The organism is Paenibacillus albidus (assembly GCF_014644435.1).
Taxonomy (GTDB): domain Bacteria; phylum Bacillota; class Bacilli; order Paenibacillales; family Paenibacillaceae; genus Paenibacillus_AQ; species Paenibacillus_AQ albidus.
The window spans coordinates 1-42,714 of record NZ_BMKR01000050.1; the positions used below are offsets into that span (position 1 = coordinate 1).

The following is a 42,714-nucleotide window of genomic DNA, read 5'->3' on the forward strand; positions in this document are numbered from 1 at the left end:
CCCCATTTGACTCTATACGGAGAGCTTAAAGGTAAAATTATTCGCGGTCAAGGTACTAGTTACTTGTGTCAGCTTCGGCCCATCGAAGCCGCTTCGGCATACGCCCGTACCTCAAGCACCTCCGCATAACGGCTGCCGTTGGTGGCTTCGATCCATATTCTCACCGCCAGCGCCTGCACGGGAGTGTCCAGACGATGAACGTTTTTGCGCCTGCGGTTACCGGCCACATGGGCAATCTCGCTCCATACGCCTTCGGTGCCGAGGACTTCGACCCGGTAATCCCGCACAAGCTCAGGCAGAATGCGGAAAGGAGTACGGTGATGATGCAGGTTGACCAGATCCTCATTCACATCATCGTTGAAGGTGAAGTGGATCTCGGCCAGGGTCTGCGGCTGCTCCCACTCCAGCTGCAGCCATTCCGGGCGGCCATCTTCGATCAGCTCCGAGCTCCACTGCTGCGGTCCGCCGAAGGGGCGGTGGTAGCCGTTGACGGTTTTATCCGCCTCATAAGCGGCGGTAGGCGCCAGGGTCCGGCAGCAGAAGGGCCGGCGGGTAAAGCCCTGCATCTGCCATAGCACTACCGGCTGATCCGGCGAGTGGTCTTCGAGTTCCTTCGAGACATGGGACTCTTCGGTTTTGAAAAAGATCAGCACGCCACTATGTGCTTCCACAGCATGATAGAGCGTAAGCGCGGCGTTTGCTTTAATGATGATAAAAGCATTCTGCGGCTCAGCCGGCCGCCACATAAGCGGAAGGGTTACCCATTGCGCCTCTCCCTTGGCCAGTTGGACCGTTGCCGCTGACTGAAGCGTCTTTGGGACATAATTCTCCTTGCGGCCCGTGTCCCACAGCTCTACCGTAATTTCGGTATCGCCGGCAACATCCAGCAGCAGCTCAAGTCCGTCCAGTGCCGGATCAACGGGCAGCAGCAGGGCAACATCAGCTTCAAGTGGATGTGAATCACCCGGCTGAGTGATAGAGATGCCAGTGAGTGTGCTGGAGGCCGTTACCCTGGCGCTCCGGGCCAGATCGCCGGCATCGCTGCTGCGCAGGCCGATGATGGAGGCATCCTGCCGCAGCAGGGTCTGCTGCAGCTCTTCCAGATGGCCGGCGTGCAGCTCGCGCGGCGGGATACCTTTGGCCGCGCACAGGGCTGCGCCGGTTCCGGCCGCTTCGCCAATTACCGCACAGGTGGCCATCACGCGGGTTGTGCCAAAAGCGACATGCGAGGCACTGATATCCCGCCCGGCCATCAGCATATTCCGCACATTGACGGAATACAGCGAGCGGAACGGGATGTGGTACACGCCGTCGGCATGCAGATGCTTGGAGCCGCTCGCTTCTGCGTACATGCCCTGCGGCGGATGCAGGTCGATCGACCAACCGCCAAAAGCCACAGCATCCGGGAATTCACGCTGGCTGATAATATCGTTCTGGTTCAGTACATAGTCTCCGGTGAAACGGCGGTACTCCCGTTTGCCAGGCAGGGAGCCGATCCATTCCAGTGTCATATTGTCCGCATCGAACTTGCCGGAGTTTTTAATGTAATCCCAAATGCCATAGATCACCGACCACAGCTCATCGCGAATCAGCTCGTTGTCATGCACCGTGTCATGTTCTCCGCCCCATTCAATCCACCAGTAATGGCAGCCGGAATCTCCGCTTTTGATGACCCGGCGGAGCGGTATGGAGGTCTGGGAGATATCCTTGGCAAAGGAAGGCGGTACATAACTTACCGGCATACCGGCATCTTTGGTGTAAAAAAGGAGGGTGCTGCCGAGCGTAATATTGTCGGCTATCTCCGGTGCCCATTCCTCCCCGTATTCGCTGCGGGCTTCACGGCCCAGCGCGAACCTGGCTCCGGCAAGAAAGCCGATCAGCCCGTCCCCGGTACAGTCCAGATAGACGGGGCTCTCAAAGCGGATACGTCGTTCGGAGCCCATCATCCAGCCGGTGACAGCGGTGATGATCCGGTCGGATTCGTCCCCTACGGCTTCAACCTCATGGACATCCGTGTTCAGATAAAGGGTGATATTGGTTTCGGCCTTGACCGCCTCCAGCATGACCAAATCCCAAATATAAGGATTGCCTTCGGGATTGCGGTATTGATTCTCCAGGAATAATTCGCCCATAATACCGGTCTCCCGGGCATAACGGTTAATTCCGTGTGCGGTTGCCCCGCAGACCCAGACCCGCACCTCGCTGCTGGAGTTTCCGCCGAGTACCGGCCGGTTCTGCACGAGTGCGACCTGCTGCCCCAGTCTGGCTGCAGCTATGGCTGCACAGATTCCGGCCAGGCCCCCGCCGATTACGGTGATGTCTTTGGATACAGTTTCCTGTCTCATGTCTAAGCACCTCTCAGGTTGGAATTGAAGTTAACATATCTATAATTTCATCATAAGGAAGTGTGTTTACTTTTCAAATGCACTATATTATCATCATGCATATACTTTATTTCATTTCGAGAGGGAATTACTCCATGGAACTGCTGAACCACATTTACTGGAAGCGCAAGGGAAAGTTCGATCTGCCGGAGGATCTGTATAACTCTTGGGTAGCTTTTGCTGTCGAGGAAGGGGTGTTCCGGTATGAGATCGGCGCATACTCAGGCAGCGCGGGGTTTGCCGACCTGGTGTTGTGTCCCCCTGGCGTTCCTTTCCGCAGAGAGACGGTTACCCCGCTGACATTTCATTATCTACAGTTTGCTGCGAGCCCCGCGGAGGCCTCGAACCTGCTGCCTCCGGCAGGCAAATCGCTTATCAATGATACTAAGCGGCTGGCCTCAACCTATGCTTACTTGCGCCAGACGAGCGAGGAGCATGACGCTGCCACCCAGGGCTGGAAGACACATTTGGTTCTGGATTTATGGCATCTGTATCAGCTGGAATGCAGGCAGAACCGGCTGCAGGAACGGAAATTCACGGAAGACGCCCTGATGGCCGAAGCCGCAGTCCTGCTGGAGGAGCAGGCTGGTGAAGCCATCAGTCTTCAGCTGTTGGCCGACCGGCTGGCCCTAAGTCCGGTCCAGCTGACACGGCGGTTCCAGGCGGCATTCCGGGAGACACCTTCCGGTTATCTGAAAGCTGTCCGTCTGAAAAAAGCGCGGGAGCTGCTGGCCGACAGCCCTTTGACTCTCTCCCAAATCGCCGAGAGATGCGGATATGAGAATGGTTTTTATCTAAGCCGTGTCTTCTCCAGGGCAATGGGCATGAGTCCATCCGAATACCGGAGGCGGCACCGGGTGTGAGCACACATTAGAGCCTGCTGGGAGAAGGACTGCGAAACTGCAGTAACAAGTAAGTGGAGAAATTAGGTCTACAAGCAACTTAGGTTGTGTTGTTGTACGATATGACTAAATATGTTACTATTTACCATATGTAGCTTTTGACTATCCGGATGTCCTCCCCCTGCATCCCTATAGTTGATGGCTCTATTTTTTTATGGACAACAGCAGAACAAAGGCGCCTTTCTGCTTGGAAAAAGAGAGGCTACAGACATAACACTTGTTTTGAATGGGATTATATAATATGATGTACTCAATAACGCGAAGTACTTAAGAGGGGGGACAGCATTGGAATTTGGGAAAGAGCTGCTCAAGGGCTATATTGATATCATTTTGCTCAGCTTGCTTCAGGACCGGCCCATGTATGGCTACGAGATCGCCAAGGCTGTGCGCGAAGCAAGCGGCGGTGCTTTTGATATGAAGGAGGCGACCCTGTACATGGCGCTCAAACGGCTGGAGAAGCAGGGCGCACTCGAAGCCTTTTGGGGCGGGGATACTGAGCTTAGCGGAGGTGGACGGAGAAAGTACTACCGCCTGCTTGCGCAAGGCGAGCAACAGCTGCAAGGCAGCCGGGAAGGCTGGAGCCTGTTTCGAAATCTGATGGATTCTTTGCTGGGAGGGGATAAAGCATGACGGAAATTAAACTCAGCTCTGCGTCCCGCGCACGAATGGCGGAATACGTGGATAAGCTGTGCAGACAGATGAACGAACCGCAGGATCAGGTGGAGGATTTCCGTGAGGAGATGACGGCTAATCTGACTTCGGCGGTGGTTGAGGAGATGCGGCAGGGGATGCCCGAAGATGAGGCTGTAACCGTGGCTCTGCTACAGTTTGGTGAACTGAAGGAGGTGAAGCGGGAATTGGTGCGCATTTATAAGATCAGAAGAACCTTTGCCTCCGGCATCCTGAAAAGTGCTCTCCTGCTGCTGCTGCTCAGTGCGGTTTCGCTTGGCCTTATTATCGGAATGTGGAATGAACGGGCTACTGACAAATATGTAAAAGATGTTTATCAAATGGTCCAGGCGGAAGCCGGCGTCCCAGGAACCACAGCGCTATCGGAACCCATGCGAAAAAAACTTAAAGATTGGGTGGACCATACCTGGGGTGTAAAAGGGGTCCTTATCGAATCATCGTTCAGGAATTCGGAGCAAAAAGTGGACATGTTCACCTATACCAAAACTCAGTCTGCCGAAGGTTGGCTGAATTATGCAAGCGGGGTAGGAGAGGTGTTACCTGAACGCGAGGGTTTTTTGGTAAGAACCACAATTTCCACCAAAGGATACCCTTCAGGTGGGGATAATCCCTCAGAGTATCCGTTTGTGGTCCACGTAGCCATGTCTTATTTTAACTACACCTTCTTTTACAGTTTGGGACTGTTCATGCTAGGCGGATATTTCCTGCTCTTTGCGGTATGGGCGGGGATGAGGGCTTACGATGAAGGCCGGGGAAATGTAGCCTGGGTCCTGCTGTTCCTGGTCACCAATGTACTGGGCTATGGATTGTATGTGCTGTTCCGCCGCTGGGAGAGACCGGTGTTGCTAATATCCTGATCTGCAAGCTTGCTCTCCGATTATGGAGGGCAAGCTTTAAATTTATTTAGCTGCAAAAAGGCCTGGATCACAGGCCGATCTGGAGGACTCAGTTCCCCGGGAATCTCCCCATAACTCCAAAAACGCAAATCCTGCACCTCATCACCGTCCACAGTAAGCGTTCCTTCATATTCTGTACATAAGTAGGCACACACTATATTATAGACCTCATCGCCATTCGGATATTTGTAGTACAGCTCTTCACCGGAAAAGACTTCAAACAGTTTAAGTCTCTTCGCCGCTAACCCGGTCTCTTCAAGCAATTCCCGTGCTGCGGTATCCGTTGCACTCTCTCCGGGTTCCATGGAACCGCCGGGCAATCCCCAGCAGCCATTATCTGTTCTGCGCTGGAGGAGCAGACGCCCATCATTGCTCAAAAGAACGCAGGCTCCCGCCATGAGCAGCGGCCTTGAACCTACCAGCTTTCTAAGCTCCATAATATAACCCATAAGGAACACCTCCCCTTAAAAAAGAATATCTTATTTGCCCAATTATACCCTTTGATGTTGTATTTGCCCATCCTGCCGTCCAATAGAATAAAACTGAGCATGCCCTGACCTACCCGGACGACAAGAAGCCTCCTGCCAACCGGGATGTCCGGTAGCAGAAGGCTTGTTGTTGTCCCGCCGGAGCTGGATGAAAGGCAAAAATGCCTTAGAATCCGGCAGAATGCCCCGCCGGAGCTGGATGAAAGGCAAAAATGCCTTAGAATCAGGCGTAATGCCCCGCCGGAGCCGAATGAAAGGCAAAAATGCCTCAGAATCCGGCGCAACACCCCGCCGGAGCCGAATGAAAGGCAAAAATGCCTTTCATTCCTGGCCCCACGCCCCGCCTCAACCCCGGCGGCTGCCAGGCCGTCAGGCTAGGCGTTGTACTGTGCCTGGTACAGCCGGCTGTAAGTGCCGCCGGCGTTTACAAGTTCCTCGTGGCGGCCTTCTTCCGAGATGCCGTCTTGATTCACGACGATGATCCGGTCGGCGTTTTTGATTGTCGTCAGGCGATGGGCAATCACCAGGGTGGTCCGGCCGACGGACAAGTCGGCCAGCGACTGCTGGATGGCGGCTTCCGTCTCGGTATCCAGTGCGGAGGTTGCTTCGTCGAGTATAAGAATCGGCGGATTCTTCAGGAACATGCGGGCAATGGCAAGCCGCTGCTTTTGACCGCCGGACAGCTTCACGCCGCGTTCCCCGATCACCGTCTCCATGCCTTCCGGCAGACTCTGGATCAGCTCCTCCAGGTGGGCGCGGCGGGCTGCCTCCCAGATCTCGGGCAATTCTGCGTTCAGTTTGCCGTAAGCGATGTTCTCGCGGATGGTGCCGGAGAACAGAAAAACATCCTGCTGCACAATACCGATCTGTCCCCGCAGCGATTGAAGCTTCAAGTCGCGGATGTCCACGCCGTCAATGGTGATGGCCCCGCCGGTCACATCATAAAAGCGGGGCAGCAGGCTACAAATGGTGGTTTTGCCCGCACCGGATGGACCCACAAAAGCAATGGTCTCCCCGGCCTGGACCTGCAGGCTGATTTCTTTCAGCACCGGACGGCTTTGTTCATAGCCAAAGGAGACGTTCCGGAAAACGATGTCGCCGCGCAGTGATTGCATGTCCACCGCATCAGGCTTGTCGCTGATATCCGGTTCCGTGTCGATAATTTCCAGGTACCGCCGGAAGCCGGCAATGCCTTTGGGATAACTTTCGATCACGGCGTTGATTTTCTCGATCGGACGGAAAAAAATGTTCGAAAGCAGAATGAAAGCGACAAATTCGCCGATCTGCAGCTCCCCCTGGATGAAGAACCAGGCTCCGCTGATCATGACCAGGATCGTAATCAGACGGGTCATCATATAGCTGACCGACAAGCTTTTGGCCATTATTTTATAAGCGTGCAGTTTCGTCCGGCGGAACATCTGGTTGTCGACAGCGAACAGCTCTTGTTCATGTTTCTCGTTGGCAAAAGATTGCACCACACGGATACCGCCGACATTGTCTTCGATCCGGGCGTTGAAATTCCCTACGTTGCCGAACAGCTTACGGTAGGTTGTGGTCATGTTGCGTCCAAAATAAATGATGACCCAGGCCATAATCGGCACTATGACAAAGGTGATGATCGCCAGCTTCAGATTGATATCGGCCATGAGGATAAAGGCGCCGACCAGCGTCATAATGGCGATGAAGACATCCTCGGGCCCGTGGTGCGCCACCTCGCCGATATCGTTCAGGTCATTGGTGATCCGGCCGATCAGATGGCCGGTTTTGTTGTTGTCGAAGAAGCGGAAGGACAGCTTCTGGATGTGATCGAACATTTTTTTGCGCATATCTGTCTCGATATTGATTCCGAGCATATGGCCCCAGTAAGTGACGATATATTGCATTACTGTATTTAGGGCATAAATGGCCAGCAGCGCCACACAGGCAATCAGGATGAGCGGCCAGTCCTGGCCCGGCAGCAGTTCATCTATAAATTTGTTGACGGCTACGGGGAAAGCGAGCTCAAGCAGTCCCGCACCGACCGCACAGGTAAAGTCCAGAATGAACAGTTTCTTATATGGACGATAGTAGGCAAAAAACCGACGTAACATTTGTATTCACTCTCTTCCGTAAGATTATGTAAAAGTCCCGATTGAGATTAATTCTCAAACAAGTCTTCATTATATGGATACTAAAGATAGACAATGGATTTGTCAATGAATGTTATTGCCGTAACACCCAGACACGGGGAGCGTTTTGGTCATAAGCTAAGTTGTACTCAATTGCAAAGGAGGAATACGTTATGGGCGAAGCTGTTGGAGGATACGGCGCATTTACATCTACAGGTGCCATTCTGGTTCTGTTCATCCTGCTGGTTATCATCACTAAATCTCTCTGGGTCTGATTTCCCCACCCTTTCGCGTGGAATATCCGCCAGTCTGCAAAGACCGGCGGATATTTTTTACATTAGTAAAAGAACATATGTTCGGATATAATACAATCACAGTACGCACGGGAGGTCAGACATCATGAGAAAGAAACTGGAAGGCAACGGGCTTTGGGAGAGCAGCCGGATGATGCTGGTGGAGCATAAGCAACGGATATTGGAGGATGTACGTTGTGCCCTGTTACAGACAAAGCCCGACTTGGACCCGCAGGAACAGGAGGAGTTTGAACGGATGCTTGCCAGATCTATGGAAGAGCATAGTGCCATTACGGTGACGTTGTTTGATCCGCAGAAGAATAGACAATACCGGGGAATTGTGATGAAGGTGGACCGTCAGTTGCGGAGAATTAAATTCAGATGGTCTGAAGACGATTGGGACTGGATAAACCTGGATGAGATTGTGAGTGTTACATAACAGGAAGGCCGCGTCCGGACCCGCCTGTCTTAATTGAGGCAGGGAGGTGATAGCCCTGAGAAAACTTGCTTATGCTGCAGAATCCTCGTTCTTTTGGTTTACATCCTTTGTTGTATGGGCAGTCAGTTTCCTGTACATTTACCAAGGGGATATCCATTTGGTTGTGATATAGCAAATGCCGCAAGGCAGCCTATTTCAATCTCTCAATCCATTTCCCCTGGGATCTGCCCATACATTATACTCACCCCGGAGGAAGTACTGATGAGAACAAGTCAACTTGAACCAAATATCGTTGAATCAAGGGGAGCCGGCTCTCCCTCTAACCGATGGCTTCTGGTGCTCGGTATTATATTTGTAGCGGCCGCGCTTCGGGCGCCTTTTACTTCAGTGGGACCGCTGCTGGAGACAATCCGCGATGACCTTGGGCTTAGCAATACAATGGCGGGAGCCATCACCACCTTGCCGTTGCTGGCTTTTGCACTCGTGTCTCCATTCGCGCCCAAGCTGGCGCGCCGTATGGGGCTCGGAAATGTGCTGTTGCTCGCGATGCTGATGCTGGCTATGGGCATTCTTGTCCGTTCGGCGTCGGGTACGGGGCTGCTGTTCACGGGTACGGCGATTCTGGGCCTTTCCATTGCGCTTTGCAATGTGCTTTTGCCAGGGCTGATTAAAGGTAAGTTTCCTCAGCAGATCGGTCTAATGACCGGAGTGTATACCGTTTCAATGAATTTATGCGCCGCCATAGCTTCAGGCATCAGCGTTCCGCTCGCAAGTAGGTCCGGCTTAGGCTGGCGGGGGACACTGGCTTTATGGTTCATTATTGCCGCACTGGCGACATTATTCTGGATTCCGCAACTGCGCCAACTGGGTCCGGGCAGCGGAGCCAAAACTGCATATTCCCCGGGGAATATGTGGCGCTCAGGACTGGCTTGGCAGGTCACACTGTTTATGGGGCTGCAGTCGCTGATTTATTATGTGCTGATTGCCTGGTTCTCCGTAATCCTGAGTGGGCGGGGGATGTCCTCGGGCCACTCAGGATGGATTCTGTCACTGATGCAGCTGGCTCAGCTGCCGGTTATGTTCTTTGTGCCCATGTGGGCGGGGCGGATGAAGAATCAACGGATGCTGGTAATGATCATGTTTGTGCTGTTTATGCTTGGGATCGGGGGGATCTGGCTGGGCAGTACAGCCTGGATGGCCGTATGGGCGGTTTGCATCGGGGTTGCCGGCGGCTTTGCTTTTGGCCTGGCGATGATGTTCTTCAGTCTGCGCACCCGGACCAGCCAGGAAGCGGCCGAACTGTCCGGAATGGCACAGTCTGTAGGTTATTTGCTCGCGGCGACTGGCCCTGCACTGTTCGGATGGCTTCATGATGCGGCCGGCAGCTGGACGATGCCGCTGATTCTGCTGCTGGCTGCAAGCACCCTGCTGCTCGTCGTTGGACTTGGTGCGGCTGGAGACAGGCTTGTGGGAAGTGGTCAGAGCGGAGGCGGGACAAGATAAACGCTTGAACTAAAAAGACAGGGCAGGGTGGCAGGACACCGCTGCACTGTCTTTTTTGAATGTTCTACATTCCGGGCCGGATGATCCTCATCAAGACCGTCATTACCGCTTAAACGCCATCACCCGGATCCTCCGGTAGTCCATCACCCAGTGGTCTTTATGGTATAGTGCAGGCTGCAGTTCCTGCTCCATATGCTGGAGAACTGCTTCACGCTCCGCAGGATGAAGTACAGACAACACACCATTGGCAAAAGTGTCCAGCCAGCGCCGGAGGCCTTGTTCCCCGCCTGCAAGCGGTGTCGGACGGTCGAAGCAGTGGACCAGGTCTACGGTCAGACCCTTCCGCTCCAGCAGAGTCGCATATTGTCCGGCGCTGGGGAAATACCAGGGCAAGTGCAGCTTGCCGCTGGCGCCAACAGCGGCGAGGGCCCCCGGCAACCCGGCGACGACCGAGGCGATATTGCCGAGCGCACCGAATTCGGCGACGAAACGTCCGCCCTTCCGCAGGCTGGCCGTGATTGAAGCGGCTGCTCCATCAGCATCCAACAGCCAGTGCAGCGCAGCGTTGCTGAATACTGCGTCGGCAGGTTTTTCCCCCGTATAAGATTGACCATCCGCCAGGATAAAGCTAAGCCCGGGATGCTTGAGCTGTGCGCTTTGGATCATCTCGGCGGAAGCATCAATCCCGGTTACCACTGCACCGTATTGGGCAATAGCAGCTGCCAGGTCTCCGGTTCCACAACCCCAGTCAATGATCCGCTCTCCCGGCCGGGGCTTGAGCAGCCCAATCAAAGACTCTCCAAACTGGGATACAAACGCCATATCTGTATCGTAGGTACTCGTATTCCATTGCTGGTTCATACTTATCGCGCCCTTTCATAAGTCTCGCAGTTCGTTACCTTCTCACTTGTTGTACCATGACAGACGCTTATAAGTGAAATATATGAAACGAATAGAGCTGATTGATTATTCCTATAAGTTAAGCTTACGCAAGAAACACTTGCATATTCCCCTGGAATAGAGTATATTCTTAATTACGGTGATTGAATCACTAATACATAATATGCGGTCGTGGCGGAATTGGCAGACGCGCACGGTTCAGGTCCGTGTGGTAGCAATATCGTGGAGGTTCGAGTCCTCTCGACCGCATCATAGCCAACATTAACAGGTTCGTTAATTGCTCTTGCAGCAGTTAGCGGACCTGTTTTTGTTTGCTGCAGAAGCTAATCCTGTTATGCAGAAAATGATTTCTAACTCCTCCGGATTCCTGTACAATCCTAGGTAATGAATCACGATTTTCTCGAAGATGGGAACAATCACAAATGGAATCATATCTTAACGTCTATATCACACTTGTCGCAACCTCAGGTGTACTTAACGGCGCATCCGGATAATGAGATGATAGAGAGGGGAGCATTCAGATGAGAGCAGATGTACTCGCTCCAGACCAAAAGGAAGACTTTCTGGCCTTCTGCAGGAAACACCGGGCCAAGCTGGATGACTCCTTTTTGGACGATGAGGCACTTCGGGCATTTGAACTGTCAGCGGAGAATCCAACCTGGATCATTCCTGACCTGCAAGGGGGAATTGCGGCAGCAGCCTCGCTGATGCTGAATGATTACAGCCGCAGGGGACGGAAAGCGCGCTTCAGAATTTTTCATGCGGAGCCGGAGGATACAGCGTTGTACCAAAGTCTGCTGGAGGCTATGGTCAGACAGACAAGAGACCTGGACCAATTGAATCTATTTGTTCCGCAGCGCAATCAGACGGCAATGAAGGTGATGACGGACATTGGATTTACGGTTGAACGGTACTCTTATGTACTTGTAAGAGAGGGGTTGCCGGTACCTGATTTCAGTTTGCCGGAGGGGGTTGAGATCAGGGCTTTCCGCCGGGGAGCAGACGAAGAGGCATGGTGTACGGTCAGAAATACGGGGTTTGCCCAGCTTAAGGGAAACGAGACGCCGGCCACACCGGACATGCTGGTGAAGCTGATCTCGGGCCCGGATTACATCGAAGGCGGGTTAATGATGCTTTACTTCCAGGGTGAACCGGTAGGTATTGTAAGGGGATCGGCGGATGAATATGATCAAGCGCCCATTATGAATATCGGTCCCCTGGCTATTTTGCCGGAATATCAAGGACTAGGGTTCGGGAAAATTCTGCTCAGGGCTGTACTGCGTTTTGCCCGGGAGAACTCCTATAAGAAGACTATACTATGTGTAAATGCGGAGAATGAACGTGCCCAAGGACTATATCTCGGTGAGGGCTTTAAGCAAGTGGAGGCTGCCGTCTGCTATGTATACAACCTGTCTTCATGACAAGAAGAACGTCCGGTCACGGACGTTCTTTATATTTTATACGCCCAGCATGGGCGTCATCTCTAGGGTGAAAGTCCCGGGCGGGGGCTTTCAAGCGCCTACCGTTATAGCCAAGAGGCCAAGAGCAAGGGTGTCCACCGTGAGGCGGAATCTGTCAAGAACAATGCCTTCCTGTCAGAACATATTACTTTTCTGTTCGTCATCGATCTGATCTTTGGCACGCTGCTGAATTCCGACAGCCGCTATATGAAGAAGAAGCTGAACAGCGATGCTGTGATTGAGAGCAGTCAATTCTGGAAGAACGAATATATCTGAGCATCCTGAATCAAATGGTTTGCTGGAGGCTTTGATTCGTGTGGTGAAGAATTGGCGGATATATTGGTAGTGGACCTCAAAGACAAAAGTCAGCCCTTATCGAACAGGAAATTTCTGTTTGAGGGCTGACTTTTTTTAGGCTGATTTTACAAGAATATTTAAGAATCATGACTGAATTTTCCGCTTTGATGGCAAACTTAAGGGGATGACACCAGAAGAAGGGGAAAATTCTCATGTGGGGTAGTGATGAAACAGAATGTGGTCTACCATAATATCTTACATCCCGAACTGGACCATTTTTATGCAGGCAGGAATCACTTTTGTGATCCCCATCGGAGTTTATCATATGTACAAATCCCTGTATTTCTATGTGGGAAGCGGCAAGCCGTCCGAGAACAACTCTGCTTCATCCCAAACTGCCGCGCCACCGGATAAGGAGAATGCTGCGGAACCCGAGCCCCAACAATTGAGGCCGGATGCGGTAATTACAGGGAATCTCGCTTATGACTTGAAGTTGATCAAGGCCGCAATCGGACAGAACAGCGACGTCAATTTCCGTGAGTTTGTGGTCAGGGGATTTCAGGCCCGGGCCGTGCTGATGTATGTAAATGGCATGCAGGATGAAGAGCAGATCAACAAGCAGGTGATGCAGCCCCTGATGATGATGGACAAGCAGGAAGGGCGGGGGGAACTGCTGCCTGACCGGTTATCTTGTGAATATGTAAAAGAGAACCTGCTTCCCCTTGCACAAATCAGTGAAGCGAAGGATATGAAGGATCTGCAGGAATCTGTATTGTTCGGGTATACAGCATTATTGATTGACGGAATGCCCCATGCCCTCTATGTCGGCTTGCCAAACGGTGCGAACCGGGCCATCACCGAGCCGACTTCGGAAGCATTGCTGCGGGGGCCGCGCCTAGGCTTCACAGAAGTGTTAAGCGAGAATACGTCTATGCTGCGGCGGCAAGGTCTGAACAAAAATCTGGAAATGAAGACCTATGAGGTCGGCAATCTCATGAAAAAAAAACTGGTGATTGCCTATATCAATAATATCGTGAATCAGGATTTGCTTCAGGATGTGACGGAAAGAATCTGCAAAATCGATATGGACTATATCGCCGAATCCGGGTATGTGGAGCAACTGATAGAAGACAACTATTTAAGCCCGTTTCAACAAACTCAGAACACAGAGCGGCCCGACCGGGTCATCAGTGCTTTGCTTGAAGGCAGAATAGCCATTTTGCTGGATGGAACACCGTTTGCCTTGATTGTGCCGGTGACCTTCAGCATGCTGCTTCAGTCGCCGGAGGATTACTATGAACGGTGGCTGCCCGGTTCACTGCTGCGTCTTATGCGGTTTGGTGCGTCCTTTATGGCGCTCATGGCACCGGCGCTCTACATCTCTTTTATTTCGTTCCATCCGGGACTGATTCCGACTGAACTGGCAATCAGCATTATTTTGACCCGTGCAGGCGTACCCTTTCCGTCAGTCATTGAAGTCATGATTCTGGAAATCTCGATTGAAATCCTGCGCGAGGCAGGGATCCGGTTACCGAAGCCGATTGGACCGGCGATGGGCATCGTAGGCGGTTTGATTATTGGCGATGCTGCGGTGCAGGCCGGGATCGTCAGTCCCTTTCTGGTTATTGTGGTTGCCGTTACAGCCATTTCCTCGTTCTCCATTCCCATGTACAGTGCGGGAATTACCTTGCGTATTTTGCGTTTCGCCGGAATGATTTTTGCTGCGGTTCTGGGAATGTTCGGAACGATCCTTTTTTTTCTGCTGATCTGTATCCATTTAACGAAATTAAAAAGCTTCGGGGTGCCTTATGTGACGCCTTTTTCGCCCATCCGGCTTGGTGACTGGAAGGATCTTTATCTTCGCGCCCCTCTTTCGCTGATGAGACGAAGACCGGAAATGCTGAAAACCCAAATCAAAAAGAGACGCGGTAAATAACTGCCTTAATTCAAGGCCGGAAAAAGGGGAGACCTTATGTTTAAGCGTACGGATGACAAGATAACTTCTGCTCAGGCTGCGATTTTTTTGACCAACACGGTGCTTGGCGCAGGAATATTGACGTTGCCCCGCGGGGTCACCGATGTCGTACGCACCCCCGATGCCTGGCTGTCCCTTCTGCTGGGCGGAGTCATTGTCATGCTCGTGCTTCTGATCATGGTGAAATTAAGCCAGCAATTCCCGGGCCACACCGTATACCAATACTCCCGAAGAATCGTCGGAACGGTCCCGGGGGCTTTTTTATCCCTGTTATTGATCGTTTACTTTATTATCATTGCCGGCTTCGAAATTCGCGTTTTGGCGGAAGTCGCTATGTTCTTTTTATTGGAGGGAACGCCGATTTGGGCCATTGTCATACCGTTTGTATGGACAGGAGCGTATTTGCTTTTTGGAGGGATCAACACCATTGCCAGAGTCTATCAAATTATCTTTCCAATCAGTTTATTCGTGCTTATCCTGTGTTACGCATTCAGCATAAAGCTGTTTGAACTGGATCATTTACGTCCCGTACTCAGTGAAGGACTTGTTCCGGTACTCAAAGGCCTCAAGTCTACGGTTCTAGTCTTTACCGGCTGTGAGGTGGCCATGACCCTGACGGCTTATCTGCAGCATCCCAAACAAGCAGTGAAAGCAATGTTTATGGGTATAGGCATTCCGCTGGTACTATATCTGTTGACCATAGTGATGGTAATCGGAGGGTTGTCACTCGATTCCGTGACGACAAGCACCTGGCCGACGATTGATCTCGTCCGCAGCTTTGAAATTCCGGGTTTTTTCTTTGAACGTTTGGAGTTTCCACTGCTGGTTATTTGGATGATGCAGATGTTCTGCAATTTCTGCAGCTTCTTTTTTAACGCCTCACTGGGAATATCCCAGGTGTTTAAATTGAGGTTCCATCCTGTCGTCTTTGCGCTAATCCCGGCTATCTTCATATCGGTAATGGTCCCCAAACGGATTAATGATGTCTTTGCCCTCGGCGACGCTATTGGGAGGATGGGGATCGGTTTGTTTTTTCTGGTGCCGGTACTGCTGTCGGTGGTGCTTATTATTAGAAAAAAGGGGCTGAAGCAAAGTGTATAGCTATCGAAAGGCCGCACATTTGCTGTTGTGCATTCTGATCATGAGCCAAACGGGGTGCTGGAGCAGCAAGGAAATTGAGGATTTGAGCATGTACACCGGACTGGCTTTGGATAAAGCGGAACTCAGTCCGGTGGAACAGGCTATGGAGGAAAAAGGGGAGACCTATCAGAAAAGGAACATAGTTACGGCAACAGTGCAGATTGTCCCTGAGAGGCCTAGTGGAAGCTCGGAAAAGGGCCAGTCCCAGTCCCAGCAGACTCCCAGATATCTGAATATTTCGGAGACCGGCGATTCTGTATTTGAGACCTTTCGCCAGTACAATATCCGCCGGGATCGGCCAATTATAGGGCATCATTTGAAAGTGATTGTAGTTTCCGCACAACTGGTAAAAGAGTGGAAAATGAGGCAGCTGATGGATTTTATACTGCGTGACAATGATATTCGTCCCAGCTGCATGGTCTTCTTAAGTGAGGAGAAGGCTTCGGATACACTAGTCACTAAATACAAAAATGAAATTCCTTCCTTTCACATTCTGGATATGCTAAGAAATCAATTTCGTTCGAGCAAGATTATGAAAGGTGTCAGTCTATCCGAACTGGATGCGCTTATGCATTCCAGAAGAAGCTTTATCCTGCAGAACATTGTCAAAGCCCGAGGCGAGGTGGCCTTTTCCGGTGCCGGGATTATAAAAGGAGAGACCAGCAACTGGATTGGGAAGCTCTCCCAAGAGGATGTGCTGAGTATTGCCTGGATCACGGGTGAGGTGAAGGGCGGGGCCCTCAAGGCATATGATAAACGCAATCAGTCTATCTCTTATGAGGTGAAATCACTCAAGAGCAAAATAAAAGCGGAAATCTCTCAAGGGGAGGTAGTCTCCTTTCATGTGGATATCAAATCGGAGGGGCGCTTAATTGAGAATTGGGACAGTGAAGAGAATCCTTCGGAGCTGAAGTATATGAAGGAGGCCGAAGAGCAGTTTGAAGGCAAGCTGAAAGACATGTTAAAAAGCAGCCTGGAAAAAATGCAATCCAAATATAAAGTGGAGGTTTCCGGCTTTGGAGACTGGCTTAGTATCGAAAAACCACATATCTGGAAAAAGGTAAAGGATAACTGGGATGAAACGTTCAGTCATATACCGGTTACTTTTGATGCTAAATTTACCATCACAGACTTCGGTTCATCGACAGAATGACCCCAGTCCCGGGGTCCTCTTCTTCTTCCAGTGGCAAACTGGTACTTCATACTTAAAGCATATTATCCGAAAAAAAGGTATACTGATAATAATTATGTTCCATTTTTTCCAGGGGAGGCTCCACCAGTGTCTGACTTTATTTTTGAACAGCTGTATCTGCGGTCATCCATCGGGTTTGCGGTAGTCTCAACGACGGACGGGGCTATGGCCCAGGCCAATCCGGCACTTTGCGAGATGTTCGGTTATACGGAAGCGGAGCTTATGCAGAAACGTTATCTGGATGTGGCCCACCCCGAAGACAAGCATACGGCTGACCATCAAATCATTATGAACTATTTACTTAAACGGCCGGGAGCCTCGGTCGATAAAGAGAAGCGGTTTCTGCACAAGGATGGACATGTGCTGTGGATCGCTGTGCATGTCTTTCTTATTTTTCGCGAGGATACCCGCGAACCCCTGTATTTAATTGCAGAAATGACGGATATAACGGACCGGAAGCTGGCGGAGCAGAAGGTCATTGACAATAAATATTTGTACGATTTAATTACCAAGAATACTCCCGATATGATCTCATTTGGCGATCCGGATGGCACTCTGCATTATGTATCTCCGTCGGTCGAGAAGCTGCTTGGGTATCCGGCCGAGGAGATGATCGGCCATAAGCGTCCCGATTATTATCATGTTGAGGACGCCGCAGCCATGCTCAGGGAAGGTACGCTTTATTCGGATACCGATGTCTTCACCCGCAGGGTAAGGCATAAAGATGGACATTTTTTATGGATAGAAAGCTCCTTTCAGATCTTGCGGGGCAGTGACGGTGAAGTGGAGAAGGTGCTGACCCTTGCCCGTGATGTGACAGACCGGAAGAAATACGAGGATATGCTGGCCAAAGCGCAAAGCCTGGTCCAGATGGGCTCCTGGGAATGGGAGGTGGCGAACAAACGCCTGACGGCTTCCAAGGAAATGCGTTCTATCTTTGGTTTTACCGAGGATTCCAGCAATCATATGATCTATGATCATGAACTTATCATTGCCCGGATCGAGCCGGAAGATTGCCAGCGTGTTCTGGATGCTTTGCGAGATACGCTGGACAAGGGGACAGCCGGCGATGCTGTTTTCCGCATCTGGACAACGGACGGCACCATGAAATATATAGATGCCCACTGGGAAGTCATCACCGATGAATCGGGCAGAATCCTTCAGATCAGCGGTGTAGTCCAGGATGTGACGAAGCAGCACCGGATGGAGGAGCAGCTCCGTGAGAGTGAGCGGAACTATCGCCTGATTTCGGAGAATTCGCTGGATTTTATCTCCCGCAATGCTTCCGACGAACATGCAACCTATTTATATGCTTCTCCTATTTGTGTATCTATGTTTGGCTACACCCCCGAGGAGTTGGCCGGAACCCGGGGATTGGATTATGTTCATCCCGAGGATGCAGGCAGGGTAAGGACCTATTTGCAGCGGAACAGGCAAGGCGAGAAGCTTGAGCCGGTGGTATTCCGTTTTCTCCGTAAAGACGGGTCGTATATCTGGGTAGAAACGAAGCTAAGGTATATTTATAACGCAGATGGCGAGATTCAGGAGCTGGTTTGCGTGACCCGCGACATTGCTGAACGCAAGCAGTACGAAATGAAGCTGCAGGAGAGCGAGAACCGCTACAAATCGATGTTTGAATACAATCCTTCAGCCATCAGCGCCATGGATTTGCAGGGACGGACTCTTTCCGTTAATACCAGTCTAGAGCATTTGACCGGATATTCCCGCGAGAGCCTGCTGCTGTCAGGCTACGACGAGATTATTGATCTGGAGGAGCTGGATCATGTCAATGAACGCTTCAGAAGTGCTGCGAGCGGGCTGGCCCAGACCTTTGAGAGCCGGTTGATTCACCGGGAAGGGCATCTGGTAGAGGTAAGTGTTATCTATGTCCCGATCATGATGAACAACGAAGTTGTGGGTGTATTTGGCATTACCAGCGATATTACCGAACGCAAACGTCATCTGAACCAGATTGAAAAGCTCAGCTATGAGCATGCGCTCATTCTGAACTCGGTGTCGGAGGGGATTTTTGGCATGGATCTGGAAGGTGCAACCATGTTTATTAATCCTGCAGCTGCGGTAATGCTGGGCTACGATCCGCGGGAACCGGGAGAATGGTCTGCGGGAAGCAAGCTGTTAACGATCCAGCAGACCTGGCTAGACGGGGAGCAGCAAGCAGGAACCGGCAGAACGCTGATCCAGTCGCTGTCCGAGAACCTGTCCTATGAAGAAAAGGAAGGGGTATTCTGGAGACAGGATGGCTCAAGCTTTTTGGTGAAATACCGCATGACGCCGCTTTTTGACAATGGCGAACGCAAAGGTGCGGTAGTAGTGTTCCGTGACATTACCGAGGAGAAGGCCATCATGCATGCCAAGGAATCCGCCGAAGAGGCGGACCGGGCCAAATCGGAATTCCTGGCGATTATGAGCCATGAGCTGCGTACACCGATGAACGGCATCATCGGAATGGCCGATTTGCTCTCAGGCACCGAACTGAATGAGGAACAGCATTACTACACTCATATTATTAACAAAAGCGGAGAAGCGCTGCTGCATATCCTGAACGAGGTGCTGGATTTCAGCAAAATCGAAGCAGGGATGATGACGCTGGAGCTGCAGATCGTGGATCTCCGTCATATGATGGAGAGCGTCATTGAAGTGTTTTATCCCAAAGTGAAAGATAAGGGACTTGTGCTGAACAGTGTAATTGACCCCGCGCTTCCGCAGGTAATGGTAACCGATGAGGCCAGATTGCGCCAGATTCTGGTGAATCTGATCGGAAATGCGGTGAAGTTCACGGAGGAAGGCGAGATAGGCATCACAGTAGATCAAGTGTCCTCGCCTGTGGCAGGCACGCTGACTGTTAAATTTACAGTCAAAGATACAGGGATTGGCATCCCGCTGACCAGCCAGAGCTTGCTCTTCCAATCCTTCTCCCAGCTCCATCCCTCCATCAACCGGAAATACGGCGGAACCGGACTGGGGCTGGCCATCAGCAAAAAGCTGGTGGAGCTGCTGGGAGGCGCGATTGGTGTGAACAGCGAGGAGGGAGCAGGAGCGGAGTTCTACTTCACGGTCCAGGTGACCTTGCCCGGTGAGGAGCTGAGCATAGAACAGGAGCTGGTACAGGCTTATGAGCAGGCGGCTGCCAGTGAAGAGCCTGTTTCCGATTCTGCTGACCCGGATGTAGACGGTGGGAAATATGGTCCGCTGTCCATCCTGATTGCCGAAGATCATCCGGTGAACCGGCAGCTGCTCCAGGCTTATCTGAAGAAAAGGGGCTACTCGGCCGACGAAGCCCATAATGGGGAGGAGGCGGTGGAGGCCGTGCTCGCCAAAGAATATGATCTGGTCTTTATGGACATTCAAATGCCAATTCTGGACGGGATTGAAGCCACGGGCCAAATCCGTGAACAGCTGGGGCTTTCACCGGCGATTGTGGCCGTGACTGCTTTTGCCAGGGATGTGGACAAGGAAATGTGCCTCAAGGCCGGGATGCAGGACTTCATTTCCAAGCCGATTCCCACCAAGGAATTGGACCGGGTGCTGCGCGAAGCGGTTGCCCGTATCCGCCGATAAAAATAAGGGGGCTAGTCTGTGCCGAAGCGGTGAGATCCGTTTTGGCACAGCCTTTTTTTGTCGTTTAGGAATTATGCAAGGCCAAAAAATGTGGATATCTTGGAAGCTTGAGATGAAATAGGCGGTGCAGGAGGATGGGGCTCCATCAGCGGAGTGAAGCGGACAGAGAAGACCCTATTTTGCGAAAAAGTCTGCTTTCCTGGCGAATTCGGACTCAGAAGCCGTTATATCGTTCGTTTGAGCCTAGAATGAGGGGAGATGGGACCATTAGCGGAATCTCTGTCCGTTTGTCCTGCTGAATAGACGAATCCTCTCCAATAAGGGATTTCCTGTCCGCATCAGCCGCGGATAGATCATGAAGGGACCTCATCGTGTCCGCAGAGGGACCCACGCAAAATCGCACCGTCAACAATACATGTCCTAACCACCTATATGGGCGAGAGTTGTGCACGTTGTACAACAATGTGAGTTCTATGCAAGACAAATGACGATAATCTTGTCTATTGTACAACAATCCGGGCCTCGTAAGCTCCGAGTTGTTATTCACCCGCCAGGGTGATTATGTTCAGGAAATGCAGGGATTGACACAAGTGGACCAGCTAACCTATATTTAAATAGATCGTAATTATTACGTTTAGATTCAGAACTCTATCATGTATTGAACAGGAAGGTAATCTTATTGCAAACCATAAAACGCGGGGACTATATTATCGTCCTGCTGGTGCTGCTGGTGGCTGGTTCCATAGTTGGCCTCAAATGGTTCAATAACCACAATGAACATTATCAGCAGGGGGATCTGAAGGCACGGATAACCATTAATGGCCAAGAGTACAAGACAGTGACGCTGACCCGGGAAGAACAAGTCATTGATATCAAGACCGGGTTCGGACATAACACCCTTAAGGTATTTGATTATGGCATCCAGATGACCTATTCCGATGCACCGCTCAGAATCGCACTGGAAATGGGCTTTATCTCCAAACCAAGGCAGCAGATTATCTGTATTCCCGCCCGGCTTATGGTGGAAGTGTTCAATCCCGGCAGCAGCGGCGGGGATGACGAGCTGGATGCCATTATTTAGCCATCTTCGCCGCTTCCTGTGCGGCCAGCAGCTGGTGCCAGGCAGCGATTGAATCGGGACTGGTATAAATGTAAGGTGTGGACGGCGCAGATACCGGTGTTACGGAGACCGCCTTGATCCGTATCACTTCCTGCCCTTGATAGTCAGCGATTTGAAGCTTGCCACGAACCTCTACCCAGGTATCGTTCGGCAGGCTTATTGTCGTATCAGCTTCTACCAGCATGCCAAAAGGGGTCGCATCAGCCGTGCAGCACTGCACCAGAAATCTGCTGACAGCAAAGGATGCGGGGTCCGTGTGGGTACCGTCCCTGTAAAGAAAGCCGGTTACAGCGATATCCTTACCCTCGAACTGCTGTTTGTATCTGTCTATGGCTCCGAAGGTCTCGGAGAAAATAGCCGGATATACTGGGATTACAGGCTGGGCATAGAGCTGCCTGGCGAGTTCGGCGAATTCCTGCTGATACGGGTCAGAGGTATCAAAGGCAGAAGCTTCCGGGTGACCATCGCCCAGATTGGACAAAATGATTCCTTTTTTGTCAGCGGCCAGGCTTCCCAAGGCTTGGTCTGGGAGCAGGAAACCGAGCAGCAGCGGAAAGAGAAATAAACTATACAGCGCTGTACTTTTTACAAAAGAACGGGGAAGGCGGTGCTCGCAGTCACATAGGGCGCTGCCCTTGCCGTAAAAGGCCTGGACGGCAAGAGCGAGCGCCATCAGCGCAAGCGGCACCGGACAAAGCCTGACCCAACGCGCCAGCTTCGGCGCAATATAGTAATGAAGGGTGTCCTGCTGTGCCAGATGTGCGATATACAGGGCAAAGGCAAGCAGAAGGGCGGCTCTTAACAGATAGTGCAGCCGGATCACCCGGGCTTCAGACATGCTTGTACCTCCTCTGCTTGAAATTTCTCCCGGTCATAACCATACCGACATCAGGACCGAACCGACAAACACGCATGCCAAAATCAGAAAGAACAAATAAAGGGCAAATTTGGTCTTGAACAACGAAAGCAGCATCAACGAATTTTTGAAATCAAGCATGGGACCCAGCACCATAAAGGCGAGCAGGGAACCTGCAGGGAAGGTATGCAGAAAGGTTGCGGCTACGAATGCATCGGAAGTGGAGCACAGCGACAGCACAAAAGCCAGTCCCATCATAAATACATAGGCGCCCAGCGGCCGGTCGAAAGCGGCGGCGAGACTTTCCCGCACCATAAAAGTCTGAATGGCCGATGTCAAAAGACAGCCGATAATCAGATATTTTCCCATTTCAAAAAATTCATCCGCGGTATGCACAAACACGGCCGTCAGCTTTCCTCCGCGTGTATCCTGCCGGTGTGTCTCTTCGTTCAAGGACTTGATGGACAGGCGGAGAGGCGATTTTCTAACGGTGACATAGATGATCAGACCAATTAGGCAGGCTACGATAAAAGCCAGGCCCATCCGTGCATACACCAGCTCAGGATGGGTTCGGAAGGCGGTCAGGGTGGCCCCGTACACCACGGGATTCACTATCGGGCCGGAGAGAATAAATACAATGGCCACATATACAGGCATCCCCTTGTGGATCAGGCGGCGGACCAGTGGAATCATACCGCATTCACAGACAGGGAAGAGGATGCCGAGCAGACAGGCAAAAAGCAGGGCCGGAACCGGCCGCCGCGGAATCCAGCGCGAGATGAGCGCATCCGGTATAAATACGCTGAGCAGCGAAGAAAGCAGTGCCCCCAGAAGGACAAACGGCATAGCCTCCAGTAAAATGCCGATAAAAGAAGCTTTGAAGCTCCCCAGATAGGTGTTGTCCAGAAGAGCGGTCAATTCAGGCAGCCAGAACACCAGGGCGACTACTAAAAAGGCGGCAGGCAGGAGCAGCGGCAGGATTCTGAATGGGGTTAAGCCGGCCACGTCAAGTAAAAAGAGCAGACCATCGCTCAGTGAGCAACGCCTCATTCAAATTCATACCGATAAAAACGACATAAGGCTGGCCCGGATAACGTGAGTCTTCCCAGAGAGTCCGGAGTCCGGCATATTGCACCAGCTGGACCGCATCCTCTTGAGGCAGCCGCACATGTCCCTTGGCCCGCAGCAGGCTGCCGTCCCATTCTGCAAAAAATTGCTCAAGCTGTTCTTTTGTCAAACTCCATCCCTTGCCTGGCGGAAAGGTAAGCGTTATGGCGGTAACCTGGGAATAGGAAGCGGCCGGTTCCTCCTGCGGCTCTTTTACCGCTACCGCCCCCTCTTCGTGAGATGTTTTGCGTAATGCACCACTCTTGAAGGTTTGGTAGGCTCTCTGCGGGGAAGCGGCAGAACGGTTCCGCGGGAGGATTCCTGCCAGCAAGGGGGTTAGGTTGATTTCACTATAATGTGTGAAGACGAGTTCGGCTTCGTTATTGTGCTTGCGGACTATTTTCTCAATTCTCCATAACGTATCGGGTTCAACGAGATCGCTTTTGTTGACAACGATAAGATGGGCGGCGGTAAGCTGTTTGTGCAGGGTACGGACAAGCTGCTTGTCGGCCGAGAAGCGGCTGTTATATTCGAGCGCATTCTCTGCATCGAGCACTGTAATTGCACTGTGCAGCATCACTTGTTCCCGCAAAGGGGCCGCCTCCAGCGTTCTGATGATTTCCTCCGGATTAGCCACGCCGGTAAGCTCGATGTAAATGGCGTCCGGACTGCGCTTAAGCAGCTGGACCAGAGCGCCTGCCAGCTCTTCTTTTCGGCTGCAGCATACGCATCCGTCCAGCAGTTTCTCCACACGTGCTCCTGTATGCTCTTGCAGGATATATCCGTCCACATCCCGTTTGCCCAGCTCATTCATCACCACCCCGGGATGGAGTCCTCTTTCCGTGCTTTCCTTCAGGATAGACAACAGCAAGGTCGTCTTCCCGCTTCCCAAAAATCCGCTCAGGATGATAACCGGTATTCTCATATTCAACACTCCCGCCGTATTCTTTGTAAAAGACAATGACTTAAAATGCAAGACTCATAGTTTCATATATCCATCTATACGTAGCTGTCCCGCAGGAAAGAACCTGAAACTTAGCGGCGGCAAAAAAAATGGCGAAGGCAGTTGACACCCCGGCAATAAAAAGGGTAGAATGTGTAAATCGTAATAATTACGAATAAAAGGAGCTGGAAACTATGAGAGTCATCATCACCCTGGCCTGTACTGAAACCGGAGACCGCAACTACACCACAACCAAAAACAAACGGACACATCCTGGCCGGATGGAAATGAAGAAATATTGTCCACGTCTGAAACGAGTAACTTTACACCGCGAAACCCGTTAAGGGCAGGCCGGTTCCGATTCTAAATCTAAAAGGCAAGGGGTCATTCAAATGAATAAAATTCCCGTTACTGTACTCAGCGGCTACCTGGGTTCCGGTAAAACGACGTTGTTAAATCATATCCTGCACAATCGCGAGGGTCTGAAGGTAGCCGTCATTGTAAATGACATGAGCGAAGTCAATGTGGATGCAAATCTGGTGAAGGCGGGCAATACCTTGTCCAGAACCGAGGAGCGGCTGGTGGAGATGTCGAATGGCTGCATCTGCTGCACTCTTCGCGATGATCTCATTGTCGAGGTGCAGAAGCTGACAGCAGAAGGGCGCTTTGATTATATTCTGATCGAGTCCTCAGGCATCAGCGAACCGGTTCCGGTTGCGCAGACCTTCACCTATGACAACCCGGAGCTGGATATTGATCTGACCTCGCTGGCCCGGCTGGACACCCTGGTCACGGTAGTGGATGCGAACCGCTTCTGGCATGATTTTGCTTCCGGGGACAGTCTGCTGGAACGCGGACAGGTCGCAGGTGAGGATGACACCCGTGATATTGTGGATCTGCTGATCGACCAGATTGAGACCTGTGATGTGCTGCTGCTGAACAAATGCGATCTCGTAGAAGAGCAGGAGCTCGGCAAGCTGGAAGCCGTTCTGCGGAAGCTTCAGCCTACGGCCAAATTCATCCGCACGGTGAACGGAGTGGTTGACCCGAAGGAGATACTGAATACGGGGCTGTTTGATTTCGAGAAGACAAGCATGTCTTCGGGCTGGATTGCGGAGCTGAGCAAGGATGGGCATACCCCCGAGACAGAGGAATATGGCATCAGCTCTTTGGTCTACCGCAAGAGAATACCGTTCCATCCGCAGAGGTTGAGCAACTTCTTCAGCAACTGGCCGGAAGAGGTCGTCCGGGCGAAAGGTGTGGCATGGGTCGCAGCCAAAGGCGATCTGGCCGCGACCTTGAGCCAGGCGGGGCCATCCATTCAGTTCGGCCCTGCCGGCTACTGGCTGGCCACTCTGCCGAAGCAGCAGCAGCTGGAAGTGCTGGACAGCGAGCCCGAGGTTAAGGCCAGATGGGATGAACAGTGGGGCGACCGCCAAACGGAGCTTGTCTTCATCGGCATAGGCTTGGACCGTGCAGCCATTGAAGCAAGACTGGACCGCTGCCTGCTGACCGCGGAAGAAATGACACTCAATTGGGACAGCTTCAATAATCCGCTGCCATGGCCGTCAGAGGAGCAGCTCGCGGAGGCACACGCCTAGGCACGGATGGAACGATCTAAGAAAGTAAAGAAAGAAAGAAAGAAGGGAGGAATGGCATCATGGCCAAAAAGTCGAAAGTCGTAAAAGAGCTGAAGCGGCAGGAACTGGCCGCGAAATACGCAGAGCAAAGAAAAGAATTAAAGGCCAAAGGCGATTATATGGCGCTCCAGAAGCTGCCGCGTGATTCCTCTGCCACCCGTCAAAAAAACAGATGCCAGGTCACCGGGCGACCGAGAGGATATCTGAGCAAATTCAAGGTCTCCCGGATCGTATTCCGCGAGCTGGCCCTGAGAGGACAAATACCGGGCATCACCAAAGCAAGCTGGTAATGTGAACTGTAAAGAATTTAGAAACCGTCCAGACACAGCAGAGCAGCGATTCCCCGATATCTGGAGAATCGCTGCTCTGTTTTTATGTTTCTATCTCCACGTCAGAACAACGGTTTGTTCGTTCGCGGAGCGTCCGCACCAAGTACACGCGCCAATCCTACTCCAAACAACAAGGACTGGCCCAAGCAGCCATTTCATCGTCTTTCGTTGTCTACATCATGACAATGAAATAGAACAGAGCGGCAAGGACGAAGCGGTAAAGCGCGAACCATTCCAGTCCCAGCCGCTTAATCAGCTTCAGAAATGTAATGACTGCAATCATAGCCACGACAAAGGCGGCAACAAACCCAATCAGAAACAAGACGAGGTCATCGGAGGTTAAAGAATTACGGCTGTCGTACAAATCCAGCAGGGTGGCCCCGAACATCACCGGAACGGAGATCAGAAAGGTGAAGTCGGCAGCCGCTTTCTGGCTGGTTCCCAGCAGCATTCCCCCGGAGATGGTTGAGCCGGATCTGGAGAAGCCGGGCCATAATGAGAAGCACTGGAACAGCCCGATGCCAAAAGCTTGCTTATAGGTAATGTCATCGGTTTCTTCGGCAGTCACCTTACGGCGGGAACGGGCAGCAATAATCAGCAGGACGCCGCCGACAATTAAGCCGATCAGAACGGGGCCCGGACCGAACAGCGTACCTTTAATGAAATCCTTGCAGGCCAGATACACAATCAGGGCAGGAAGCATGGCAATGATCATATGAATGGCATTCAGCTTTTTTTTGGCGGAGAAATTAAAAGCCAGCAGATCCTTCAGCAGGGTCATATATCTTTTCCAATACAGCATGAGCAAGGCCAGCACCGCTCCCAGCTGAATGACAATCTTGAAGGTATCGGCAGCATCTCCCTCGTAGCCAAGCAGGTGGCCGACAAGGATCAGGTGCCCTGTTGAAGAAATGGGCAGGAATTCGGCCAGGCCTTCTACTATACCGAGCAGGAGAGCACAAAGGATTTCGTACATTAATGGATATCCACCTTTCTGAAATAGATGAGGGCAGTAATGAAGCAAATAAGCGCTGTACTTCCAATGATGAGATAGGAGACCCATGCCGGGTATGTAGACATAAGTGTACCGTTCGAGATATCGAAAGCGGCGGCCCAGGGCACCAGCCCTCTATGCTCGGAATTGAAGGCCAGCACATTGACCAGGTTGATTACGAGTGCGGCAATAATGGTAGGGACATAATTTTTCATTACCAGCGTGATCAGGATAATAGGGGTGGACAATATGAACATAAACAAACCCGCAATGAAATATTGAACCAGGGTTTTGCCGAGAAGTGCGCTGCTCAGTCCTTCGAATTGACCGATCCAGCCGAATACAATAGTCAGTACCCAGGCGACTCCGGTCAGCAGCAGAATCCAGAGCAGCAGCAACAGCATTTTGCTCAGGAGCAGCTGGGTGCGGGAGACAGGAATCGTCAGCAGATTCTTCAGGGTATCCTCCACATACTCGCGGTTGAACAGATAGGCTGTAACGACACTGTACAAGGGAACGCCGATCAGCAGAATCGTATACATGCTGGTGTTGTAGAATAGAACATCGAACCCGGCGACTTCCTCGGCCGGTCTGGTGTTTTTGCTGATATAAAAAGCCAGCACGACCATCAAGGGGGCAAACGCCGCTCCGATAACACTGAGCAGCACCATCTTGGAGCGTTTCAGTTTCAGCAGCTCGGCAGCCAGCAGATTAACCAATGGTGCCACCTCCTACCAGTCTCGTGAAATAATCTTCCAGCCGGTCCTCACTCATCACAATTTTGAGAACCTCGATCCTATGCTGCACCAGCATTTTATTGATCTGTCCCTGCTGGCCCAGGTGGGAATAGATCCGGATGTTTCCGCCGCCATGGACTTCATAGTCGGCAATGCCGCATTCTTTTTCCAGCAGCATCACTGCTTTGTGTTCTTCGGTTACCTGGAATTCCAGGTAGTTGCGGCTCAGGGTCCGGAGTCTGTCCAGGGAGATTTCCTCCAGCAGCTTGCCCTCGTGGATAATGCCCATCCGGTCCGCGAGCTGCTCAATTTCGGATAAAATATGGCTGGAAATCAGGATGGTGATCTTTCGCTCCTGCGCAAGCATTGTAATCAGACGGCGCATTTCCTTGATGCCGATCGGGTCGAGTCCGTTGGTGGGCTCGTCCAGAATGAGCAGCTCGGGATAATGCAGGAGCGCCCGGGCAATGCCCAGCCTCTGCTTCATCCCAAGCGAATACTTGCCCACCAGCTTTTGAGTTTCGTGCTGCAGGCTGACGATTTCAAGGGCTTCCTCCATGGCGTTTTTTTTGTGAATGCCCATAATTCTGGCATTGATCTGCAGATTCTCACGGGCTGTCAGATTCTCATAGAATCCCGGAACTTCTACAATGGAGCCGATTCTGCGCAGAATCTCTTTCTTATGTGTAAAAAAGTTCTCGCCAAAGATCTCAATTTGCCCATGCGTAGGTTTAATGAGTCCCAGCAGCATGCGGATCGTCGTCGTTTTGCCGGCCCCGTTGCGCCCGAGAAAGCCGTAAATCTCACCCGGGCACACGTTCATATTCACCTGGTCGACCGACAGCTGATGGCCGTACTTCTTGGTCAGCCCGGTTGTCCTGATGACCATACTCATGGAAAGTTCCTCGCTTTCGTTCTTCGGATAAGCTTCATTATAAGAAAGCGGGTTTAACCTGAGCTTATCTATTTCTTAACTGTTTCTTAATTGTCGGCTGTCATCGTGTTTTTGAAAAGAAAGACCAAATTCTGTCTTCTCCCAGGGGATGCTGTCTACGCGGATCCGGCCGCCGTTCTTCTGAACGAGGGCCTTGGCAATCGCCAGGCCAAGCCCGCTGCCGCCGTGGCCCGCCTGTCTTCCCTGGTCGCCGCGGTAGCTCCGCTGAAAGATATGTATAAGCTCCGGCTGGGAAATGCCGGGTCCACGATCCCAAATCAGCAGCTCCCAGTCCTGATGTTTATCTTCAAGCCCGACGCCCAGCACTCCGCCTTCATGCCCATACAGCAATGCATTTTTGATGATATTGTTGATGATTCTGGCCAGGCTCGCCCGATCTGCCATAATCATGCAAGGCGCCTCGGGAATATGAAGCTGCAGCTTCATGGCTTGACTGTCCAGCTCAGGCAGGAAGCCGATGAGCGTCTCGCGTGCGATTTCGGCGAGATCCACAGCTTCGGGAGACAGCGGCAGTTCGTCTGCGTCCAGCTTGGCCATCGTGAACAGGTCTTCAATTAATACCTTCAGTCCTTTGGACTTTACGGAAAGGATATCAAGGTAGTGTTGTTTTTCCTGATCAGAGCCGGCTATATTGTCTTTTATGGCATCGACATAACCGATGATTGAGGTAAGCGGTGTACGGATATCATGGGAGATGCTGGACAGAAGAGTTTTGCGTGCGGCCTGGGACCGGGCTGCTTCCACCTGGACTTGTTCCAGCACTTCCATTAGCTCATTGATCGTGAACAACACTTCATTCCAGCTGTGGTCTTCATTGGCGAGCAGCCGCATCTTCATATTGCCGTTCACCGCACGGCGCAGCTCCGCAGCCAGCTTCTGAAGCTGGCTGCGGGAATGAAGAGCGGACAGGATCAGCAGGCCCGTGACACCAGCCAGTGAGCCCAGCAGACACCACCACAGCAGCGGTGAGCTGTTGCTCTCTGCATAGAACAGGGCAAGAATGGCAGTAAGCAGGAGCTGGAGGCTGAGAAGAAGGATTTGTTTGGTCGGATTCATTCTTTTTCACCCGAGAACTTGTAGCCTATGCCCCAAACCGTCTGGATGAACTGGGGATCGGAGGGATCGGCTTCGATTTTTTTGCGGAGCTTGCGGATATGTACCATAACCGTATTGTCGTCTTCAATGTAACTGCTGTCCCATACGCCCCGGAAGAGCTGGGTTTTGGTAAACACCTGCTCCGGAGAGGAGGCCATAAATTTAAGCAACTCAAACTCCTTGGCGGTCAAGGCAATTTCCCTGCCACAGGCCTCTACAGAATAGCTTTTCAGATCCAGGCGCAGCCCCTTGAACACAATTTGGTCCGGAGTCTGCGGGTGGGTTCCGCTGCTGCCCAGAACCAGATATCTTCTCATAAGCGCCTTTACCCGGGCAATGACCTCATGAATGCTGAACGGCTTGGTCATATAATCGTCGGCCCCGATGCTCAGTCCCAGGATTTTATCGACCTCCTGCTCTTTGGCTGTCAGCATCAGAATCGGAATATTGGACTGATTGCGGAGCTGGCGGCAGACTTCGATCCCGTCCACCTTCGGCATCATTAGATCCAGAATAACTAGGCTGTAGGCATTCCTGTGAAATAGGCGCAGCGCTTCCTCGCCGTCTGCTGCGGTATCAACAAGATACAGCTCGCGTTCCAGATATTTTTTGAGCAATTCCCGAATTTCCCGTTCATCCTCGGCGATAAGCACCCGCTGGTCGTTCATGAATGTCCATCTCCTTCTGCAGATTTCGTGTATTCTACTTATCCACTACCGAATCTACAGAAATATATCATAATTAGTAATTTCAGTTCAATGTCGATATCATAAGAGTAGAAACTTTAGCATTCTGTGAAGGAGTTGATAGAAATGAGTTATACGAACACCTTTGTTCGTGTCGCTGAAGATTGTCCGGCAGAGACCGGGACGCCCCCGATGTCCTGTCGTACGCTCCCGCCCGCACATGTTATTGCGTATGAGCTGTTGAGCACCCACCCCTACCAATACAATCATGAAGAGCTGCTGTATGAGGTGCATGTGCGGCATAAGCAGATCCCGCTGGACGAGCGGGTGAACCGGAGAGACGAGATCTGGAATGAGCTGTTTGCCAAAAAGCATCCTTGTCTGCGTGCTTCACTGCTGCCCAAAAAGTTCGGCTGGGGTGTGCATTACAACGAAAATGGGAGAATTGCATTGTTTGCCAAAGAGTCTCCCGAATACGGACGTTTCGTATCCGGTGAAACTGAAGGCGTTAAGCTGCTGAATGCGATGCGCAACAAACGGGATTGAACGGAGATCTATCCATACGGTTACAGAGTGGGGGAATTGAGATGGAGGAGCAGACGGGTCTAGCGGAATACTGGAGCCGAAGATTTGCACAGGAAGGAATGATATGGGGCAGCGAGGCCAGCCCTACGGCCGATTGGGCCAGGAGGTTATTCCGGCAGCACCGGCTGGGCAGCGTACTGGTGCCGGGAGCGGGATACGGCCGGAATACCAAGGTATTCTCCGCAGAGTTTCAGACGTACGGGATTGAATTAAGCAGAGAAGCCCTCGACCTGGCGGCCGAGTGGGACCCCGGGACCCATTTTATTGAGGGAAATGTCTTGGAGCCCATGGATCTCCAGGTGGATGCCGTCTATTGCTATGATGTGCTGCATCTGTTCCTGGAAGAGGACCGCTACAAGCTGGTCGCCCAGTGCCTGGCGGCACTGAAACCGGGCGGGCTGCTGGTGTTCACCTTCTTCTCCGACCGGGATGCGAACTGTGGCATCGGGAGAATGCTGGAACCGGGAACGTATGAATACAAAGAGGGCAAATATGCCCACTTTTTCAGCGAAGCGGATCTGCTGGCGCATTTTGCAGGGACACAGGTTATGGAGACAGGGTCCTATGTTGAAACGCTACGCAGTCCGCTAGGAGATGCCCATCAATACATACTGAGAACCATTGCGGCCCGTAAAATATCTTAAACGAATTTGCCTTGCTGCGGGATGGCCTTTTCTTTGAAGAACCTGCATAAATCGGCGAGTTGTGCGGACATCTCCGGGCCTTCCATCGGCAAGCCATGTCCTGTGAGCACGATCCGGGGGTCCAGCAAGGCCAGGTTACGGACGGATTGTTCCGCTTCCTCCCAGTCGGTCGTGAAATAAGCCGGAGGGCCGTGGATCTTCTGATGTTGTGTCACGACAGCCAGCGCCGATTCCTGCTTCACGGTAAGGAAGGCGTCGCCTGCCAGAAGCACTTTATCCCGCGCCCGGAACAGGGAAATATGGCCCGGACTGTGTCCGGGAGAATGGACCCATTTCCATTCCTCTGCGCCCGGAATGCTTCCATCTTCGGGCAGCGGCCTCACCGCTGATCCAAGATCGATCGCCCGGTGGGGATAAAGCGGAGCAGCTGCAGCCATCAGTCCGCCGCGGACAGAAGGGTCGGCTTCCGGATAATCCGTTTGGCCCGTTAGGTAAGGCAGCTCCAGCGGGTGGGCGTAGACTGGCACATTCCACTCTTCCACCAGCTCCTTGACAGTACCGACATGGTCGAAATGCCCATGGGTCAGCACGATGGACACGGGCGGTTTATCGAAACGTTCCCGGGCAAGATCCAGAATGGTGCGGCCGAATTTGCCAAGCCCGGTATCCACCAGAATCCAATCCGACGACGCAGGCAGCGAGACAAAAGCCACATTCACAAACAAGGTCCGAAGGCCCAGCACACCGGGAGCCACCTCCCAGAGAGCCGCAGGTCCGGCTGATAACAGATTATTAAGCTCCATATTGCTCCTCCTGTTTTGCTGCTGTTTTTAGCGCAAGTGGTCTTATGTAGTAGCAATGCCCTATTTCCTGAAAAAAATCAAAAGACCGTCCCCATTGCTACAGTGACGGTCTTCTGGATTATGGGGTCTCGCAATCAGCAAACAGGATATGCCGGGGAATACGGAAAAAAGTCTCGGCTTTTTCCTGCAGGGCGAGTGTCGGCAGATGGCTGTAATGCAGCCATTTACGGAACGTTCCGGGATGAATTCCGATCCAGATGCTGACATCCGTTACGGACAGGTCATAGACCATGCAGAGGCCTGTGAGTATGACATTGCAACGCGGTGAATTGTTCATGGATCTTTTCATAAAACGTGACGGTGTAGGCTGGCATAGGATCGGGCTTTGCCGCAGAAGTGCTTCATTAAACAGGACATTGGGCGGATAACCCAGCAGTCGGCAGGTTTTATCCATATTATTCTTGGAAGGAATCCGTCCTTCGTATACCCAGGCACTGACGCTGCGGGAGGATACGGAGAGATCCTCGGCCAGCCGGGAGAGCTTGATGTCCTTGGCCATCAGAATAGCCAGCAGCACACGGTTGCGGATTTGGCTGCGTTTAGGACGACGGAATCTTTTCACACGAACGCCTTGTCCAAGATATTTGCGGTTGATCAGGGACCACGCCTGGATCTTATGAGAGTCTGGTTGATTAGTAGGCATACTTCCTCCGATTGATTTGATTTCCACTTTTTTTTCTTATATGACTTTAACATTACGATAATGCTTTAGTCCAGATCAAAAGAGTGGATGGAACTTATTGTATTTCGCTGAGCCTAAAGTGGCTTCATGATGAGTTTCTGCTCTCTTAATAAATCGCTTTTGAGTAAGTTTCTTTCAGAACGTCTGGGTCTATGATATATTTTTAATAATCAATTTACAAATATGAGTTAGGGGAGCGGAGTCCAAATGATTAAACATATTGTATTTTTTAAACTGAAAGACCGGTCGGAAGAAAGTGTGGCGGCAACGGTTGCCGTACTCCGCAATATGGAGGGCAAAATTCCGCAGCTGCTCTCCATCGAGGTTGGTGCAGACATCCTTCACTCCGAGCGTTCTTTCGATATTGCACTTGTGACGGTGGTAGCTTCCCTGGAAGATTTGCAGGCGTATCAGGTGCATCCGGCGCATAAGGAAGTTATCGCCCACATTAACGAAGTGAAGGATGTTTCCTTTGCTGTTGATTATGAGCTGTAGGCTGGACTGAGATAAGGTGAAGACCATTAAATCCCTGGGGCGGTGGACGTAATGCGTGAGCTTGAATATCCGATGGAAGCGTTGACTTACATGATTGTGTTTATCGCTGCCTGTATTGTGATGTTTTTTTGGCTGAAACGGCGCGGCAAACGCGGCAAGTAGACAGAGCCTCTCTTTACTCACTACATTTTACTTGGAGGTATGGCTGTGTATTATGTGAACCGGAAACAAATAGAGAATATTCTGGGACAGATTCCCGATATCGTAACGGGTCTGCGGGCCGCGGCAGGATCTTGGGACGGCGGAACGTTAATGGGACTGGTGCAGGAACGTTCCCTGCATTTGGCGATTGAAGTGGTGACGGATGTAGGGAGCTGTCTGATCGATGGCTTCATCATGCGCGACGCAGGAAGTTATGAGGATATCATCTCTATTATTCACGAGGAAAAAGTGTTCGCAGGACCCGGCATCTATGAGAGGATGATCGAGCTGGTTGCCCTCCGCAAGCCGCTGGTGCAGGATTATTACGTCTGGGACCGCAGCAGCCTGCATTCTTTGACAACGGTGCTCCCTGAGGTGCTGGAGCATTTTGCCGCTGAGGTACGCACTTATCTGGACCAGGAATTGGGAACGGATCTGCCCACATCCTAAGGTGACGGGCTGACGGACCAAGAAGAGAGAGGTAAGGCGACAGCCGGAAAGAGAGGAGGGGCTTACGATGAAAAAGGGGCAGGAGAGCGGTACGACCAGGCAGATGATTATGACACTGCTCAAGAGGAAAGGGGCGCTGACCATCGGTGCGCTGGCGGAAGAGCTGGGGATTACCGAGATGGGCGTGCGCCGCCATGTGCTGCAGCTGGAACAGGAATCGCTTGCCAAGACCAAGGTGGTGCGGCAGGCGATGGGGCGTCCGCTGCATATCTATTCTCTGACGGAGCAGGCTGAGGATTATTTTCCAAAAAGCTACCACAATCTGGCGCTGGAGCTGCTGCGCGAGCTGGATCACGAAAGCGGAGCCGGGGCTGTGAATGTCCTGTTCGAAGGCCGCCGCCGCCGGCTGCTCGCCCAGTATGCCCCGATGATGGAGCGCGCGAGTCTGGAGGATCGGGTTGCCGAGCTGTCCTCCATACAGAATGCCGGCGGATATATGGCGGAGTGGGAGCGCGAAGCGGACGGCTCCTATGTTCTGCGGGAGTACAACTGTCCGATCCGCCAGGTAGCGTCCCAATACCGCAAAGCCTGCGAGTGCGAGCAAAGTCTGTTCGAGGAGCTGCTGGATGCCAAGGTTACACGCAGTGAATGTATGGCGGAAGGCGGCGGGTGCTGCCGATATTCCATCATGCCCAAACCCACAGACAAAACTTCGCCAAAAGGCTTAAACTGAGTCACAGGACAAACTCCTGCTGCTTATGATAAAGCAGATATAGGCATTAGCCCGGTAGGGCCGGGAGAACCGTGAACTCAAAGGAGAGATGAAACGATGAAAAAGGATACCAAAAGCTTACTGTGGGGACTCGCAGCCGGAAGTGTGATCGGATCGATAACTGCGCTGTTATTCGCCCCCAAGCCGGGTAAGGAGTTGCGCAAGGATATCGCCGAGGGGACTGCGGCCAGTCTGGAGAAGATTCAGGAGACAGCGGTCCAGGTAAGCGACAAAAGCGTCGAGATCTACGGCAAAGCTAAAGACACGGTAGAACAGGTAGTATGCGATGTCCGGGACTGGGGCAAACAGATCACCGATGCGGGCACGGAAGACAATAAGCTCGCAGTCAGCGGAATAGCCGCTGTGGAAGCTGCGGTTGCTCTGGTGAATGCCATTCGGGAAGCGGAAGATACGGCCGTGGCCGTCAGCGCCGAGCGGACTTCCGGGGGCAATACGCAGGATGATCTCAAGAAAGACGAATCCATTTAGAAATGCCGCTAGCTGCAAGGCCGCTTTCTCCGCTTACCGGCGGGGAAGCGGCTTTAATAATGTTTGGTGGCTTGAACTGAAGCGGGAAATGGAGTAATATCTGCAATTGGGGCTGAAAGCCAGGTACATTTTCTGGAGGCCTTACATAAGCTACTCAAAACAAGTAGAAGGAAGCGGTGTGTTCGTGCAGCAAGCGATAGCAATATTGGACTCAGGAGTGGGAGGCTTGACGGTGGTCAAGGAAGTGATGAGGCAGCTCCCGCGGGAGAAGATCATTTATTTCGGAGACACGGCAAGGGCCCCGTACGGACCCCGTTCGACCGAGGAAGTGAAATTGTTCACCGAACAAATTGTAGATTATCTCATTCAATTCAATCCCAAAATGATCGTGATCGCCTGCAATACGGCAACGGCGGCTGCGCTTGATTATATCTCGGCGAAGGTGTCCATCCCCGTCATCGGAGTGATTCATCCGGGTGCCCGGGCTGCAATCAGCGCCACCAAAACCGGCCAGGTCGGTGTGATTGGTACAGTAGGGACCATTGGCAGCGGGGCATACACGGCGGCTTTGCAGCAGCTCTCTCCGTTTGTACAGGTGGTCAGTCTGGCCTGTCCATCGCTTGTGCCGCTCGTTGAGCAGGGGATGTTCCGCTCGGAGGAGAGCGCGGGCGTGGTGGAAATGGAGCTTGCCGACATTAAGAACCGCCATATTGATACTTTGATTCTGGGCTGCACTCATTATCCTTTTCTGATTGAACCCATCGGCAGGTCGATGGGACCCGAAGTTAAGCTGATCAGCTCGGCGGATGAAACCGCACGGGAAATCAGCACCATTCTGTACGATAAAGGAAAGCTGGCCAGCGGGGATGAGAGCCCGATTCACCAGTTCTTTTGCAGCGGGGATGCCGAGATGTTCCAGCGAATCGCGCGTGATTGGCTGGGCGAGCAGATCAGACGTACACCTGTGGTCTGGCAGGTATCCTCGTTATAGGTGCAGACCGTTCCGAAGCGAATAGGGACAAACTGTCGGCAACGAAAGAAAGGCTAAGCCACGAGGCTGTCCCATGAGTGGATTATTCTACGAATGAGACAGTCTTTTTGATTCTAACAATCGTAACAGCAGAGCAGCGATTCCCCGTTACCCGGAGAATCGCTGCTCTGTGTTTGTAGTCTGCCCGAAGCAGAAATCCGTGAAATCCCCGGTTGCCGGCAGCTAGGAAATGAAAAGCAACGAGCGGATCGATCTGGAACGGGCGATGGAGCGAATGTGCGAAATACCGGCATGCCTTGGTGCACTGGGATGGATGATAGATGGGTGATTTCCTGGTAGTGAGCTAGTGAGCAAGTGAGCTAGTGAGCAAGTGAGCTAGTGAATAAGTAAGTAAGTAAGTAAGTAAGTAAGTAAGTAAGTAAGTAAGTAAGTAAGTAAGTAAGTCTTTGGTTTGACTGCACTTTGTGCAGCAGAACACGGGCAAACCTGGCTTTTTTTCGGTTTCGCTGCATTTTGTGCATCAGGAAAGGTAGAACGGGCCTAGATTTCGATGTTTTCGATGTTTCCGATGTACAAAATATATCAGAATGGCCTTTCGAGCCCCTCCTGGCGCATTTTGGCTGTACTAAATGCACTGAAACGCGTAGCCGGCTAAACTGGCCGCGTCAGAGAGGCATTGTTGGAAGGGGTGGCCGGCATTTTTCATAGACCAGAGGGCGTAACAAAGGCAAATGTCTACCCGTCTCGTGAGGTGTCCCAAGCAGCCATTTCCGGATTCTGAGATACCCCTTTCATGTGGGACAGAGGGGGCTGCATACAATGGAGTAGAGGGCTGTGTCCCGCTCTTCTTGTAGTGCACCTGCAGGGAAGTTAAACAATGGGACGACGGCAACTTAAGGCCGAGAGGATGAGTCATATGCAGCAATATATAACACGCAGGGGAGATACCGTCAGCCGAATTGCTGCCGTACATGGACTGACACCGGAGCATGTCATCCAGAGCAATCCCTGGGCAGGCAGACAACCGTATCTGTATCCGGGCCAGGTTCTGTTCCTGCCTTCAGCTCCCCGCAAAAGGTACGCGGTACAGGAGGGCGACGACGCGGGCCGGATAGCGGCCCTGTTCGGCATTCAAGTGGAGGCGCTGGAGCAGCTCAATCCAGGTGTGACCTCTGGCCACTGCTGCACAACAGGGAAAGTGCTGGTAATCCCTGCGTCCGGGCCGCAGCGCGTAGTCCGGCTTCGCGGCGAATATGGACCCAGGGAGCTGCAAGAGGATATCGACAAACTGATCGAAAAGTACCCCTTTATCGGCAAGGATGAAATAGGTAAAAGTGTCCTGGGTAAGCCGCTGCATGTACTGCGTATAGGTTCAGGCCTGAGACATTTGCATATCAACGCCGCTTTGCATGCCAATGAATGGCTGACCTCACCTTGTCTGATGTCTTTTATAGAGGAATATGCGGCAGCTTATGCCGCAGGCTGCACCTGGAATGGCCATGATCCCCGAGAATGGTATAACCGCTGGACGGTCTGGGCGGTCCCCATGGCCAATCCGGACGGGGTGGAGCTGGTGCAGGAGGGGGCGGCAACGGACCATCCGTATTATGAACAGCTGCGGCAATGGAATGGAGGGCGCCGCGGCTTTCGCCACTGGAAAGCCAATATCCGCGGGGTTGATTTGGGCGACCAGTTCCCGGCGCATTGGGAGGAAGAGCGTGCCCGGCGGAAGGTCGCGGGACCTGCACCACGCGATTACAGCGGTCCGGCTCCGCTGAGTGAGCCGGAAGCTGCAGCGCTTACGGCATGGGCTGAAGCGTATCCCGGCTCTGCGGCAGTTTCCCTGCACACCCAGGGGGGAGAAATTTACTGGAACTACCGTGGGTTTGAGCCGCCGGGCAGCAGGGAACTGGCTGCCCTTCTGGGTGCGGCGAGCGGCTACCGGGCGGTAGAGCTGACCGGCAGCGATGCGGGTTATAAGGATTGGTTCATCCAGGTGTTCCGCCAGCCGGGCTTTACGGTAGAGCTGGGAATCGGCAAGAATCCGCTTCCGCTGGCTGATTTTGAAGACATGGCTGTGGAAGCCGGATATATTCTTGCCTCGCTTCTCTCCAAGGAGTCAGAAAAATGAAACATTTTCAGGAAATTTGCGTAAGATAGGGCATAGGGTATGGCCGCTGTTGTCTCTATACGAATTCCGCGGCTGTGCCCTTTTTGATAAAAGGAGGGCCATCATGAAACTTAGAAAACTGCTGTCGCTCAAGCAATGGTCCCATATTTTACGCAATACCTGGCAATACGTCATTTCTCCGCAGGTGGCCATTCCGGACAAGCTGTTGTTTACCGTTCCTGTTCTGCTCTACTGGATACTGCCGGACCTGATGCCGTTTATGCCGATTGATGACATTGGGGTTACAATGCTGCTTATGGGCTGGTTCGTAGCGAGAATGGAGCGGAAATATCCCGATTTGAAGGCGAAAAGATGAAGGTTTCGCGAATTTTCACAGATCCAACCCGGACCAATTTCGTTAATATGGTTGCTTTTAGGCGCGATGTTCCTTTAAAATAAATTATTGAGTATTTAAACTATAGTGTCGGGAGATGGATTTGGGATGAACGTCAAAATTACCCGCAATGCGGCTAAAGTGATAAAGAAACAATTGGAGCTTGAAGGCAACAGCGAGCTGAAGCTTCGTGTCGCCATAACCCATGCCCACGGCGATCATGCCCACTACGGACTGGATTTGGACACGCCTAAAGAGAATGATGTGGTTGTATCCACCGACAAGGAGATCGACGTTATTCTTGAGCCGGGTCAGCCGCTGCTGGATGGTGTGAAGATTGATTATCTGTATTTTCCGCAGGAAGGTTTTGTTATAACTAATCCGTCAAAAGGAAATCATGGCGATCACTAAGCATTCGCCCCGGACTTCCGGACATAAAGAAGGGTTGTTTCATGGCTAACGATATACGAGTGTGCGATAAATGTAATTATACGAGCATGAAGAGCATCGTGCCGAAGCTGCGCAAGATGGCTCCCGACGCAGACATCAAGATTGGCTGCAAGTCCTACTGCGGACCCTGCGGCAAAAGAGCTTTTGTCTATATCAACGGCCGTTACGTCAGTGCTCCGAACGAAGAAGAAGTGCTGAAGAAAGTGGAAGCCTTCGTGAAGAAACCGGCTGCCGTCGTTCAGGAATAGAATATGACAGCCAACCTCTATTAAAATCACAAGGAAAAGTAAGCAGGGCAGCGATTCTCCCGTTATTGGAGGATCGCTGCCCTGCTTTTTTGGTTGAGAGTAGCTTGCTTTCCGAGATTGTGAGCAAGCGAATGCCATCCGGCCTCCAGGGTGACTTTCTCCATCCCTCGAAACAGAAACCGCCGGAATTCCCCTTGGTTCTTCAGTTGCCCAAATACACTTTCCGGCTCCGTCATACGCTTTACCGCAAGCGCGTAGCCTTCACGGGTATCCGTCGGTCTTGGGTGTACGCTGTAGGCTAAGATGAACTGATTTCGGTGCCGATCTGCACATTGTATCAAGGCTTCAGCTCGCTAACGGGCAGTGTAAGTATACTCCGAGTCATGATTGAGACTAAATAAGAATCATATGATCTGATAATCCAGTTTATTTGTAGACAACTATTTATAATGTCTATATAATTTATAGACAAATATAAATTTGTTTTGTTTATCTTATGTTATTTGATAAGGAGGAGAAAGGTGAGCAGAACAGGAAATCAAGAATCAGCAGACATCACTCGCAAGGCTTTGAACTTCCAGTTCCAGATATCATTGCAACTGCTGGAATACCATCTGTCTGGTCTTGAAGAGGCAGAGTATCACTGGCGTCCCGCTGAGCAGGGGTTACATATTTCTAAGATATCGGATAATTTGGTGTGCAGATTGGCCAGAATCAGAAGATTACAATATTGGTCCCGCCAGTATAGCCTGGTTAACATGGCATATTACGTTCTGGTGGTCAATGGTACTTGACTATTCATTTGGGAGTGGAACATTGAATCGAGAAGACGTAATTTGTCTCGGGAATATCCAAGAAACGAGAGGGGAATTATATGAGTTACGAAGCGAATGGGAATCAGCATTGTCTACGTTGTTGGATGATGAGTATCTTGACAGTAATCGTACAAAATGGCCGTTCGCCGAAAAGCCGTTTTATGAGTTAGCAGCATGGCTAAATCTTGAGTTGATGAAGAATGCGGCTGAATTTGGTTATTGTCGGTTCCTATACGCATCTAGATATCCTTGGAGAAATTAAATGATCAGTAACTGATGGTCATAAGAAGATACGTTATTCTGCTAACAGATCACGATAGCTCAATACATCAGCGGCAGTCTACGACTTTATTTCTAGTCCATGGCTGCCGAGACTTTATTTGTGAATGGTGCGGAAGTCCGGGCGCCGGCGTCCGGCCAACCACATGAAGGGAAATATTCTCCCGCATGGTGAATGTACAAAAGCCCCCCCCCTTTGAAATGGATGTTCCCACTTCCAGTTTACCAAAGAAGGGGTTCTTTTTTGTCTTGGCTATGTTAAACTTTGTTGATGATATTTGATTATACGAACTAATGTTCTGTAATTAGGGCAATATCACTGTTCGGAGATGATTTACCCATGGATTTAAAGGAGAGACTTGCTGATACATTGGTGAAATCATGCCTGTTTTCTGTGACCGATACGAATGACAAACTTCGGCTTTCTGCTTAACTTGTTAAACTAACGGGCAGGATAATTCAGTAAAACCGACGAATAATCTGAAAAAGGCAGTTTTCTGATAAGGGGGAAGTCTGACAGTGTCTAAGGTTACGTTGACCAATATGTGTATGATTTACGATAAAGAAGCTAATAAAGTTTTAGTTCAAGAGAGAGTTAAATCTTGGAAAGGCATTTCCTTTCCTGGAGGTCATGTGGAGGATGGGGAAAGTCTAATTGATTCTGCTATCCGAGAAGTAAGAGAAGAAACGGGATTAACGATTTCCAGCTTAGAATCTTGCGGCATTATTTATTGGTATAACGATGAAACAGGTGAAAAATTCTTTGTTTTTAACTATAGAACAGATATATTCAGCGGAGAACTGCTAGATAAAACAGAGGAAGGTCGCGTGTTTTGGATAGATAAAGATGATTTAAAGAAACTTCCTCTTTCAGAAGGAATGAGGGAACGATTGCCAATGTTTTTTGAAAAGGCATACTCAGAGGGCTTTGGTATATGGAATAAAGATAATGTAGGTCAATTAATATGGTTATAATGTATCTTGCCACAAAGGATATCAATAGTTACAAATAAAACACTTGAAGGAAACAAATCACAGAGATTGTTCAATTAACGGGAAACGATGGGTCGCGACGGGATACAAGCATGCGATGGATATTCCTTGTTTTACTTGGGGAGATGATAATCTGAAGTTATTTATTGATTGGCTAAACCGCAATCGTATACATCGATGCGAAGCCTGTAGTACTGAGCTTAGAATTTATTCATATTCCTCCGATGAGTCGCAGATTCTGTACTGTGTTGCATGTAGTGAATATTATTTTAGGGCGAGCCATAACTCTCCTATATTTAAGTATGAAGTTCCCGAGGGGCTTTTAAAGATATGGGAAATGGACCCTTATCATAGATATTACACAGGGATTCCAATTAGCGAAGCGTACGAGCCCAAGTGGATTAAACTTCTCCGTAGGTTATTAACCTAACGGGACACGATAGTTCAATATTACACATTAATGAGCAGCTACTTCGGTATCAACTTCGCTATATAGACCGCAATTAATAAACTGCCAAAGACACTCCAATCGCCAAATCGGGTAA

The 42,714-nt window shown here is 51.4% G+C and carries 43 protein-coding genes, 1 tRNA gene and 1 pseudogene; 30 read left to right on the forward strand and 15 right to left on the reverse strand.

Going from position 1 to position 42,714, the window contains the following annotated elements; translation table 11 throughout:
- Positions 1-68: 68 nt before the first annotated feature.
- On the reverse strand, positions 69-2,345 hold the full coding sequence (locus IEY53_RS31510) for an FAD-dependent oxidoreductase (protein ID WP_189031884.1): 2,277 nt from the start codon (positions 2,343-2,345) through the stop codon (positions 69-71).
- Between the two features lie 134 nt (positions 2,346-2,479).
- Between IEY53_RS31510 and IEY53_RS31515 the strand changes: the two genes are divergently transcribed.
- The 3 genes from IEY53_RS31515 (at position 2,480) to IEY53_RS31525 (ending at position 4,833) form a co-directional block, all read left to right on the forward strand.
- Complete coding sequence (locus IEY53_RS31515; RefSeq protein WP_189031887.1) at positions 2,480-3,247, forward strand: helix-turn-helix domain-containing protein; 768 nt, start codon at positions 2,480-2,482, stop codon at positions 3,245-3,247.
- A 324-nt stretch (positions 3,248-3,571) separates the two neighbouring features.
- Positions 3,572-3,916, forward strand: coding sequence for a PadR family transcriptional regulator (locus tag IEY53_RS31520; RefSeq protein ID WP_189031889.1), 345 nt, complete (start codon positions 3,572-3,574; stop codon positions 3,914-3,916).
- A complete protein-coding gene (locus IEY53_RS31525) occupies positions 3,913-4,833 on the forward strand; it encodes a permease prefix domain 1-containing protein (protein WP_189031891.1) in 921 nt (306 codons plus the stop codon). Before IEY53_RS31520 ends, IEY53_RS31525 begins: the two co-directional genes overlap by 4 nt.
- Before the next feature lie 20 nt (positions 4,834-4,853).
- Here the strand turns inward: IEY53_RS31525 and IEY53_RS31530 are convergent, their stop codons facing one another.
- Positions 4,854-5,321: an NUDIX hydrolase gene (locus tag IEY53_RS31530; protein WP_189031893.1), complete on the reverse strand. Its 468-nt coding sequence runs from the start codon at positions 5,319-5,321 to the stop codon at positions 4,854-4,856.
- Positions 5,322-5,734: 413 nt separating this feature from the next.
- Positions 5,735-7,450 carry an ABC transporter ATP-binding protein gene (locus tag IEY53_RS31535; RefSeq protein ID WP_189031895.1) on the reverse strand — a complete coding sequence of 572 codons (1,716 nt, stop codon included), beginning with the start codon at positions 7,448-7,450 and terminating at the stop codon, positions 5,735-5,737.
- Positions 7,451-7,641: 191 nt separating this feature from the next.
- Between IEY53_RS31535 and IEY53_RS31540 the strand changes: the two genes are divergently transcribed.
- From IEY53_RS31540 to IEY53_RS31550, 3 genes are all read left to right on the forward strand, one after another.
- The gene (locus tag IEY53_RS31540; RefSeq protein WP_189031897.1) at positions 7,642-7,743 is read left to right on the forward strand and encodes a sporulation protein YjcZ; all 102 of its coding nucleotides are present in this window, start codon (positions 7,642-7,644) and stop codon (positions 7,741-7,743) included.
- A gap of 124 nt (positions 7,744-7,867) precedes the next feature.
- Positions 7,868-8,200: a YolD-like family protein gene (locus IEY53_RS31545; protein WP_189031899.1), complete on the forward strand. Its 333-nt coding sequence runs from the start codon at positions 7,868-7,870 to the stop codon at positions 8,198-8,200.
- Positions 8,201-8,461: 261 nt separating this feature from the next.
- Positions 8,462-9,703, forward strand: coding sequence for a CynX/NimT family MFS transporter (locus IEY53_RS31550; protein ID WP_189031901.1), 1,242 nt, complete (start codon positions 8,462-8,464; stop codon positions 9,701-9,703).
- Positions 9,704-9,805: 102 nt separating this feature from the next.
- Here the strand turns inward: IEY53_RS31550 and IEY53_RS31555 are convergent, their stop codons facing one another.
- Positions 9,806-10,564 (reverse strand): class I SAM-dependent methyltransferase, encoded by a 759-nt coding sequence (locus tag IEY53_RS31555; protein ID WP_189031902.1) that lies wholly within the window; start codon positions 10,562-10,564, stop codon positions 9,806-9,808.
- Between the two features lie 204 nt (positions 10,565-10,768).
- On the opposite strand from IEY53_RS31555, the gene IEY53_RS31560 reads away from it, so the two are divergent.
- The 7 genes from IEY53_RS31560 (at position 10,769) to IEY53_RS31590 (ending at position 21,327) form a co-directional block, all read left to right on the forward strand.
- Positions 10,769-10,852 (forward strand) — tRNA-Leu (locus IEY53_RS31560).
- A gap of 272 nt (positions 10,853-11,124) precedes the next feature.
- A complete protein-coding gene (locus IEY53_RS31565; protein ID WP_189031903.1) occupies positions 11,125-12,024 on the forward strand; it encodes a GNAT family N-acetyltransferase in 900 nt (299 codons plus the stop codon).
- A gap of 571 nt (positions 12,025-12,595) precedes the next feature.
- A complete protein-coding gene (locus IEY53_RS31570; protein ID WP_189031904.1) occupies positions 12,596-14,296 on the forward strand; it encodes a spore germination protein in 1,701 nt (566 codons plus the stop codon).
- 36 nt (positions 14,297-14,332) lie between these two features.
- The gene (locus tag IEY53_RS31575) at positions 14,333-15,436 is read left to right on the forward strand and encodes a GerAB/ArcD/ProY family transporter (protein WP_189031905.1); all 1,104 of its coding nucleotides are present in this window, start codon (positions 14,333-14,335) and stop codon (positions 15,434-15,436) included.
- Positions 15,429-16,628 (forward strand): Ger(x)C family spore germination protein, encoded by a 1,200-nt coding sequence (locus IEY53_RS31580; RefSeq protein WP_268240833.1) that lies wholly within the window; start codon positions 15,429-15,431, stop codon positions 16,626-16,628. The genes IEY53_RS31575 and IEY53_RS31580 overlap by 8 nt, the downstream gene beginning before the upstream one ends.
- Before the next feature lie 126 nt (positions 16,629-16,754).
- Positions 16,755-20,246 carry a PAS domain S-box protein gene (locus IEY53_RS31585; protein WP_189031906.1) on the forward strand — a complete coding sequence of 1,164 codons (3,492 nt, stop codon included), beginning with the start codon at positions 16,755-16,757 and terminating at the stop codon, positions 20,244-20,246.
- Positions 20,247-20,925: 679 nt separating this feature from the next.
- Positions 20,926-21,327 carry a NusG domain II-containing protein gene (locus IEY53_RS31590; RefSeq protein WP_189031907.1) on the forward strand — a complete coding sequence of 134 codons (402 nt, stop codon included), beginning with the start codon at positions 20,926-20,928 and terminating at the stop codon, positions 21,325-21,327.
- On the opposite strand, the gene IEY53_RS31595 is transcribed toward IEY53_RS31590, so the two are convergent.
- Genes IEY53_RS31595 through IEY53_RS31605 form a run of 3 tightly spaced genes read right to left on the reverse strand, consistent with a single transcriptional unit; the run spans position 21,320 to position 24,254 of the window.
- Complete coding sequence (locus IEY53_RS31595; protein WP_189031908.1) at positions 21,320-22,204, reverse strand: TIGR03943 family putative permease subunit; 885 nt, start codon at positions 22,202-22,204, stop codon at positions 21,320-21,322. The genes IEY53_RS31590 and IEY53_RS31595 overlap by 8 nt on opposite strands.
- A 33-nt stretch (positions 22,205-22,237) precedes the next feature.
- Positions 22,238-23,272 (reverse strand): permease, encoded by a 1,035-nt coding sequence (locus IEY53_RS31600; protein WP_189031909.1) that lies wholly within the window; start codon positions 23,270-23,272, stop codon positions 22,238-22,240.
- A complete protein-coding gene (locus IEY53_RS31605; protein ID WP_189031911.1) occupies positions 23,229-24,254 on the reverse strand; it encodes a CobW family GTP-binding protein in 1,026 nt (341 codons plus the stop codon). Before IEY53_RS31605 ends, IEY53_RS31600 begins: the two co-directional genes overlap by 44 nt.
- A gap of 212 nt (positions 24,255-24,466) precedes the next feature.
- On the opposite strand from IEY53_RS31605, the gene rpmG reads away from it, so the two are divergent.
- The 3 genes from rpmG to rpsN are packed head-to-tail and all read left to right on the forward strand — an operon-like array spanning position 24,467 to position 26,202.
- Positions 24,467-24,616, forward strand: coding sequence for a 50S ribosomal protein L33 (gene rpmG / locus IEY53_RS31610; RefSeq protein WP_189031912.1), 150 nt, complete (start codon positions 24,467-24,469; stop codon positions 24,614-24,616).
- A 48-nt stretch (positions 24,617-24,664) separates the two neighbouring features.
- Entirely contained in the window at positions 24,665-25,873 is a 1,209-nt protein-coding gene (locus IEY53_RS31615) for a GTP-binding protein (RefSeq protein ID WP_189031914.1), read from the forward strand.
- A gap of 59 nt (positions 25,874-25,932) precedes the next feature.
- The gene (rpsN, locus tag IEY53_RS31620) at positions 25,933-26,202 is read left to right on the forward strand and encodes a 30S ribosomal protein S14 (RefSeq protein ID WP_189031916.1); all 270 of its coding nucleotides are present in this window, start codon (positions 25,933-25,935) and stop codon (positions 26,200-26,202) included.
- Between the two features lie 211 nt (positions 26,203-26,413).
- Here rpsN and IEY53_RS31625 read toward each other — a convergent pair whose 3' ends face one another.
- The 5 genes from IEY53_RS31625 to IEY53_RS31645 form a co-directional block, all read right to left on the reverse strand.
- Entirely contained in the window at positions 26,414-27,217 is an 804-nt protein-coding gene (locus tag IEY53_RS31625) for an undecaprenyl-diphosphate phosphatase (protein WP_189031918.1), read from the reverse strand.
- Positions 27,217-27,954, reverse strand: coding sequence for an ABC transporter permease (locus IEY53_RS31630; RefSeq protein WP_189031920.1), 738 nt, complete (start codon positions 27,952-27,954; stop codon positions 27,217-27,219). The genes IEY53_RS31625 and IEY53_RS31630 overlap by 1 nt, the downstream gene beginning before the upstream one ends.
- A complete protein-coding gene (locus IEY53_RS31635; RefSeq protein ID WP_189031922.1) occupies positions 27,947-28,867 on the reverse strand; it encodes an ABC transporter ATP-binding protein in 921 nt (306 codons plus the stop codon). The genes IEY53_RS31630 and IEY53_RS31635 overlap by 8 nt, the downstream gene beginning before the upstream one ends.
- 75 nt (positions 28,868-28,942) lie before the next feature.
- Entirely contained in the window at positions 28,943-29,983 is a 1,041-nt protein-coding gene (locus IEY53_RS31640; protein ID WP_189031924.1) for a sensor histidine kinase, read from the reverse strand.
- On the reverse strand, positions 29,980-30,690 hold the full coding sequence (locus IEY53_RS31645; RefSeq protein ID WP_189031926.1) for a response regulator transcription factor: 711 nt from the start codon (positions 30,688-30,690) through the stop codon (positions 29,980-29,982). Before IEY53_RS31645 ends, IEY53_RS31640 begins: the two co-directional genes overlap by 4 nt.
- Positions 30,691-30,834: 144 nt before the next feature.
- On the opposite strand from IEY53_RS31645, the gene IEY53_RS31650 reads away from it, so the two are divergent.
- Both IEY53_RS31650 and IEY53_RS31655 read left to right on the forward strand, forming a co-directional pair.
- Positions 30,835-31,254 (forward strand): DUF6157 family protein, encoded by a 420-nt coding sequence (locus tag IEY53_RS31650; RefSeq protein ID WP_189031928.1) that lies wholly within the window; start codon positions 30,835-30,837, stop codon positions 31,252-31,254.
- A gap of 41 nt (positions 31,255-31,295) precedes the next feature.
- Positions 31,296-31,937, forward strand: a complete 642-nt coding sequence (locus tag IEY53_RS31655; RefSeq protein ID WP_189031930.1) for a class I SAM-dependent methyltransferase — start codon at positions 31,296-31,298, stop codon at positions 31,935-31,937.
- Here the strand turns inward: IEY53_RS31655 and IEY53_RS31660 are convergent.
- Together IEY53_RS31660 and IEY53_RS31665 are read right to left on the reverse strand one after the other, a co-directional pair.
- Entirely contained in the window at positions 31,934-32,740 is an 807-nt protein-coding gene (locus tag IEY53_RS31660; protein ID WP_189031932.1) for an MBL fold metallo-hydrolase, read from the reverse strand. The genes IEY53_RS31655 and IEY53_RS31660 overlap by 4 nt on opposite strands.
- A 118-nt stretch (positions 32,741-32,858) precedes the next feature.
- Positions 32,859-33,443 carry a helix-turn-helix domain-containing protein gene (locus IEY53_RS31665; protein ID WP_189031934.1) on the reverse strand — a complete coding sequence of 195 codons (585 nt, stop codon included), beginning with the start codon at positions 33,441-33,443 and terminating at the stop codon, positions 32,859-32,861.
- Positions 33,444-33,689: 246 nt separating this feature from the next.
- Here IEY53_RS31665 and IEY53_RS31670 point away from each other — a divergent pair, with 246 nt between their 5' ends.
- From IEY53_RS31670 to IEY53_RS31710, 9 genes are all read left to right on the forward strand, one after another.
- Positions 33,690-33,977, forward strand: coding sequence for a Dabb family protein (locus IEY53_RS31670; protein WP_189031936.1), 288 nt, complete (start codon positions 33,690-33,692; stop codon positions 33,975-33,977).
- A 207-nt stretch (positions 33,978-34,184) separates the two neighbouring features.
- Positions 34,185-34,628 carry a DUF86 domain-containing protein gene (locus IEY53_RS31675; protein ID WP_189031938.1) on the forward strand — a complete coding sequence of 148 codons (444 nt, stop codon included), beginning with the start codon at positions 34,185-34,187 and terminating at the stop codon, positions 34,626-34,628.
- 67 nt (positions 34,629-34,695) lie between these two features.
- A complete protein-coding gene (locus IEY53_RS31680; protein WP_229696450.1) occupies positions 34,696-35,361 on the forward strand; it encodes a helix-turn-helix transcriptional regulator in 666 nt (221 codons plus the stop codon).
- A gap of 96 nt (positions 35,362-35,457) precedes the next feature.
- Entirely contained in the window at positions 35,458-35,889 is a 432-nt protein-coding gene (locus tag IEY53_RS31685; protein WP_189031940.1) for a YtxH domain-containing protein, read from the forward strand.
- A gap of 184 nt (positions 35,890-36,073) precedes the next feature.
- Entirely contained in the window at positions 36,074-36,880 is an 807-nt protein-coding gene (racE, locus tag IEY53_RS31690) for a glutamate racemase (RefSeq protein WP_308424272.1), read from the forward strand.
- Positions 36,881-37,796: 916 nt separating this feature from the next.
- Positions 37,797-39,011, forward strand: coding sequence for a M14 family metallopeptidase (locus IEY53_RS31695; RefSeq protein WP_189031944.1), 1,215 nt, complete (start codon positions 37,797-37,799; stop codon positions 39,009-39,011).
- A gap of 103 nt (positions 39,012-39,114) precedes the next feature.
- The gene (locus IEY53_RS31700) at positions 39,115-39,366 is read left to right on the forward strand and encodes a hypothetical protein (protein ID WP_189031946.1); all 252 of its coding nucleotides are present in this window, start codon (positions 39,115-39,117) and stop codon (positions 39,364-39,366) included.
- 126 nt (positions 39,367-39,492) lie between these two features.
- Positions 39,493-39,795 carry a HesB/IscA family protein gene (locus tag IEY53_RS31705; protein ID WP_189031948.1) on the forward strand — a complete coding sequence of 101 codons (303 nt, stop codon included), beginning with the start codon at positions 39,493-39,495 and terminating at the stop codon, positions 39,793-39,795.
- A 41-nt stretch (positions 39,796-39,836) separates the two neighbouring features.
- The gene (locus tag IEY53_RS31710) at positions 39,837-40,082 is read left to right on the forward strand and encodes a YuzB family protein (protein ID WP_189031950.1); all 246 of its coding nucleotides are present in this window, start codon (positions 39,837-39,839) and stop codon (positions 40,080-40,082) included.
- 62 nt (positions 40,083-40,144) lie between these two features.
- Here the strand turns inward: IEY53_RS31710 and IEY53_RS35805 are convergent.
- A pseudogene (locus tag IEY53_RS35805) lies at positions 40,145-40,351 on the reverse strand (transposase); the annotation flags it as partial.
- 252 nt (positions 40,352-40,603) lie between these two features.
- Here IEY53_RS35805 and IEY53_RS35505 point away from each other — a divergent pair.
- From IEY53_RS35505 to IEY53_RS31725, 3 genes are all read left to right on the forward strand, one after another.
- The gene (locus tag IEY53_RS35505; protein WP_229696452.1) at positions 40,604-40,876 is read left to right on the forward strand and encodes a hypothetical protein; all 273 of its coding nucleotides are present in this window, start codon (positions 40,604-40,606) and stop codon (positions 40,874-40,876) included.
- Complete coding sequence (locus IEY53_RS35510) at positions 40,866-41,159, forward strand: DinB family protein (RefSeq protein ID WP_229696453.1); 294 nt, start codon at positions 40,866-40,868, stop codon at positions 41,157-41,159. The genes IEY53_RS35505 and IEY53_RS35510 overlap by 11 nt, the downstream gene beginning before the upstream one ends.
- A gap of 536 nt (positions 41,160-41,695) precedes the next feature.
- Positions 41,696-42,151 (forward strand): 8-oxo-dGTP diphosphatase, encoded by a 456-nt coding sequence (locus IEY53_RS31725; RefSeq protein ID WP_189031952.1) that lies wholly within the window; start codon positions 41,696-41,698, stop codon positions 42,149-42,151.
- Positions 42,152-42,714: the final 563 nt, after the last annotated feature.

Bases quoted from the DNA above. Each gene is read 5' to 3' on its own strand.
- IEY53_RS31510 (WP_189031884.1), bottom strand. From the start codon at position 2,345: ATGAGACAGGAAACTGTATCCAAAGACATCACCGTAATCGGCGGGGGC.
- IEY53_RS31515 (WP_189031887.1), top strand. From the start codon at position 2,480: ATGGAACTGCTGAACCACATTTACTGGAAGCGCAAGGGAAAGTTCGAT.
- IEY53_RS31525 (WP_189031891.1), top strand. From the start codon at position 3,913: ATGACGGAAATTAAACTCAGCTCTGCGTCCCGCGCACGAATGGCGGAA.
- IEY53_RS31530 (WP_189031893.1), bottom strand. From the start codon at position 5,321: ATGGGTTATATTATGGAGCTTAGAAAGCTGGTAGGTTCAAGGCCGCTG.
- IEY53_RS31535 (WP_189031895.1), bottom strand. From the start codon at position 7,450: ATGTTACGTCGGTTTTTTGCCTACTATCGTCCATATAAGAAACTGTTC.
- IEY53_RS31540 (WP_189031897.1), top strand. From the start codon at position 7,642: ATGGGCGAAGCTGTTGGAGGATACGGCGCATTTACATCTACAGGTGCC.
- IEY53_RS31545 (WP_189031899.1), top strand. From the start codon at position 7,868: ATGAGAAAGAAACTGGAAGGCAACGGGCTTTGGGAGAGCAGCCGGATG.
- IEY53_RS31550 (WP_189031901.1), top strand. From the start codon at position 8,462: ATGAGAACAAGTCAACTTGAACCAAATATCGTTGAATCAAGGGGAGCC.
- IEY53_RS31555 (WP_189031902.1), bottom strand. From the start codon at position 10,564: ATGAACCAGCAATGGAATACGAGTACCTACGATACAGATATGGCGTTT.
- IEY53_RS31565 (WP_189031903.1), top strand. From the start codon at position 11,125: ATGAGAGCAGATGTACTCGCTCCAGACCAAAAGGAAGACTTTCTGGCC.
- IEY53_RS31570 (WP_189031904.1), top strand. From the start codon at position 12,596: ATGTGGTCTACCATAATATCTTACATCCCGAACTGGACCATTTTTATG.
- IEY53_RS31575 (WP_189031905.1), top strand. From the start codon at position 14,333: ATGTTTAAGCGTACGGATGACAAGATAACTTCTGCTCAGGCTGCGATT.
- IEY53_RS31595 (WP_189031908.1), bottom strand. From the start codon at position 22,204: ATGTCTGAAGCCCGGGTGATCCGGCTGCACTATCTGTTAAGAGCCGCC.
- IEY53_RS31600 (WP_189031909.1), bottom strand. From the start codon at position 23,272: ATGAGGCGTTGCTCACTGAGCGATGGTCTGCTCTTTTTACTTGACGTG.
- IEY53_RS31605 (WP_189031911.1), bottom strand. From the start codon at position 24,254: ATGAGAATACCGGTTATCATCCTGAGCGGATTTTTGGGAAGCGGGAAG.
- rpmG (WP_189031912.1), top strand. From the start codon at position 24,467: ATGAGAGTCATCATCACCCTGGCCTGTACTGAAACCGGAGACCGCAAC.
- IEY53_RS31615 (WP_189031914.1), top strand. From the start codon at position 24,665: ATGAATAAAATTCCCGTTACTGTACTCAGCGGCTACCTGGGTTCCGGT.
- rpsN (WP_189031916.1), top strand. From the start codon at position 25,933: ATGGCCAAAAAGTCGAAAGTCGTAAAAGAGCTGAAGCGGCAGGAACTG.
- IEY53_RS31625 (WP_189031918.1), bottom strand. From the start codon at position 27,217: ATGTACGAAATCCTTTGTGCTCTCCTGCTCGGTATAGTAGAAGGCCTG.
- IEY53_RS31635 (WP_189031922.1), bottom strand. From the start codon at position 28,867: ATGAGTATGGTCATCAGGACAACCGGGCTGACCAAGAAGTACGGCCAT.
- IEY53_RS31640 (WP_189031924.1), bottom strand. From the start codon at position 29,983: ATGAATCCGACCAAACAAATCCTTCTTCTCAGCCTCCAGCTCCTGCTT.
- IEY53_RS31645 (WP_189031926.1), bottom strand. From the start codon at position 30,690: ATGAACGACCAGCGGGTGCTTATCGCCGAGGATGAACGGGAAATTCGG.
- IEY53_RS31650 (WP_189031928.1), top strand. From the start codon at position 30,835: ATGAGTTATACGAACACCTTTGTTCGTGTCGCTGAAGATTGTCCGGCA.
- IEY53_RS31655 (WP_189031930.1), top strand. From the start codon at position 31,296: ATGGAGGAGCAGACGGGTCTAGCGGAATACTGGAGCCGAAGATTTGCA.
- IEY53_RS31660 (WP_189031932.1), bottom strand. From the start codon at position 32,740: ATGGAGCTTAATAATCTGTTATCAGCCGGACCTGCGGCTCTCTGGGAG.
- IEY53_RS31665 (WP_189031934.1), bottom strand. From the start codon at position 33,443: ATGCCTACTAATCAACCAGACTCTCATAAGATCCAGGCGTGGTCCCTG.
- IEY53_RS31670 (WP_189031936.1), top strand. From the start codon at position 33,690: ATGATTAAACATATTGTATTTTTTAAACTGAAAGACCGGTCGGAAGAA.
- IEY53_RS31680 (WP_229696450.1), top strand. From the start codon at position 34,696: ATGAAAAAGGGGCAGGAGAGCGGTACGACCAGGCAGATGATTATGACA.
- IEY53_RS31685 (WP_189031940.1), top strand. From the start codon at position 35,458: ATGAAAAAGGATACCAAAAGCTTACTGTGGGGACTCGCAGCCGGAAGT.
- IEY53_RS31695 (WP_189031944.1), top strand. From the start codon at position 37,797: ATGCAGCAATATATAACACGCAGGGGAGATACCGTCAGCCGAATTGCT.
- IEY53_RS31700 (WP_189031946.1), top strand. From the start codon at position 39,115: ATGAAACTTAGAAAACTGCTGTCGCTCAAGCAATGGTCCCATATTTTA.
- IEY53_RS31705 (WP_189031948.1), top strand. From the start codon at position 39,493: ATGAACGTCAAAATTACCCGCAATGCGGCTAAAGTGATAAAGAAACAA.
- IEY53_RS31710 (WP_189031950.1), top strand. From the start codon at position 39,837: ATGGCTAACGATATACGAGTGTGCGATAAATGTAATTATACGAGCATG.
- IEY53_RS35510 (WP_229696453.1), top strand. From the start codon at position 40,866: ATGGTACTTGACTATTCATTTGGGAGTGGAACATTGAATCGAGAAGAC.